The 57671-nt window shown below is 46.9% G+C and carries 50 protein-coding genes and 1 tRNA gene (1 of these 51 running past the window's edge); 16 read left to right on the top strand and 35 right to left on the bottom strand.

Translation table 11 applies throughout. The features are described from left to right. A protein-coding gene (locus KT99_RS02475) for a class I SAM-dependent methyltransferase (protein ID WP_005496667.1) crosses the window boundary here: on the bottom strand, positions 1–98 show its 5' portion. Its footprint begins 1741 nt before the window's first position; only the first 98 of its 1839 coding nucleotides appear in the window; the start codon lies at positions 96–98; its stop codon lies off the left edge, out of view. A gap of 675 nt (positions 99–773) precedes the next feature. After that, positions 774–1304 carry a MarR family winged helix-turn-helix transcriptional regulator gene (locus tag KT99_RS02470; protein ID WP_005496665.1) on the bottom strand — a complete coding sequence of 177 codons (531 nt, stop codon included), beginning with the start codon at positions 1302–1304 and terminating at the stop codon, positions 774–776. Positions 1305–1593: 289 nt separating this feature from the next. Between KT99_RS02470 and hmgA the strand changes: the two genes are divergently transcribed. Both hmgA and KT99_RS02460 read left to right on the top strand, forming a co-directional pair. Continuing rightward, entirely contained in the window at positions 1594–2886 is a 1293-nt protein-coding gene (gene hmgA / locus KT99_RS02465; protein WP_005496663.1) for a homogentisate 1,2-dioxygenase, read from the top strand. A gap of 425 nt (positions 2887–3311) precedes the next feature. Further along, on the top strand, positions 3312–4031 hold the full coding sequence (locus tag KT99_RS02460) for a hypothetical protein (protein ID WP_040571513.1): 720 nt from the start codon (positions 3312–3314) through the stop codon (positions 4029–4031). On the opposite strand, the gene KT99_RS22520 is transcribed toward KT99_RS02460, so the two are convergent. Continuing rightward, on the bottom strand, positions 4028–4168 hold the full coding sequence (locus tag KT99_RS22520) for a hypothetical protein (protein WP_005496660.1): 141 nt from the start codon (positions 4166–4168) through the stop codon (positions 4028–4030). The two genes, KT99_RS02460 and KT99_RS22520, sit on opposite strands and share 4 nt — an antisense overlap. 3 nt (positions 4169–4171) lie before the next feature. On the opposite strand from KT99_RS22520, the gene KT99_RS22515 reads away from it, so the two are divergent. Genes KT99_RS22515 through KT99_RS22505 form a run of 3 tightly spaced genes read left to right on the top strand, consistent with a single transcriptional unit; the run spans position 4172 to position 5475 of the window. Further along, positions 4172–4402 carry a hypothetical protein gene (locus KT99_RS22515; protein WP_005496658.1) on the top strand — a complete coding sequence of 77 codons (231 nt, stop codon included), beginning with the start codon at positions 4172–4174 and terminating at the stop codon, positions 4400–4402. Further along, a complete protein-coding gene (locus tag KT99_RS22510) occupies positions 4395–5345 on the top strand; it encodes a 2Fe-2S iron-sulfur cluster-binding protein (protein WP_005496657.1) in 951 nt (316 codons plus the stop codon). The genes KT99_RS22515 and KT99_RS22510 overlap by 8 nt, the downstream gene beginning before the upstream one ends. Before the next feature lies 1 nt (position 5346). Beyond that, positions 5347–5475 carry a hypothetical protein gene (locus tag KT99_RS22505; RefSeq protein WP_005496655.1) on the top strand — a complete coding sequence of 43 codons (129 nt, stop codon included), beginning with the start codon at positions 5347–5349 and terminating at the stop codon, positions 5473–5475. A 9-nt stretch (positions 5476–5484) separates the two neighbouring features. Here the strand turns inward: KT99_RS22505 and KT99_RS19990 are convergent, their stop codons facing one another. From KT99_RS19990 to KT99_RS21490, 12 genes are all read right to left on the bottom strand, one after another. Then, positions 5485–5799: a response regulator gene (locus KT99_RS19990; protein WP_005496653.1), complete on the bottom strand. Its 315-nt coding sequence runs from the start codon at positions 5797–5799 to the stop codon at positions 5485–5487. A gap of 95 nt (positions 5800–5894) precedes the next feature. Further along, positions 5895–6281, bottom strand: a complete 387-nt coding sequence (locus KT99_RS19985; protein WP_005496651.1) for a histidine kinase dimerization/phospho-acceptor domain-containing protein — start codon at positions 6279–6281, stop codon at positions 5895–5897. A gap of 123 nt (positions 6282–6404) precedes the next feature. Then, the gene (locus tag KT99_RS19980) at positions 6405–6893 is read right to left on the bottom strand and encodes a hypothetical protein (RefSeq protein WP_005496649.1); all 489 of its coding nucleotides are present in this window, start codon (positions 6891–6893) and stop codon (positions 6405–6407) included. Continuing rightward, entirely contained in the window at positions 6883–7191 is a 309-nt protein-coding gene (locus KT99_RS02440) for a hypothetical protein (RefSeq protein ID WP_005496647.1), read from the bottom strand. Before KT99_RS02440 ends, KT99_RS19980 begins: the two co-directional genes overlap by 11 nt. A 12-nt stretch (positions 7192–7203) precedes the next feature. Next, positions 7204–7854, bottom strand: coding sequence for an EAL domain-containing protein (locus KT99_RS02435; RefSeq protein WP_269764031.1), 651 nt, complete (start codon positions 7852–7854; stop codon positions 7204–7206). Positions 7855–8690: 836 nt separating this feature from the next. Beyond that, positions 8691–8969: a hypothetical protein gene (locus KT99_RS21890; protein ID WP_157752174.1), complete on the bottom strand. Its 279-nt coding sequence runs from the start codon at positions 8967–8969 to the stop codon at positions 8691–8693. 229 nt (positions 8970–9198) lie between these two features. Beyond that, complete coding sequence (locus tag KT99_RS02425; RefSeq protein WP_005496641.1) at positions 9199–10647, bottom strand: efflux transporter outer membrane subunit; 1449 nt, start codon at positions 10645–10647, stop codon at positions 9199–9201. Then, a complete protein-coding gene (locus tag KT99_RS02420; protein ID WP_005496639.1) occupies positions 10640–13807 on the bottom strand; it encodes an efflux RND transporter permease subunit in 3168 nt (1055 codons plus the stop codon). The genes KT99_RS02425 and KT99_RS02420 overlap by 8 nt, the downstream gene beginning before the upstream one ends. Further along, a complete protein-coding gene (locus KT99_RS02415; protein WP_005496637.1) occupies positions 13807–15024 on the bottom strand; it encodes an efflux RND transporter periplasmic adaptor subunit in 1218 nt (405 codons plus the stop codon). Before KT99_RS02415 ends, KT99_RS02420 begins: the two co-directional genes overlap by 1 nt. Positions 15025–15390: 366 nt before the next feature. Continuing rightward, positions 15391–16149 carry a tRNA-uridine aminocarboxypropyltransferase gene (locus tag KT99_RS02410; RefSeq protein ID WP_005496636.1) on the bottom strand — a complete coding sequence of 253 codons (759 nt, stop codon included), beginning with the start codon at positions 16147–16149 and terminating at the stop codon, positions 15391–15393. Between the two features lie 287 nt (positions 16150–16436). Next, a complete protein-coding gene (gene pssA / locus KT99_RS02405) occupies positions 16437–17750 on the bottom strand; it encodes a CDP-diacylglycerol--serine O-phosphatidyltransferase (RefSeq protein ID WP_040571512.1) in 1314 nt (437 codons plus the stop codon). Between the two features lie 11 nt (positions 17751–17761). After that, complete coding sequence (locus KT99_RS21490; protein WP_005496632.1) at positions 17762–17917, bottom strand: DUF1904 family protein; 156 nt, start codon at positions 17915–17917, stop codon at positions 17762–17764. A gap of 328 nt (positions 17918–18245) precedes the next feature. Between KT99_RS21490 and dacB the strand changes: the two genes are divergently transcribed. Beyond that, complete coding sequence (gene dacB / locus KT99_RS02400) at positions 18246–19706, top strand: D-alanyl-D-alanine carboxypeptidase/D-alanyl-D-alanine endopeptidase (RefSeq protein WP_005496630.1); 1461 nt, start codon at positions 18246–18248, stop codon at positions 19704–19706. A 91-nt stretch (positions 19707–19797) separates the two neighbouring features. Here the strand turns inward: dacB and KT99_RS02395 are convergent, their stop codons facing one another. The 10 genes from KT99_RS02395 to aroA form a co-directional block, all read right to left on the bottom strand. Then, positions 19798–21555 carry an acyl-CoA dehydrogenase C-terminal domain-containing protein gene (locus tag KT99_RS02395; RefSeq protein WP_005496629.1) on the bottom strand — a complete coding sequence of 586 codons (1758 nt, stop codon included), beginning with the start codon at positions 21553–21555 and terminating at the stop codon, positions 19798–19800. A gap of 207 nt (positions 21556–21762) precedes the next feature. After that, positions 21763–22305, bottom strand: coding sequence for a DUF2058 domain-containing protein (locus KT99_RS02390; RefSeq protein ID WP_005496627.1), 543 nt, complete (start codon positions 22303–22305; stop codon positions 21763–21765). A 56-nt stretch (positions 22306–22361) separates the two neighbouring features. Next, entirely contained in the window at positions 22362–23177 is an 816-nt protein-coding gene (locus tag KT99_RS02385; RefSeq protein ID WP_005496625.1) for an SDR family oxidoreductase, read from the bottom strand. Positions 23178–23230: 53 nt separating this feature from the next. Next, positions 23231–23926, bottom strand: a complete 696-nt coding sequence (pyrF, locus tag KT99_RS02380; protein ID WP_005496623.1) for an orotidine-5'-phosphate decarboxylase — start codon at positions 23924–23926, stop codon at positions 23231–23233. 103 nt (positions 23927–24029) lie between these two features. Then, positions 24030–25190 carry a lipopolysaccharide assembly protein LapB gene (lapB, locus tag KT99_RS02375; protein WP_005496622.1) on the bottom strand — a complete coding sequence of 387 codons (1161 nt, stop codon included), beginning with the start codon at positions 25188–25190 and terminating at the stop codon, positions 24030–24032. 1 nt (position 25191) lies between these two features. Beyond that, on the bottom strand, positions 25192–25482 hold the full coding sequence (locus tag KT99_RS02370) for a LapA family protein (protein ID WP_005496621.1): 291 nt from the start codon (positions 25480–25482) through the stop codon (positions 25192–25194). Positions 25483–25604: 122 nt separating this feature from the next. Next, positions 25605–25892 (bottom strand): integration host factor subunit beta, encoded by a 288-nt coding sequence (gene ihfB / locus KT99_RS02365; RefSeq protein WP_005496620.1) that lies wholly within the window; start codon positions 25890–25892, stop codon positions 25605–25607. A 71-nt stretch (positions 25893–25963) separates the two neighbouring features. Then, a complete protein-coding gene (gene rpsA / locus KT99_RS02360) occupies positions 25964–27631 on the bottom strand; it encodes a 30S ribosomal protein S1 (protein WP_005496618.1) in 1668 nt (555 codons plus the stop codon). 102 nt (positions 27632–27733) lie between these two features. Next, positions 27734–28426 (bottom strand): (d)CMP kinase, encoded by a 693-nt coding sequence (gene cmk / locus KT99_RS02355; protein ID WP_005496616.1) that lies wholly within the window; start codon positions 28424–28426, stop codon positions 27734–27736. Positions 28427–28678: 252 nt separating this feature from the next. After that, positions 28679–29959 (bottom strand): 3-phosphoshikimate 1-carboxyvinyltransferase, encoded by a 1281-nt coding sequence (gene aroA / locus KT99_RS02350; protein WP_005496614.1) that lies wholly within the window; start codon positions 29957–29959, stop codon positions 28679–28681. A gap of 432 nt (positions 29960–30391) precedes the next feature. Between aroA and KT99_RS02345 the strand changes: the two genes are divergently transcribed. Further along, positions 30392–31597, top strand: a complete 1206-nt coding sequence (locus KT99_RS02345; protein WP_005496613.1) for an amino acid aminotransferase — start codon at positions 30392–30394, stop codon at positions 31595–31597. Positions 31598–31645: 48 nt separating this feature from the next. Here the strand turns inward: KT99_RS02345 and serC are convergent, their stop codons facing one another. Then, a complete protein-coding gene (gene serC, locus KT99_RS02340; protein WP_040571511.1) occupies positions 31646–32740 on the bottom strand; it encodes a 3-phosphoserine/phosphohydroxythreonine transaminase in 1095 nt (364 codons plus the stop codon). Positions 32741–32894: 154 nt separating this feature from the next. Continuing rightward, on the bottom strand, positions 32895–35618 hold the full coding sequence (gene gyrA, locus KT99_RS02335; protein WP_005496611.1) for a DNA gyrase subunit A: 2724 nt from the start codon (positions 35616–35618) through the stop codon (positions 32895–32897). 308 nt (positions 35619–35926) lie between these two features. Here gyrA and ubiG point away from each other — a divergent pair, with 308 nt between their 5' ends. From ubiG to yfaE, 5 genes are all read left to right on the top strand, one after another. Then, complete coding sequence (gene ubiG, locus KT99_RS02330) at positions 35927–36640, top strand: bifunctional 2-polyprenyl-6-hydroxyphenol methylase/3-demethylubiquinol 3-O-methyltransferase UbiG (RefSeq protein ID WP_050774302.1); 714 nt, start codon at positions 35927–35929, stop codon at positions 36638–36640. Next, complete coding sequence (locus KT99_RS02325) at positions 36640–37320, top strand: HAD family hydrolase (protein WP_005496608.1); 681 nt, start codon at positions 36640–36642, stop codon at positions 37318–37320. Before ubiG ends, KT99_RS02325 begins: the two co-directional genes overlap by 1 nt. Before the next feature lie 424 nt (positions 37321–37744). After that, positions 37745–40033 carry a class 1a ribonucleoside-diphosphate reductase subunit alpha gene (nrdA, locus tag KT99_RS02320; RefSeq protein ID WP_005496606.1) on the top strand — a complete coding sequence of 763 codons (2289 nt, stop codon included), beginning with the start codon at positions 37745–37747 and terminating at the stop codon, positions 40031–40033. Between the two features lie 112 nt (positions 40034–40145). Continuing rightward, complete coding sequence (gene nrdB, locus KT99_RS02315; RefSeq protein WP_005496605.1) at positions 40146–41276, top strand: class Ia ribonucleoside-diphosphate reductase subunit beta; 1131 nt, start codon at positions 40146–40148, stop codon at positions 41274–41276. After that, positions 41245–41619 (top strand): class I ribonucleotide reductase maintenance protein YfaE, encoded by a 375-nt coding sequence (gene yfaE / locus KT99_RS02310; RefSeq protein WP_005496604.1) that lies wholly within the window; start codon positions 41245–41247, stop codon positions 41617–41619. Before nrdB ends, yfaE begins: the two co-directional genes overlap by 32 nt. Positions 41620–41771: 152 nt before the next feature. Here yfaE and KT99_RS02305 read toward each other — a convergent pair whose 3' ends face one another. After that, positions 41772–43799: an oxidoreductase gene (locus KT99_RS02305; protein ID WP_005496603.1), complete on the bottom strand. Its 2028-nt coding sequence runs from the start codon at positions 43797–43799 to the stop codon at positions 41772–41774. Between the two features lie 166 nt (positions 43800–43965). Between KT99_RS02305 and sppA the strand changes: the two genes are divergently transcribed. Continuing rightward, positions 43966–45813, top strand: a complete 1848-nt coding sequence (gene sppA, locus KT99_RS02300; RefSeq protein WP_005496602.1) for a signal peptide peptidase SppA — start codon at positions 43966–43968, stop codon at positions 45811–45813. A gap of 236 nt (positions 45814–46049) precedes the next feature. Then, entirely contained in the window at positions 46050–47063 is a 1014-nt protein-coding gene (gene ansA / locus KT99_RS02295) for an asparaginase (protein WP_005496601.1), read from the top strand. Positions 47064–47107: 44 nt separating this feature from the next. Here ansA and KT99_RS02290 read toward each other — a convergent pair whose 3' ends face one another. From KT99_RS02290 to KT99_RS02260, 7 genes are all read right to left on the bottom strand, one after another. Next, positions 47108–47389: a YeaC family protein gene (locus tag KT99_RS02290; protein ID WP_005496600.1), complete on the bottom strand. Its 282-nt coding sequence runs from the start codon at positions 47387–47389 to the stop codon at positions 47108–47110. Continuing rightward, on the bottom strand, positions 47386–47703 hold the full coding sequence (locus tag KT99_RS02285; protein ID WP_005496599.1) for a hypothetical protein: 318 nt from the start codon (positions 47701–47703) through the stop codon (positions 47386–47388). The genes KT99_RS02290 and KT99_RS02285 overlap by 4 nt, the downstream gene beginning before the upstream one ends. Before the next feature lie 27 nt (positions 47704–47730). After that, on the bottom strand, positions 47731–48858 hold the full coding sequence (locus KT99_RS02280) for a M14 family metallopeptidase (RefSeq protein WP_005496598.1): 1128 nt from the start codon (positions 48856–48858) through the stop codon (positions 47731–47733). A gap of 152 nt (positions 48859–49010) precedes the next feature. Beyond that, positions 49011–49694, bottom strand: a complete 684-nt coding sequence (locus KT99_RS02275; RefSeq protein ID WP_040571525.1) for a response regulator transcription factor — start codon at positions 49692–49694, stop codon at positions 49011–49013. A 253-nt stretch (positions 49695–49947) separates the two neighbouring features. Next, positions 49948–51717 (bottom strand): DUF885 domain-containing protein, encoded by a 1770-nt coding sequence (locus KT99_RS02270; RefSeq protein WP_005496596.1) that lies wholly within the window; start codon positions 51715–51717, stop codon positions 49948–49950. Positions 51718–52208: 491 nt separating this feature from the next. Then, positions 52209–54173, bottom strand: coding sequence for a RecQ family ATP-dependent DNA helicase (locus KT99_RS02265; RefSeq protein WP_005496595.1), 1965 nt, complete (start codon positions 54171–54173; stop codon positions 52209–52211). 178 nt (positions 54174–54351) lie between these two features. Continuing rightward, positions 54352–55203, bottom strand: coding sequence for an endonuclease/exonuclease/phosphatase family protein (locus tag KT99_RS02260; protein ID WP_005496594.1), 852 nt, complete (start codon positions 55201–55203; stop codon positions 54352–54354). A gap of 223 nt (positions 55204–55426) precedes the next feature. Between KT99_RS02260 and cls the strand changes: the two genes are divergently transcribed. Beyond that, the gene (cls, locus tag KT99_RS02255) at positions 55427–56884 is read left to right on the top strand and encodes a cardiolipin synthase (protein ID WP_005496593.1); all 1458 of its coding nucleotides are present in this window, start codon (positions 55427–55429) and stop codon (positions 56882–56884) included. Positions 56885–57111: 227 nt separating this feature from the next. Next, positions 57112–57202 (top strand) — tRNA-Ser (locus tag KT99_RS02250). Positions 57203–57671 lie beyond the last annotated feature (469 nt).

The raw sequence follows: 57671 nt of genomic DNA, 5'->3' as shown, positions 1-57671 counted from the left end.
ACCTCTTCGAAAGACTTAGACAGATACTGCTCTGCCAGTTGTTCGGCATTGGTGTTATAAAAGCTGTTGTTGAGGCTGGCATAGGTCTCAGTTGTCACGGTCGCGATTCCCTCTGCGCTGATTGGTTACCTAATTGGTGCTTTATAATTGATAGTTACTCATTTGATATAACTATCAATTATGCAAAAGACGTTACCATAGTGACGCAGATAAAAGAATAGTGAAATATCCTGTTTGCTTGGCCTAGAACATATTAGTTATCAATGGTTTTGACTTGCAGTGTCAAAGAGACATCAGAACGTATGCGCGCGATACCTTCGACTGTTAATCCATGCTGCTTTGCTGGCTTCCGGCCCAGATTTGTCGTTTGGAGCTGAGTAGCGCATCCAAACTAAGCTGTTTACCCGCAAGCGTTCGTTTCCAGTCTCTAAAATCAACAACAAAGCTGGATCCCGGAACGAGTCCGGGAAGACCAATAGTAGGTCGTTTCGATATGCTTACCTACCGTCTTTCCGGCATGCTTGTTGGCCGGAATCTACTGCTTAGACCTTAAAGACAAGAGCTGGATCCCGGAACAAGTCCGGGAAGACCACTAGAGGAGTGCCGGGTCGATAATTGCTCTCGGTTCTGGCATCCATGCTTCACTCTACCTCCTATATCCCTATAGTCGCCACAAATCGACATTTCCGCCCTGACCCATAGGGATATGGGGAATGTCTGAATGATATCGGGAGTATCACTGACCCGTGGCGGTCAGATGACAACATACAGATTTACACTAATCTATTATCCAGTTTATCTATTATTCGCATCAGGTCGCGGTATTCGGATGCGCTGAGTACGTCCAACAAGTCGGCTTCCCAGGCTAGGGCTTTGGGGACTATGGTTTGATATAGGTGCTTGCCCTGCTGCGTTAATGCCAACACCGAGGCGCGTTTGTCATTTTCATCGAGCCGTTTTATCAGGTAGCCCTTGTCTAACATGACTTTGACTGCGCGTGAGACGGTGGACTTGTCCATCGATGCCAGTACGGTGAGGTCTTTGGCGCTAATGCCTGCTGAGTCAGTACTTGTATTTCTCTCTTCTTTCTCATCCCTGTCATCACTTGGGTCGCTTTTGCCATTGCCATTATTGCGATCATCATGCTCGGCAAGGTGGACCAGTATCCTCCACTCTGGTGTGGTTAGATTAAATTCACTCTGGTAGACCTCGGCAAACTTTTCACTCACGTTTTGAGCCAGGTTCACTAATCGATAGGGAAGGAAGTGCTTTAACATGAGACTGGATTCGCGTGATTCAGGCATTAGCTTTCTCTTTCATTGTTTGCTCTTTGTTTAGTACTTTATTTAGTTCTTTTTTAGGGCGTACGGGTACTGATTCATTCTCATGCGAGACTAGTTTACTGCAGAATCAATTCGTACCGTTTCATTTACAAATTATAGCCAAAGTTGTCTGAAAACCTCGTGACTATTTATAGCATAAAGATTGAAACTAGTCTCGCTTGAGAGTAGTTTTGTCGTGATAGAGCAAAATATCAATACAAGAATCAGATCATCTTAGTGTGAATTTGGGTGCCAAAGAGGATAAGCAAGCATGACTATTGAACTAGAATACATGACAGGTTTTGGTAACGAGTTTGAGACCGAAGTCCTCCCAGGCGCTCTGCCTATCGGTCAGTTTAGCCCACAGAAGGTAAAATATGACCTGTATGCTGAGCAGTTTAATGTCACCGCTTTTACCGCGCCTCGCTGTGATAATCGCCGCAACTGGTTCTACCGTATTCGCCCTTCTGTGGTTCAAGGTGAATATGAAGCGATAGACAATGCCTTGGTTCGCAGTGCGCCCATCACAGAAGTCGTCACCCCGCCGTCTATGTTACGTTGGGATCCTGTCGAGTTACCGACGGAAAAAACCGATTTTATCGATGGTTTAGTCACTATGGCTGCAAATGGTAGCGTTAACGGCCAGGCTGGGATCGGTATTCATATCTATGCGGCCAACAGCTCGATGGAAGGCCGTTATTTTTGTAATGCCGACGGTGAGCTCTTGTTTGTGCCTGAGCTGGGTGAAATTATCTTGCATACCGAATGTGGCAAGCTGGCCATTAAAGCCGGAGAGATTGCGGTTATTCCTCGTGGTATTAAGTTCTCTGTCGAGTTACTCACCGACACGGCTCGCGGCTATATTTGTGAAAACTACGGCCAGCCTTATGTATTGGCCGAGCGCGGCCCAGTTGGCGCTAACGGTTACGCCAACGATCGCGACTTTGAGTATCCAATTGCCTGTTTCGAAGATAAACAAGGTGATTTCGAATTAGTCACTAAGTTTGGCGGTAACCTGTTCCGCTGTGACATAGGCCACTCCCCTTTCGATGTGGTTGCCTGGACGGGTAATAGTGCGCCTTACAAGTACGACCTTTCACGCTTCAATGTGATCAACACAGTGAGCTTCGATCATCCCGATCCTTCTATTTTTACCGTGCTGACTTCCCCTTCTGGTACGCCAGGTGTCGCCAATATCGATTTTGTGGTGTTCCCGCCACGTTGGATGGTTGCCGAGAATACTTTCAGACCGCCTTATTATCATCGCAACATGATGAGTGAGTTTATGGGCTTGATTGAGGGTGTGTACGATGCCAAGGAGCATGGCTTCGTACCCGGCGGATCTAGCCTACATAACTGTATGTCGCCCCATGGCCCCGAAGCCGAAGTATTCGAGAAAGCATCGAACGCCGAATTGGCTCCCCAGCGTTATGAAAACACCATGGCGTTTATGTTCGAGTCACGTTACATCATACAGCCGACTAAGTTTGCCTTAGAGGGTAAGACCCGCCAGCCGAATTATTCGCAGTGCTGGAAAGGGATAAAGAAGAAGTTTAAAGGTTAACAGCTGAGATCATGTTCTTCCCTGATTGTCTTTCCGGCATGCTTGTGGCCGGAATCCACTGCTTGGAACTTAAAGATAAAGCTGGATCCCGCAACGAGTCTGGGAAGACAGAATAGTACGTCTTTCCGGCACTCTTTTAGGCCGGAATCCATTGTTTAGCACTTAAAGACAGAGTAGTAGGTATTTAGTTTACATTGTTGGCTGCATCTTTTAGCTGCGCGTTACTCGCTTCATCGCGTGAGCTTGATTATTTAATGACTTGTTCCTCTTTGGCGCATAACTCACGATTGAATATGGATTCACTCGCGGATGATTAGCTATTCGTTAATAACGGTCTGGCTGTTAACTAATAGCCAGTTTGGACATTATAATAACAAAGGCACTGGCTATGACCGGTGCGGTAAAGTCGACAAGGGAAAACAACAATGAACTTATTGAAAATAAGTCGTAAATACCATAGATGGTTAATGCTATTTGTGGGTGTGCAGTTTGTGATTTGGTCCATTTCAGGGGCCTATATGGTGATCTTCGATATTGATTATATTCACGGCGACAGCTTAGTGGAGAATCATCAGACTAAGATCAACCAAGATAACATAGCGTATCCCTTAGCCAAGCTGATCCAGGCTTACCCGGACGCGGAGCGTCTGGAAATGGGCGTATTTCTCGACAAAGAGGTGTACCGCTTCAAGCAAGGTGAACAAGATTTTTTAATCGATGCTCATAGCGGCCAGCTATTATCTCCGCTTAACCAAACTATGGCAGTCAAAGCCGCTCAACACTATTACACTGGTGACGGTGATGTCGCCGAAGTCGAGTTAATCACACAAGACCCCCCTTTCAAACTCAGCCGCCGGGTGTTACCCGCATGGCGAGTAAATTTCGATGACTTTGGCAGCCCTTCTATTTATGTGTCGGCCGAGACCGGTAAATTGGTGACTAAACGTCATGAGTTCTGGCGCACCTTCGATCTTATGTTCAGCCTGCATGTAATGGATTATGAAGATGAAGATCCCAGCAACTGGTTATTATTCTGGTTTTTACTGTTTTCTCTCACGGCGGCTATTTTGGGTCTTATTTTAACTTACTTCAGTGTGTTTAAATCAGCGCCGTTAAACAAGGGCCACCATTTGATGACAGGCTAAAAGAGAAAAATATTCTCTGGCGTATCGATTTTGACGACGAGATAAACACTCGCGTCTATCTCGATGCAGGCTCTGGCAGGCTCGCGGCGCACACCAACGATGACAAACGTATCGTCGATATCGCCTTTATGCTGCATTTCATGGATTACACCGAGGAAGGCAGTTTTAATCATGTTCAAATTATCGTTTTCGCCGTATTCACCCTGTTTTTCGCCTTTACCGGTCTGATCTGGACCATAGAGTTAGGCTTCAATGGTCAATATACCTTGGCATCTCTGTTTGGCGGTCATTTCGCTAAAACCAAGAAAATAAAAATTTACGATAAACACTCGAAAAGCTTGGGCAAGCTGGCCATGTCTAGCCATGTCTAGCCATGAAAATCTACTCGATAGCCTGATCAATCATGATATCGCCCTGCCCTCGACGTGTGGCGGTGGCGGGACATGTGGCCGATGTAAGATAAAAGTGGAGTCTAAGGTTAACATGACTTCGGCGGATAAGAGTCAGTTGACCGAGCAAGAGTTGCAGGCGGGTTATCGTTTAGCTTGTCAGCATAACAGTGACGAGCTTAAACAGTTGACCTTAGTCGATGTGACTATGGCGGCGAGCCATGAATTGCGCTTGATAAGCAGCGTGTTTCTCAGCCCTTATATCAAGGAGCTGCGCTTTAAATCTGTCAGCGGTGAACGGCTTGAATTTAAGGCCGGCGCCTTTATGCGCTTCTTCATCCCGGCGGCTCAAGCTAGCTCTATTCCCGTCGATTTACCCGCAGACTTACTGCACCATTGGCAAGAAGTGTTACACATGGACTACGAGCACTTAGCCTGCAGTCGTAACTACTCCTTGGCTAATGGTGATGCTCAGACCGATGAGTTGGTGTTTACGGTAAAGATGCAGACGTCGCCAAATCAAAAAGTTAAACCCGGTATCGGCTCGAGTTACATCTGTAATCTAGCGCCTGGGAAAACCATAGAAGCTGTGGGTCCATTTGAGGAGTTCTTCGCGATAGAATCTGCTAAAACTGATCCAACTTCGCCTATGGTGCTAATAGGAGCAGGCTCTGGTATGGCGCCGCTGAAAGCCTTGATAGAGGAGCAGCTGATAAAATTCAACAGCTCACGGCCGATACATTTCTATTTCGGTGCCCGTACTCAGGCAGATCTTATTTACCGAGACGCGTTCAGACAACTTGCGGCCACTTTCCCTAACTTCAAATATATTCCCGTGTTGTCACGGGTCACATCGACCGAGGGGAATAGCGGGGATGGGGCGAAAATATGTACAGGATCATCTGGCAGAGGATCTGAGCACTGAATTGGCATCATCATTAGGAAAGGCCGAGTTTTATCTGTGTGGTCCATCGCCCATGATGAGCTCGACCATAGAGCTGCTGAAATCCAGACAAGTAGATGATAGTCAGATAGCCTTCGATGATTTTACTTAAGTTAACCGTTTAATAAGAAGCTCGTAAGACAAGCCCGGCATACCTTAGCCGGGCTATTTCACTCTTGTCGTTAGCCGATAAGATAAAGTAGTGAACATTTTCTGTTTGAAGCCGCCGCATCTCGCCGATGAGGCTGATCCCATCAGTTTTAGCCAGCCTGTAATCCATGACGACTATTTGAGGTGTCGATGTCTTAAACGCATCGAACACGACTTCTTTGCCGCTGCTGTATTTAAAGGCATTATTGATAAAATTGGTGGTCAGTTGGAAAAACTTAGTGCTGTCTAGGCTGATATATTGCGGCATATCGGCTTGTATTCTCATGACTAGACGCTTGTCATGGGTTTGACTAAAGGCATTGTAATAATCATTTATCGCATTGAGTTCATCGAAAAAATTAATATCCCGGTAGTCTAAACTCAGGTGCCAGCTTCGGATTTTGAAAAATTCAGGGTATTTTCTGCGACGCTATTGAGCAGGTTTGCCGACCAGATGATTTTATCTAAGGTGTCTCGCCCGGATACATCACAGTAATTACTGTCTTTGAGCATCTGGCTGTAACCTAAGACCGCATTGATGGGCGTGCGGATCTCATGGTTGATGCTCGACAACATGGCAAATTTAGACCTGGTCTCAATGGCCAATTGGGTGAAGCGCATATGATTGCTGATTTTAAGTGACAGGAGTACAGACAGACTCATCACCATGACCGTGATAAATAACACCAGCAGGCAGAGTTCATATGTTCGGCCTGCCGGGGCGATAGACCAGGCCGAAATACTGTATTTCTTATTATATTCTGGCAAGCTGGCAGAGTCGGAGCCTTGATATTTAAAGAATGAGGTCAGCCAATTAGCATCTTCATTATGGCAATATTCATTGGTGAAAGATGTTTCACCTATGGTCAGTTGAGCACAAATCCCCTTATGTTACTCTAATCTTTGTTGTACCCTTTGATGGGAGATGGCATACACCAGCAGCGGCATATTTGGCTCATCTATGTTCACGATGAGACTGGAGAAGCCATCCATCAAATATTCCAGCTTACCATGGGTACCGACTCGTACCTTGCCGGCTAAGATCTCAGACTGAAAATTAGGATCCGATATGTATTTAACTCGGTGATCATTATCCAGGGTAAATGCAACGGCTGATTTTATCTTTAACAGCTCCTCGGAAAAAATATTAAACTCTTCCTTGGTGACTATGTCTGAAGCATTAAACAGTGATCGCAAGGCATTGAGTATGATCTTATGTTGCAGCAACATATCATGCGTCGAATTAAACAAGAGATCCGCTTTATGCTGATAGTCATCTTCAAACTCTTTATAGGAGTGATGCAAGAGTAAGGTATTGACCAGTAAGGTCACCAGCAAACCGATAAAGAGACAGAGACAGGATGAGGCTCTAGATTTCACACTTAACGACCTTAATTTCATTTTGCAGCATTAAAAGAGTAAACATGAGTTCCTGTTTACTCTTTGCATCGAAAAAAAACGCTTCATTTGGGATCAATAAATAGCTGCAGATCCCCTTCAACTTATGGGCTAATGATGAGAACTGCGAAAGCTCTGAGGCATCTAATCCCTGAGCTTGAGCAAATAAACAGTCTAACTCTTCACTGAGTATATCAAGCAGGTACAGCCTTTTTTCCTCATGCTGGTGGTTAAAAAATGTAAGTATTTTTTGATGAATAATATGATTATTGCTATCCATACACTCTCCTTATTATTGGTTGTAACTGTCTACCCAAGCCGTCACGTAACGGCCTTCTATCGGCGGACTAAAGTAGTAGCCTTGGGCTAAGGCAATCGTCGACTCGACGATTGCCAGGTGTTTGGCATTGATGTCCAGATCTGAGATAAAATCTTTATCGATCTTAATTTCATCGAATGGAATATTATCGAGACGGTCGAAGGTTGAGTAACTTTTACCGAAATCATCTAAGGAGATGGTGATATCGTTGATGATTAATTTAGCAATGGATCTCAGTACCTGATCTTGATCTATGGTTTGTTGGGATTCAGTTAACTCCAAGATGAGGCGAATCTTGGGCTGCTCATTTTTCTTTTTTATAACGTAATTAATGAAAGTTTCAGAAAGCAGGTCTGCTGCACTGATATTAACCGAGAGAGAGAATTGTTGCAGATTTGGGCATAACTCCCATTGAGTCATGGCCTGATCTAACACTAGCTGTGAGAATTGACAATTCAATCCTGCCTCGTTTATCAAAGGAATGAAGCGGTCGGGATAGATAAAACCATCGCCTTGGATACATAACCTTGAGAGCGCCTCGAAACCCACTATCGACTGACTGCTGATATCGACTTTGGGTTGATAACAAAGGATCAGGTTGTCTTGATTGAGTAAGGCACCAATTTCCTTACTGGTAACGCCATCTATGGTCTCGACTGATTCAGTTTCCTGTTTAGGAGTATTGTTAAATTATCTAACATACGAGTTTAAAACATTCTTGATACTCGGGACATTGGCAAGTTGGATCCGAATTTACAACTGAAATGCCTACAAGCCAATTCAATGTATATACGTCATTGAAACGATATATACCAAGTAGCCAAACAGAGCTGTTTTTACAGGGTTTTTATACATTTCATCTCACATATAAAACCCTCTCGTTATATCTGAATATTCAATTTATTTTGCACTATCGAGTGTTGATTGAGTGCTTTGTTGATGACGTGTCGACTAGTTAACCAGAGTGACTCACTAGTGAAATATTCCATCGTTTGTTGAACAATTATAAACTTTTTTGCACATGCTCCCTGCTTACTCAGTTGATACTTATTGACCACCTTAATGTCGCACCAATGCAGAACGCCATTGGATGTGCCTTGTAGCAGTGTTTAAATTTTCTTCGCGAGTGTTAATGTCATTTCAACTTCCATCTGTTTATTCCAACGTTTTAAGCTCATTAGTGTTTCATGCTTTTATTGGCGTAATTTATAGCATAACAACCGGTGTAAAATCGTACTCTGCTTTGAGGTGCACAAAGATATTCTATATGAGGCTTCAGATGAAGACATGAAATAATGACCAAAAATAAAGGAGTATTATGGATTGCAGAAAGCCCTGCTTTAAAAGGGAATACTCGAAGGTGTAGAATCTAACTAAATTTGTTGCATGAAGAGCATTGTGGACAGAGGATTAAGGACACGATCAGTATTACTGCACATTAGCAGCAGAGTCGCCAGAAACTAAGCTAATAGGCCCCTTGGGTATGCCCATTTTGCACAAAACTCCCAACCATTTTCTCGACAGGCAAATCCCGCCTGATATCGATTGAAGCTGAGTCGAGCGCCTTGAGTATGAGTCGATGCTGTGGCGAGTTTGGCAGCTTTTGTTGCTGAGTCGAATGTGGGTGACGTGACACTCGATAATGCCCCGATGACAATCAAGGCAATGAACGCAGCCGCGGGGGAAACCCTGGTTGCAGCTATTTTAAGTTTAAATATTGGTCTAGGTATAAAGGCCATCTACCACTCCATAAATATCTTTATTTGCGCCAATAATTGACCCAAGTTAGTCAGGGTAAGCAAAGCTACTATTACAATATAAGGAAATCCCCACCATTTGGCAAAATTGATGGGGAATAATCTCTTTTTAGCCCAACTTGAGTGTCTGGCTAATCCCTATCCTGAACAGTATTTGCAGTACCTTGGCTGTTGTCAGCCACTGAACCCGCTATCTTGCACCGGAATCCGTTCATCTTGGCTCAGCTCTTGCATACTTAACGCCCCCACCGAGCGCTCGGTATAAGGTGATCATAGACAATAACCTGTCACGCTTTACCAAGCTTAGGCTGAGCTGGGCGCCAAACAGGCTCCGCTGCGCATCCATAAGATCCAGAGAGCTCGAGACGCCGTTACGATATCTGAGCATCGCCAGACGATTATATTCAGTCGATGCCGCCACCAACTCTTGTTGCGCCTCGATGGCGAGCTCTGAACGTCTGAAGCTGTTCATGGCATCGTTAACTTCAAAGTAGGCTCTGAGTACCGTGCTGCGATAGGCCAGCAATGCCTGCTTTGACTCCTCTTGTGCGATATCGTATTGAGCCGCTATGCTGCCGGCATTGAAGATGGGCGCGGTGATCCCGCCCAGCAGAGACCAAGTGACCCCTTGACTGTCGAAGATGCTACTCAAGTCAGCGCTTTCCCTGCCATAGCTACCTGTGATGGTAAACGAGGGAAAGAAGGCGGTTTTCGCGACACCTACATTGGCATTCGCCGCGATCAAGCCCTGCTCCGCAGCCTTGACATCGGGACGCTGAGATAACATCTGCGACGGCACACCGACAGCAAACAGATCGGGAAACAGTTTCCCTTCGGCCTTAATGTCAGTTTCCGTTTTGACCGCTAAAGGATAGCTAAATTCGCCGAGTAAGATGCGCACTTGGTTGGCTTTTTCCTGCCGCTCAAAGTCCAAATCTGGCAGAGTGACTCGCGCACTTTGATATTCGACCTCAGCTTGGCGCACCTCTAGCCCGGAAATAACGCCATTTTCCTTACGTAAACGCGCCAGGTTGCGCTCTTTTTTACGTAACTCCACCGTGTTCAATGATATTTGATATCTTTGCTCAATATCCAGCCACTCATAGTAACGACTGGCCACATCGCTGATGAGGCTGATCACGGCGAGGTTGAGTGACTCTTGTGCCGAGAGAAAGTGCGCATACTCGGCTTCGCTGCGGCGCCGGTTCGCGCCCCAGATATCCAGCTCCCAGGAAACCGTTCCGACCAGATCGAATTCGTTCTCATGGCTGGGATTGGTGCTGGTGATGCCGCTGTCGATAGAGCGCTCACCATTGGCATTCATTCCCAGTACCGGATAAAACGCCGCATCCGTCACTGTAATTCTTGAGCGTGCGGCGATGAGCCGAGAACGTACGGTTTCCAGATCTAAGTTCTTAGATAGTGCATGCTCGATCAATACTTGTAAGTCCGGGTCAAGATAGAACTCACGCCAAGGGGTCATGCCGATATTCAGTCCGGAGTCTTGTGCCAGGTCGTGATGATATTGCCCTGGGATCTTAAGGTCCGGCTGCTGATAATCAGGCCCCATGGCGCAGCCTGACAGCAATATGCCTGTGGTTAGCGCACAAGCGAGACTTTGTCGTTTAAAAGAGTTAGCTGCAAGGTAGTGTTTAAACATGGCTCGAACCCTCCGCTGGCTTATTCGACTCGGTAACCGAGCTGTCCTCTGAGTCTATTGCTGGTTTTACCTTAGATTTAAGCCATCCCGCCGTGGTGACGAAGAACAGTGGCACCATGACGATGCCGATTGTGGTCGCAAATATCATGCCGCAAAGAATTGGAATAGAGATACTTTGTCTACTTACCGCGCCTGGGCCGACCGATAGTACCAGAGGTAGCACACCGAGTATGAAGGCCATTGAGGTCATTAAGATGGGTCTGAAACGCATAGTGGCCGCTTCCAAGGCCGCATCGAGCCGACTCTTACCCTGTTTGTGTAGCTGATTGGCAAACTCTACGATCAAGATGGAGTTCTTAGCCGCCATGCCGATGAGCGCGATAAAGGCCACCTGGAAGAACAGGTTACTCTCCATGCCACTCACTAAGGTGCCCAGTGCTGCACCTAACATGGCGATGGGCGCAATAAGCAACACGGCGATGGGAATCGTCCAGCTTTCATAAAGGGCGGCGAGAAACAAAAACACGAACACCATGGCCAAGGTGACCGCGATACTGGTCTGATTGGCCGATTGTACTTCTTGATAGGTGATACCGGTCCATTCATAGCTGAACTCTTTAGGCAGCAGAGGTTCAGCCACACGTTCAATGGCCTTAATCACATCCCCCGAGGCATAACCCGGCGCAGGCGTGGCATTAATTGAGGCGCTGGAAAATAGATTATAGTGAGTCACGGCCGCAGGTCCCACAGAGTAATCATATTTAGCCAGTACACCTATGGGCACCATGGCCCCGGTTGCCGAGCGCACATAGTAATCTTTAATCTGCTCGGGGAACTGACGATAGCTCTCTTGTGCCTGTACCTTTACCCGGTAGACACGGCCGAACAAGTTAAAGTCGTTCACCGTGGATGAGTCAGTAAAGGTCTTGATGGTGCTGTAGATATCGGCGACATTGACTCCGATGGCCATGGCCTTAGCTTCATCGACGGTCAAATGCAGCTGAGGAATGGCGCTCTGCAGTGATAAACTGGCGGTAGCGATTTCTGGCTGCAGTTTAAGCTTCTCGACCAGCTCATCGGCTGTTTCCATCAGGCCTCTGAAGTTAGTGCCGGAGGTATCCTGCAACTCCATTTCAACGCCTGCTCCATTGCCGAGTCCCGGCACGGCGGAGGGTAAATAGCTGTTAAATTCTGCCTCCAATATCCCCTGCAGCGAGGCTTGGATCTGTTTCATCACCTTGTGCACAGTGGCATCTGTCTCTACCCGCTCAGACCAAGGCTTTAAGATTATCTCAAATTGACCATTGGCCTGATTTGAACCGGAGCGGCGGTTCTCACCCGCTAAGGTAAATGAGTAGGCCACGGCGGGATTGGCTAATACCTTAGCTTCGGCTTTTTTAAGCACGGCTTGTGTGCGGTTTACCGTGGCGCCATCGGGCAAGGTCATGTCGATAAAGAACCGGCCCTGATCTTCATTGGGCATAAAGCTCGACGGCAAGTTAGACATGATAAGAAACACACCGCCCACCATAAGGGCCAAGACAAAGTAACTTCTCTTGGCATGCTTAGTGGTTAGGGCTACTAAGGCGACATACTTGCTGGTACTGGTATCGAGTCTGTCGTTTATCCATTTAAAGAAACCCGATGTGGCTTTGTCGCCGGGTTTAAGCAATAAGGCACATAAGGCGGGCGACAGGGTCAAGGCAACCACAGTAGAGATAAGCACAGCCACCGTGATGGTTGCCGCAAATTCCCGGTACATGATGCCGGTGATCCCAGACAAGAATGACACAGGTACAAACACCGCCGCGAGTACCAGACTCGTAGCAACCAAGGCACCGGATAGCTCTTTCATGGCGGTGCGGGTAGCCTCGACCGGACTGAGGCCATTTTCATTCATCAAGCGCTCGACACTTTCCACCACCACGATGGCATCATCCACCACGATGCCGATAGCCAGCACCAGGGCTAACAGACTCACAGTATTGATGGTAAAGCCAAACACTAGCATGGCCGCCATAGTGCCTATCAGGGAAACTGGCACGGCAATGGCGGGGATGAGTGTGGCACGAACGTTTTGCAGAAACAGATACACGACTAAGATAACCAGAATAAGCGCTTCGACTAAGGTTTTAACCACCTCATCGATGGAGTTCTGGATAAACACCGATGCATCGAAGAAGACTTCCCAATTCATGCCTTGAGGGAACTTTTCAGCCAGCTTAGCCATCTCCTTCTTGACGTTTTTGGTCACCTCTAGTGCATTAGAGCCTGGCAACAGATAGACCTGTAAGATGGTGGCGTTGGCGCCATTGAGCTGCGATTGCAATGTATAAGCCGATGAGCCCAGCTCAATTTGAGCTATGTCTCTGAGGCGTATGATGGAGCCGTCTGTATTGGCGCGAACGATGATCTCATTAAATTGGGGCACACTGCTCATGCGACCCGCGGCGGTAATTGGCAAGGTCATGCTGAGTGAGTCGCTGTTGGGCTGTGAGCCTATGGTGCCCACTGGATACTCCTTGTTCTGCGCCTTGATGGCAGCAATCACATCCCCTGTGGTCAGGCCGTAGCCCGCCATGGTATCTGGCTTTAACCAGACTCGCATCGAATAGCTCCGTGCGCCAGTGTTACGTACCCGCCCGACTCCGGGAATGCGTTTGAGCGCAGATTCGATGTTGATGGTGCCATAGTTACTCAGATAAATTTCATCATAGCGCTCATCGCTGGAGGTCAGCGCCAGCTTAAGTAACTCGACCGAGGCTTCTTTCGATACCGTTACGCCTTCGGTCTGTACATCTATGGGTAAGCTGCCGTTGGCTTGTTGGGTCGAATTTTGCACATCCACCGCGGCGAGATCCGGGTTGGTGCCCACATCGAAGGTGATGGTGACATTAGTACTGCCCGAATTGGTACTCTTGGAGCTCATGTAGATCATATTAGGCAAGCCATTAAGCTCTTGCTCTAAGGGCGTTGCCACCGACTCCGCCGCCGTCGTCGACGTCGCGCCCGGATATGATGCAGAAACCTTAACCTGAGGCGGGGTGATATAGGGATATTGATCGATAGGCAGATTAACCATGCCGATCAGGCCCAATAGCACGATAACTATCGAGATAACACAGGCAAAGACAGGACGATTAACGAAATACTGAGCCATTATTTCTGCTCCTGCTCTAATGCCTGCTGCTTGAGCGCCTGCTCCTTCTGCTGAGTGTCTTCGAGCTTGAGGTATTGCTCTGCGGTTAAGGGCTCGGCCAATTGTCCGTGACGCACGCGGTGCATGCCTTCAACAATAACCAGCTCTCCCGCCCTGAGGCCACTCTTCACCACGACGCCCATTTTCCCCTGATGTTCAATCACGATAAAACGGCGTTCCACTTTATGATCGGGTAGCACCACCATCACATAGACTCCGCCTTGCTCAACTTGAGTGGCTTTCTGAGGTATAACGATGGCGTTACTCATCTCACTGAGCTTAATACGTACATTGGTATATTGACCCGGGAGCAGCTCTTTATCTGGATTGGGCAACTCGGCTCGCACCTGGAATGTCCCTGTCTCTGGATTGACCGATGGGTCGGTAAAACGTACGTCGCCAAGATAGCGGTACTCACTGTTATCGGGCAAGGTGATGGTCACAAAGCCTTCGACCGCTTTACCTTCTGCTTCGGCCTCTTGCTGTTCGCTATAGCTGGTCATGCGTCTCCTGGCGTTGAGATAATCCAGCGCCGACATGTTAAATATCACATAGATAGGGTCCACCCGTTTCACTCGGGTCAGCAATGACTGGCCACTGCTGCCCACTAGGGCGCCTATGTCAACTTCTGAACGACTGACCAGTCCTGATATAGGTGAGCGTATTTCGGTATAGCTTAGCTCTAATTCAGCTTCTTCTAATTCGGCCTTGCTCGCTGCCAGACTCGATCTTGATTGGGATAGCACAGACAAGGCATTGTCGAAATCCAGCTGACTGGCGGCATCTTGCTCGTAGAGAGGTTTGAGTCTGTCGACATCACGCCTGGCCTTATCTAGCATAGATTGCTGTGATTCGACATTGGCCTTGAGTCGGTTGACCACTGCAAGATAAGGGCGATTATCGATCCGATAAAGCACTGTGCCTTTTTTCACCGCGCTGCCTTCGATGAAGCTCTTATCTTCAACGAAACCATCCACCCGCGCCCTCACCTCTACATCGAGTGAAGCCTGAGTGATCCCCACATAATTTCCATAGAGTGGCACAGTAGCCGTAGTGACTTGCTCGACAACCACTAATTTCGGGGTGATTTTGGGCTCCTCCTTCTCACAACCTATCAAGGTTGCTGTGCCTATGAGTAAGGCTAAGCTGAACGCTGAACGTGTGAGAACCTGTGCCATATTTATGCCCCAAAATTATATTTGATGATCGGATGTTTATTTCTGTTCGATTTACAATCAAGTCATGTGCGCCAATAAATACACATTACTTAAGTTAATCAAATATAAGTGTAAGTTCTAACCAACTGTAACAGCAAGACAATGTTAACTTTAATACAAGCTTGATCAATAAACACTCGGCAAACACATGCAAATAGCGCATAAATGGCTTAGCTGTTGAAACGATGTCATCGACATGCAGGTAAGTATTGAATTTATTTGAGTGGAACACAGACTTAACAGTTGCGGGTTTTTGACAAGATAGATGAAGTTTAAAGATTGAAATCTGCTAAGGCCTAGTCAAACTAGGCCTTATGAGTAACAGGCTTACCCTGAGGTATTAGCACTCACTTTTTGGGTAAACTCTTGTGCAAGTTGATTCAAGGGGCTGAGATCTTTATTACTTTGACGGCTGCGACTAAACATCGAAGCGGCGATAAACAGCTCAAACCAGATACTCAGCGCCTCGGCATTGCCCTTTTCACCCGACGCTGCCAATGCCAATACGGCCACTTCGGCTGTGCCAAGCTGAAAATCTCGGCTGCCTTTTCTCAAACCATACTTGGCGACGGTCTCAGGGATAAAAGAGAGCAGTGGCAAATCATGTAAGTAAGGACTCTTGCGGAACATCTTAATCGCTTCGCGCCAGCTACCGTCTAGCATAATAAACAGTAGTTTCTTGGTGCTATCTAGACCTGTGGGCTTAAGTTCACTGACCACGGTTTGCTGTGGATAGGCATATTCACCGGGAAAAATGACGAAAGCCTGATAGCGAGGATCTTGTATCAATGCCAGCATTTTTCGGTTTGCCTGGGTTCTGGACCAGATATAAGCATGGGTATCGGGAATAAGATCCGCGATAAGACGACCACTGTTACTGGGTTTTAGCACCTCATCATCATACATGATGAGTAAAAATGCATTATCAGATACCAGTTGGCGGCGACTCTGACAGGTGCAATATGTCTGTGCCAGTAAACACAGTTCACACCGGATCAGGTTCTTGCCCCTGGCTCCATAAGGTCGGGTGGAGATCGCCTTACGGTATTGGTAAAGCTTATGGATAGCGTGTTGCTTAAGATTCATAACTCATCATTGGTGATTAATTTTTTTGATAGCCGTTATCGGCACATGCGCTATTTTACTATCGGGCCGATCACCACACAATCGTTTTCAGCGACCTGCCAGCTTATCCCCTCTCACCGGGTGAGGTCGGCTCTACGCCATGCTATCAACTTGTTTCGTAGTTAACCTTAACAATACAAGATGTAAACTAATACTTACAACCTTTTTGCCCTAGAAAAATTAATAGGTGAATATTGAAATGTTAAAGACCAGGACCTGATCACGGTGATCAGGTCCTGAGTTGAAGCCTAAAGAATACGTTTTAACAGGAAGTCTGCTTTTAGGCGTCTGATACGTGTCATTATCTTACGCACCGGAGCCGGATACTTGTTTATTGTCTCTATCTGGCTGTAATGATACAAACGCTCTGTGTGCTGCAGGATATGCGCCTGTTCCTGTGCAAACTTCTCCTTCCAGGCACCACACTCATCATGGAGCAATAAACCATTTTCCAGATCCAGCGCCCATGCGCGGGGATTTAAGTTACTGCCGGTGATCAGGTGACGTTTGTTATCTGCGCTGATCCCCTTGAGATGATAACTGTTAATGCCATCTTTCCAGAGATGAATATTGAGTTGGCCATTCTCCACAGCCCATTGCTGACGCTTGGCGAACTTTCGCAAGGACTGCTCATACATGTATGGCAAGGCCCCTATGGTTGAAAAGTCTTGCTCTGGCGGAATATAGAAATCATTGGCGGTTTTATCCCCCACGACAATATCGATACGCTTACCGTCTTTAAGATGCTTAGCTAAGGCACGTGCCAGTGCGTAAGGTGGGTTAAAATAGGGAGTACAGATAAATAAGGTATCTGTTGATTGTGCCACCATATCGACGACGATCTTATTGAGCTTGTTTTTCTTTCTTCCTAAACCAACCACAGGCGTGACACGATTGCCTATGGTGGTGGATTCATATTGATAGCTCGCCTTCGCTAAACGTGACTTAAGGGTACGGACATCATTTTTCTGTGGCAGAGACTCAGTGGCTTTATCTTGAGTGAGTGAGCTGACCGCGGGATCTTGTACCAGATAAGTTTGAATCATCTGTCTCATGGATCGCGCCAGTTCGGCCGATTCAATCACATGATATCGATCGAAGCGGTACTTTTCGCCTTGATGCAGGTAGATATTATTGATGCTGGCACCACTGTATATCACGGCATCATCGACAATAAATCCTTTAAGGTGCAGTACGCCCATAAACTCACGAGACTTGACCGGCACACCTAATATTTCGATTGGGTGTTTGGCTGCCTGCATCACAGTGCGATACATCTGATCGTTACCACTGTCACTCTTATGGCCTATCAGACCTCGTCTGGCACGATGAAAATCGACTAAGACCTTGATGTCGAGTTCCGGGTTCTTGTCTTTAGCTGACATTAATGCCGCTAAGATCTCTCGACCCGCCTCATCATCTTCAAGATAAAGAGCGGCGATATAGATCGAATTAACCGCAGCGGCGATACGCGTTAAGAGTTCAGCCTTTAATGCTTTGGGCGTAAGCAACCATTGTAATGCGTCGGGTTGGATTGGTATTCCACCAAGCTTATCAAGCAAGGTCATCTCCTTTAAAAATGCTTTCCGTCACGATAGTAGCGACTCGGATCGAATGCGTTAAACACTACAGCCAGATGCTGCAACTGCGGATAAGCCAATGTGATGGCTTTACGGCTCAGACTGGCTACTGCGTCTTCAGGTAGTCCGCGCATACGAATATGAGGCATATCGATCCCTTATATAAATCATAAGGGGATAGAAATTACCGATTTACACCCCATTGAGCAAGGGTTTTCTCCATTTTTACAGCATAAGAGCATAAGAAGTGTATTCATTTCGAGCAAATACAGATTTGAGTGCACAAAGCGCTCAAATTAACCAGTCACCGACTGATCTGGATGTCGAGATGATGTGAATGATATTCACTGCAATTTATCGGCTTTGTGACATTAAGACTCTACCGGTTAATGGAAAAAGATAAACCCGAAGATGAATAACCGCTATGATATAAGTCTGTGCTGTTTATTGACTTAGTCACTTACCTATGTGAATTCTATGAGATCTCTCGTTAATGCCTGTCTTCTGCTCAGCTGTTTATCTCTGCCAGCTATAGGCAATGACTATTTTGATAATGTGTTATCCATCATTAAACCGCCTCATTCCCATACGGCGATTTTTGCTACTAACCTGGTGACCGGCGACATCATCTTCGAGCAGAACCCGGATACCTTACTCTTACCCGCCAGTACCATGAAATTACTCACTGCGGTAGCGGCCACATCATCACTGGGCAGTGGTTTTAGGTTCAGCACTCGTGTCTACTCTAGATTTCCCATAAAGGACGGCGTGATAGCCGGTGATGTCTACATCAGCTTCAGCGGCGATCCGACATTGAAGGGCAAGGACCTGAGATCTCTGCTTAAACAGCTTACCGAACAAGGCTTGTATCGAATTGAAGGTAGCCTCTACTTAATCGGTCAGGCCAATGAACAGTTACAGGCTCCAGGTTGGGTTTGGGATGATCTGGGGATCTGTTATGCGGCGCCGGTGTCGAATTTCGTACTCAACCGCAACTGTGTTCACGGTAAACTCTCCCCCAAACTGGCCAGTAGCCAGAGTGAATTATCGGTTGCAGGCTATGTCCCTATCAACATCACCAACACCGCGGTGTTTGATAAAACGGGGGTCGAAAAATTTTGTCAATTAGATCTACAACGCTTAGCCGGTAATCATTTCTCTCTTAGCGGCTGCTATCCAGGCTCACAAGCCATTAAGCTTGCCATTGCCATCACAGATCCCGGCTTATTTATGCAAGAGTCAATTAGACAAATACTCAAGAGCAGTAAGATTCAACTCAAGGGGCAGATATTGATAAAGCACCAACTGCCGACGCAGACTCACTTGATTGCGGCCCATGAATCAGCCCCTCTATCTGACCTACTAGGCACCATGCTGATCAAGTCCGATAACCTGATTGCCGACAGCTTACTCAAACAGCTTGGAACAAAAATTTATCAGCGGCCGGGAAACTTCAGTAACGGCAGTCGGGCCCTTAAAAAGATACTGAGTGGTGAAGGCATAATGCTAACCCATGCAAAGATTGTCGATGGCTCAGGGCTCTCCAGATATAACCTACTCAGTGCACGTCAGCTCAGTCAGGTATTAAACTTGATCTATACCGACCCAAGATTTTCCCAGCTGATGGATTCACTGCCGATTGCTGGCGTGAGCGGTACGCTCAAATATAAAGCAAGCTTTAACAAACCTCCCCTGTTTAAGCATGTCATCGCCAAAACCGGCTCTATGCAGGGAGTGGATAATCTTGCCGGCTTTATCAGCAGTGAAAACCAAGATGATACCCTGTTTGTGATCTTAGAAAACGGTCAGAGTTCATTGCAAAAAAAGCAACAACAGGCGCCATTCAGTGCACTATTTTTGCATTATTTAATGGATAATACGTTAGCACAAGAGTCCCAATCAGGCTCGGCTCTCACCCCGTCGAGCCCAGCAAATTGATGGCTTAAGCCAAATAAACACAGGCTCAAAACAAAAAGGCGAATACTCAGAGTTAAAACCTAAGTATTCGCCTTTCACTTTATGGATGAGATCAGAACAGAGATTCAGGCATATTCATAATGGTCTCATCACCCGCTCGCACCTGAGCCAGATGGTACTCGGCCTTAGGCAGCATCTTGTTGATATAGAAGTCGCTCAGGTAACGTTTTTGAGCAGCGAACTCTTTATCCGCATGTGACACGGCGGCATCCGACATCAATAGCCAGAAATAACCATATAAGACATGACCGAAGGCATCGAGAAAATCGACGGCGCAGGCATTGATGACTGCTGGCTTTTCAAGTTTCTTATCGTTAATTTCGGATGCGACTAGAATAAGCTGTTGCAGCAAATCCGTCACCTTAGCCTTGTGTGCTGCATCGGCATGACTCAGGGTCGCTAGTTTGGCTGTACACTCATTAACAAACTCAGTCAACGCAGCCACTTTATCTCCTGTCACCTTGCGGCCAAGAAAATCTATGGCCTGAATACCATTGGTCCCCTCATAGATCTGTGCGATTCGAGTGTCACGCACCAGTTGCTCAATACCCGTTTCACGGATATAGCCATGACCGCCAAATACTTGTTGCGCCGTGATGGCAGCGTCCAGGCCTCTATCGCTCAAGAATGCCTTAGCAACCGGCGTTAACAGACCGACATATCGGCTCGCCTTAGCTTGGGCCTCACCTTCTCCGTATTTGGCAATATCTAACTGCTGCCCCGTGAGGACCGACAGGGCGCGGCCCGCTTCGGTTAACACGCGGATATTGAGCAACATGCGGCGAACATCGCCGTGCACTATGATCGGGTCGCTAGTCGCGCCGGTCGGCGATCCCCCTGCAGCCACCCCTTGAACACGCTCTTTGGCATAATCGGCTGCCATCTGGTAAGCCGCTTGTGATGTGCCCAAACCTTGGATACCAATCGCCAGACGTTCGTAGTTCATCATGGTGAACATACACACCAAACCTCGATTAGCCCTACCGATGAGATAGCCTTGTGCATCATCATAATTCATCACACAGGTCGACGATGCCTTCAGCCCCATCTTGTGCTCAATTGAGCCCACGGTGACGTGATTAGATTCACCCAAGGCACCGGAATCGTCGACCTTGATTTTGGGTACAAGGAAGAGTGAAATGCCGTTAGAGTCGGGCAGCTTAGCCAGTACCAAATGGATCACATTCTCGGTGAGATCATGATCGCCAGCGGTGATAAATATTTTGCTGCCTGTGATGCTATAACTGCCATCATCTAAAGGCACGGCCTTAGTGCGGATGCCACGAAGATCTGAGCCAGCCTGAGGCTCTGTCATGTCCATGGCTCCTGACCACTCACCGCTGTACATCATAGGCAGGTATTTTTGTTTCAGTTCATCGCTACCGTGGGCATTGATACATAAGGCCGCGCCAGCGGTGAGTGAGCCGTATAAGGTAAATGCATTACAGGCGCTGTAAGCCATTTCATCGACGAGTACGCCCAACATTTTAGGCATACCCATGCCACCGAACTCAGGCTCGCCGCAGAGGCCTACCCAACCGCCTTCGGCATACTGGGTATATGCCTCTTTATAGCCATCTGGCGTGATCACCTTATCATCTTGATGCACCACGCCTTGCTCATCACCACTGCGGTTTATAGGATGGAGTAACTCGCGACTTATCTTGTCTGCTTCATCCATTATCGCCACCGCCGTGTCCATATCGACATTTTCAGCAATGGCAGGTAAAGATGCCCATGTTTGAGGCGCATCAAACACCTTATCTAACAGGAATTTCATTTCGGCTAACGGAGCTTGGTAAGGATTCATTATCGACTCTCAAACGTTGAATTTAAACACTTGTTTTAATTTATACCAGATACCATAGGAAAAGAAAGAGATATTTGGATAAGTTGAGGGAAATGAGAGTTCAGGCAAAGAGGTAAGTGTAGAATCTAGGAACGAGGGTTCTGGGAACGGGAAATCTCAGGATGAAGATGATAAGGACTAGGCACTCGGACCTAGCCCCTTGGTTTCCTACCACATCAAATCATCTGGGATGACGTAATCGGCGTAAGGATCGTCTTCTTCGACGACTTGGCTGTGGTCATCTTGTACCCACAAATAACCACACCATTTTGGCACCAAGATATTGACTCGCTCGGCGAGTTTATGCGGCACTAAATAACTGGTATCTTCATGACGTACGATACCCAGTTGCCCGTTAAGCAGCTGAGTCTGTAGTTTATCATTCACATAGATCGAGAAGATTTTATTATTGGAGGTGAAATTAAACTTAATCTCGCCGCTTTGCGGTGGCTTTATGGCTAGACGAGTGAATTCCGTCACTAGGCCACGGACCAAGCCTTTCTCGGTTGCAGCAGCAAATTTTTGCTCATTTCGCGCCTTATCTTTTGCCGCTTGTGCTAGCTTCTGCGCCGCTATTTGCTGTTTTAAATCCGCAGAGCCATCATCGACCTTGGCCTTACGGTCACGTCGTTTCTGCGTCCTGGCTTGCTGTACTTTTTGTTTGCTGACTAGACCAGCTTTGAGCAGTTGCTCTTGAAAAGGATTTGCCATCTGTTTCTCACTGTAATTAATATTTCTGTTGAGATCATCATCTCGGATGATTCAACTCATTCTTTAGCACGTGTGGTCGCTAGCAGAGCCAACTCAGCCATCGCCATGGATGCACCGCCAAGTGACCAACCGCCATCTATGGGCAGTACGACACCTGTGATATAAGATGCCATGGGAGAGGCCAAAAATAAGGCCCCATTGGCAATATCTTGTCCTATGCCATTTCTCTGTAAAGGCACGCTCTTAGCCACGCGTTCTTGTAACTCAGCACTGGGGGCTAATCGATTAAACCCCTCAGTGCCGCTGATGGGGCCCGGAACGATTGAGTTTATTCGAATCCCCTCACAACCCCACTCCAGCGCCAGATTTTTAGTCAACATGTCTACACCGGCCTTGGCCGCGCCCACATGCGCCTGCATGGGCATGGCGACAAACGCCTGGGGCGCCGAGATCTGAATGATACAGCCCCCTGGTCTCGTCATCAAAGGATAGGCTTGCTTGAGCACCTGAAAACTGCCTAGCAGATCGATATCCATCACCGACTTAAAGCCATTTTCACTCAGTAAGGCGGCAGGAGCCAGGAAGTTACCGGCGGCGCCACTGACTAAGACATCGATTTGAGCAAAATGGACGTTAAACAGCTTGAAGCCCGCTGTTAATCCTTCGACATCTCGTACATCGAAACTGGCACCCATATGGGTACCCTTGGGATTGGCTTCACGCAGTAATTTAACTGCGGCATTGACTTTTTCGGCGCTGCGACTGGCGACGGCCACATTAGCGCCAGCCTGGGCAAACGCGAGCGCAATGGCCAGGTTGATGCCACTGGTGCCCCCCACAACCACAACATTCTTGCCTTTATAGTCAAACATGTCTGCCTCCTGAGGGGGTTAGCCAGCTTATTTAAGCTAGGTAGCCTTAGCCCTTATTTCAACGATGCGTGTATCGCTTGAAGCGTTGCCAGTGGATCCTCAGCTTTAGTGATAGGTCTTCCTATCACTAAATAGTCAGAACCGGCTGCAATCGCTTGTGGTGGCGTCATGATCCTATGTTGGTCACCCTTATCGGCGCCAACGGGACGAATACCCGGCGTACACAGTTTAAATTCTTTACCTAACTTAGATTTTAGCACTTGTGCTTCATGTGCCGAACAAACAACACCGTCTAATCCCGCTTCTTGAGTAAGTTTGGCGAGACGCTGCACATGCTCGAACGCGGGGACATCGATGCCGATAAGCTTAAGTTCTTCATCACTCATGGAGGTGAGCACTGTGACGGCTATCAGTATGGGTGCCTTATCGCCAAATGGCTCAAGCGCTTTCTTAGCCGCTTGCATCATGGCGAGACCGCCGCTGGCATGGACGTTGGTCATCCACACGCCAAGCTCGGCGGCTGCCGTGACAGCCTTGGCGACGGTATTAGGGATATCGTGGAATTTAAGATCCAGGAACACGTCGAAATCACGTTTATGCAGCGCCTTGATAAATTCGGGTCCAAAAAGAGTAAACATCTCCTTGCCTACTTTGACACGGCACATACTAGGATCTAATTGATCAACCAGTTGCAAAGCAGCATGCTTATCATCAAAATCCAGGGCGACTAAAATCGACTTATTACTCATTTTTTCTCCATTTGCTTTGCGGTAAATTCTTGGCCATGAGCCACATAGTGAAATAATAGGTTTCATGGCTGAGGGGATTTAGGTCAATAACCTGTCAGCGGCGTTATTCGCCATCAAGCCCTCTGATCCGTTTTATTTTCCCCCAGCTCTTACAGGATGGACAATGCCAATAGAGGCGGTGTGAAGGGAAACCACAGCCGCTGCACCGATAGCCAGGACGGAACTTTATCTGCTGATCCACCAGTTTTTCCAACATGGTCAGGCTCTCTTTCGCTTGGCCATCTTCGGCTTGCTGTACATGCATTTTCATCAGGTGCTGGAAGCTTTTCATCGTCGGGTGACGATATAATCCGTCCAGAACCAGCTGCTCAGCCTCTTGAGTCTCACCTTGTTCAATCATATTTTTCGCTAAGGTGATGGCGACGCTCGCACCCGCTCCATTTTGTAATGCTTGGCGAAGCAGGTCACTGTAGCCGGCAAGATCATGACTGTCATGAAATACCTGACGGGCAATTGACAGCGCATCGGGGAAAAGCTCGATATCGGCGTCGAGTAACTTAGCCAGTAGTGCCTTGCACTTGGCATGCTCATGAGAATCAAGATACTTTTCGGCCAAGGTGAGTAAGGCCCGACCACAGTCTGAGTCTTGTTTTAACGCGGCCTGAAGCAGTTTTAACTGCGGGGCAACATCAGTTTGCTCATTGGCCAGCTCACAATAAAAATGGGCGGTATTGTGCTTTAGGCTTTGCTGTCTTTTTCGTTTTAAGCTCTTGATGATATTGATGGCTTTTTGCCAATCTTTGGTGACCTGGTAGATATCGATCAGATGGGTTTCGGCATCTTCACTGTGATCGTCTTGTTTAACCAGGTTAATGAATATCTCTTCCGCCCGATCATAAAACCCAGCGGCGAGATAATCCTTGCCCAGTTCCATCATGGCGATGTCGCGCTGTTCAGTGGTGAGACTGGGTCTGGCAATTAAATTTTGATGAATGCGGATCGAGCGGTCGACTTCTCCACGCTTTCTAAATAGGGAGCCAAGAGAGAGGTGTGTGTCTATGGTGTCATCATCGACATCTAACATGGTAATAAACAGATCGACGGCTTTATCTGATTCATTGGACAGGAGAAAATTAAGACCCGTGAAATAATCACGACTCAACTGCTTTCTTTGGCTAGTCTGATTATGCCTTACACTGCGCCGTCCCATATACCAGCCGTAACCGGCGGCGATTGGAAGCAACAGAAACAGGATCTCTTGCATATTAGGCGTCGACGTCCCGAGCGGGAGTCATCCCTTCTAATCTAGATTCGAGTTGGGTGCATCTCTTTTTGACATTTCTCAACGCCAATTTCAGTTTAGTCATGTGATAAATAGCAAACAACCAGCTGATCATAAAACCCGCCAGAAAGACGAAAGCCAGCACTAGGGGTAAGCGGAATTCACCCTGAGCAACAAAATAGCTGATAGTCACCATCTGCTCGTTACGCGCACCGAAGATTAATGCAAAAAAGAACACTAGTGCAACTAACACTGTGACGATAAATGACCGCATTATACACTCCATATATCCATTTCAATCTGCTGATTATCTAAGATATTCACTAAACTAGCTAGGATTTAGTTCATTTCAGGCATAAAAAAGCCTCCATACGGAGGCTTTTAAAATAATGTCATTTATGCATTGATCGCATCGACACGTTCGCGCAGTTCTTTGCCTGGCTTAAAATGCGGAACATACTTGCCATCCAACTCGACTGACGTTCCAGTCTTAGGATTACGGCCTGTACGTGGCGCCCGGAAATGAAGCGAAAAGCTACCAAAACCACGGATTTCGATACGATTTCCGCCTTCCAATGTTTGAGCCATCTGCTCTAACATCTCTTTGATTGCACTTTCAACTTCTTTAGCCGACAGCTGCGACTGCCTAGTGGCAAGTTTTTCGATCAGTTCGGATTTTGTCATCCTATACCCTCTATTATCAAGCCAAATACAGTCACCTAACTGGGGTGCAAGCACCCCAGAACTTCAGGCGATTACTTACGAGCCGCTTTGAACGCTTCAGCCATAGCACTGCTCGCTACAGATTCTTCTTGCTTGTTCAAGCTAGCCATTGCTTCTTTCTCTTCAGCTTCATCTTTCGCTTTGATAGAGAGGCTGATAGTACGGTTCTTACGGTCAACACCCATAAACTTAGCTTCAATAGCATCGCCTACAGAGTAAACTGTTGATGCATCTTCGATACGCTCACGAGAGATATCAGATACACGTAGGTAACCTTCAACAGTTTCAGCTAGCTGAACGGTAACGCCTTTAGCGTCAACAGCGATAACTGTACCGTTAACAACCGCACCCTTCTTCTTATCAGAAAGATAAGCATTGAATGGATCGTCTTCAGTCTGCTTAACGCCTAGGCTGATACGCTCGCGCTCAGGGTCAACAGAAAGAACTACTGCGTGGATTTCGTCGCCTTTCTTATAATCAGCAACGGCTTCTTCGCCTGTACCATTCCAAGAGATATCAGAAAGGTGAACTAGACCATCTATGCCGCCATCAAGACCGATGAAGATACCGAAGTCAGTGATTGACTTGATCTTACCAGTAACCTTGTCACCCTTGTTAAAGCGCTCTGCGAAGTCATCCCATGGGTTTGACTTACACTGCTTAAGACCAAGAGAAATACGACGACGCTCTTCATCGATGTCAAGAACCAGAACTTCAACTTCATCACCTAGGCTAACAACCTTAGATGGGTGAATGTTCTTGTTAGTCCAATCCATTTCAGAAACGTGAACCAGACCTTCAACGCCTTCTTCGATTTCAACGAAACAACCGTAATCAGTTAGGTTAGTAACGCGACCAGTCAAACGTGTGTTTTCTGGGTAGCGCTTGCTGATTTCTAACCATGGATCTTCGCCAAGTTGCTTAAGACCTAGTGAAACACGTGTGCGCTCACGGTCATACTTAAGTACTTTAACGTCGATTTCGTCACCAACGTTGACGATTTCAGATGGGTGCTTAACACGCTTCCAAGCCATATCTGTGATATGTAGAAGACCGTCAACACCACCAAGGTCTACGAATGCACCGTAGTCAGTAAGGTTCTTAACGATACCCTTAATGGATTGACCTTCTTGTAAGTTCTCAAGAAGAGCATCACGCTCTGCACTGCTTTCAGATTCGATAACAGCACGACGAGAAACAACAACGTTGTTGCGCTTCTGGTCTAACTTGATCACTTTGAATTCTAGATCTTTGTTTTCTAGGTGAGCCGTATCGCGAACAGGGCGAACGTCAACTAGAGAACCAGGTAGGAATGCACGGATACCGTTTAATTCAACGGTGAAACCGCCTTTAACCTTACCATTGATGACACCGATTACAGTTTCAGCATCTTCGTACGCTTTTTCTAGAACAATCCAAGCTTCGTGACGCTTAGCTTTCTCGCGAGACAATTGAGTCTCACCGAAGCCATCTTCAACAGCATCAAGTGCAACGTGCACAGTATCACCAACAGAAACTTCAAGTTCGCCTTGAGCGTTCTTGAACTCTTCCGCTGGGATTGGGCTTTCTGATTTTAGACCTGCGTCAACGAGTACAGTACCGTTTTCGATGCGTACAACAACACCCGTTACGATAGAACCAGGACGAAACTCCAAAGTTGCAAGGGATTCTTCAAATAGATCAGCAAAAGATTCAGTCATGTTTAAGTTACTTTTTTTAATAAACCACTGCCCATCCTAGACGTGGAGTCAGTATAATAATCCGCATCATCCATGTTGCGAATAGTTCAACGTCAGTTAACATTAACCAACGTTTGGTAATTTCGATTTTATATGTGCCAATGCAAGATTGAGCACATCTTCTATCCCGATACCCGAAGTATCTATGACCAATGCATCATCGGCCGGGACTAAGGGGGCAACGCTGCGATTCATATCGCGATCATCACGCTCTTTAATCTCAGACAAAAGACGGTCAATATTAACATCGAAGCCCTTGTCCTGCAACTGATTATAGCGCCTCATGGCCCTTTCTTCCGCCGATGCCGTTAAATAAATTTTAGCGGGTGTATCAGGGAAAACCACTGTGCCCATATCGCGACCATCGGCAATGAGACCCGGTGCAGTATTAAAGGCACGTTGACGACGCAATAACGCCTCGCGAACCCGTGGGAATGCGGCGATGATAGACGCCGCATTTGAACACTCTGGGCTGCGTATGTCTGTTGAGACATCTTCGCCTTCGAGCACGACCTTGATACCTTGAGTTGCACTGCCGGTAATAAACTGCACATCCAAGTGCGCGGCGAGTAAAGTAAGAGACTCTTCGTTATCGAGTTGAACATTATGATGAATAGCGGCTAAGGCTAAAACTCGGTAAATAGCACCACTATCCAGTAGTTTCCAGCCTAAATGCCCGGCTAACAACTGGCTAATTGTACCTTTACCCGCACCGCTAGGGCCGTCAATAGTGACAACAGGAGCACGTTCTGACATAAATTTCTCCACAGTAAAATCTATTTCCCTAAGATTTTTTAAATGAGTGCTTCCAGTGACCCACAGGCTAATATGCGCACTGAAAATTAAGCGCGCGTATTATAAACCAAGTAAAAAAATAAAGCGGTAAAATTTTTTAATCTACCGGTTCAGTTTGAGTACAGGAGCTGGATTAAGGCGGTATCTTAGGTATCTTAGACATGAATAAAAACAAAATGGGCCATCAGGCCCATTCTCTTACACTTATCTAGCTCACTGAGCTAACGCGGCAAACTGCTGAAAATAATTGGGGAATGTCTTAGAGGTACAATCTGGATCATTAATGGTGATGCCACAATCGGCAAACGCTAACATGGAGAAACACATGGCCATTCTGTGATCGTTATAGGTATCAATTTCAGCCGTATGTGGCTTGCTCGGCGGTGTGATAGAAATATAATCATGACCTTCCTCCACGATGGCACCCACTTTTCTCAGCTCGGTGGCCATGGCAGCTAAGCGATCGGTTTCCTTGATGCGCCAGTTATAAATATTACGAATGGTGGTGGTCCCGGTCGCAAACAAGGCGACAGTGGCTATGGTCATCGCCGCATCTGGAATGTGGTTCATGTCGAGATCCACCCCCTTGAGTTTTGCCCCCCGTGAGATGATGTAATCATCACCCCATTCGATATCGGCGCCCATCTTCTCCAGCACATCGGCAAACTTAACATCGCCTTGAATGCTCAGGCGTCCCACTCCAGTCACTTTAACTTCACCGCCTTTTATGGCGCCAGCGGCCAGGAAGTAAGAAGCCGAAGAGGCATCACCTTCGACTAAGACTTTACCCGGTGACACATACGTTTGACCCGCTTTTATCTCGAAACGCCGATAATCATGATTGATCACCTCGACGCCAAATTGCGCCATCAAGGCGATAGTGATGTCAATATAAGGTTTAGAGACCAGCTCACCCTTGATCTTGATGTTAACCTCACCCTTGGCAAGCGGCGCAACCATCAGCAGTGCGGTGAGAAACTGGCTGGATAGGTCCCCTGCTATCTCGACATCGCCGGCGTTTAGCCCGGTCGCCTTAATCGTTAACGGAGGAAAGCCTTCATTCTTAAGATAAGTCACCGATGCGCCGAGTTGACGCAATGCATCGACGAGATCACCGATGGGACGCTCTTCCATGCGTGGCTCACCGGTTAAGGTAAATTCACCCTGACCTAAGGTCAAGGCTGCACAAAGGGGTCGCATTGCCGTGCCGGCATTGCCGAGAAACAGTGTCTGCGCCAGCTTGGCATTGAGTGGTGCTCCGATCCCTTCGAGTTCACAGACCGTATTGTTATCGGAGAGACGATAGTTCACCCCCAATTGCTTGAGCGATGCCAACATATAGCGAATATCATCAGCATCTAACAAGTTGGTCAGTGTCGTGGTGCCCTTGGCTAGCGTGGCCAATAATAGTGCACGGTTAGAGATACTTTTAGAGCCAGGGATATTGATGGTGCCCTGGACCTTGCTAATGGGCTCGAGACGTAGCTGCTTCATTAAAATACTTCTTTATCATCGCGGGACAAACAAACCGCTGGTTAACATTAGATGTTCATGGCAAACAGACTGTAAGGTTTACGACTGGCACCATCACGACAAAATGGTGTTCTGCTTAACCGGTGTTTGAACTTCGTGGTACTAAATTTACTGATTAAGCGGCAGTATTCAACACTTATTTATGTTTTTAGCCTGTTTCGAGGTAATTTTCTTTCAAACTGACATTTTCTGCATCCATACAGGGCTAAAAGTAGGCTTTCACTCTTGTCCATGATGGAACAAATAAGCTAAGTGGCAATGAATCATGCCAGATAATTACTTTGCTGATTTACTCCTATGCACTATTACTCGGTCTGTGTTTTACGTTACTCTAAAGTTAATGAGTAACAGGCAGATTACGCCAACAAATCTAATAAAAGGGTAAATAAGCTTATGTTCGACACTCTCACCGCGATGCCTGCCGATCCGATCCTCGGCTTGATGACTAAATACCAGCAAGACACCCGCGCTAACAAGATAGATCTTGGCGTCGGCGTGTACAAAGATGAGCGGGGTCATACCCCTATCTTAAACTGTGTTAAAAAAGCCGAACAACACCGTATCGATACCGAGGAAACGAAAGTTTACATCGGTCCCACTGGCTCGGCTCAATTTAATCGCCTGCTGGGTGAACTCGCTTTCGGCAAGGATAATCCAGCCTTGTTAGCCGATCGTATCCGCACCGTGTCCACGCCGGGGGGAACGGGCGCATTAAGAGTCGCCGCAGAATTTATTAAGCGTGCCAATTCAGTAACAAGATCACCAACAGCGGTGATCTGGGTCAGCGATCCAACTTGGGCCAATCATACTGGCCTGTTCGAAGCCGCTGGCATCGAAGTCAAAACCTATCCTTATTATGATCACGACAACAAGAGTCTTAAATTCGATGAGATGAAGACGGCCCTGTCTCAGGTCAGTCCTGACGATGTGGTCTTACTCCACGCATGCTGTCATAACCCCAGCGGCATGGATCTCAGTGAAGCCCAGTGGGATCAGATCATCGAAATAACCCAGCAACAAGGCTTTACACCGCTTATCGATATGGCCTATCAGGGCTTTGGTGTCGGCGTGGATGAAGATGCCTATGGCGTACGTAAGATGGCTGCATCGGTAGATAACATGATTCTGTGTAGCTCATGTTCTAAAAACTTCGGCCTGTACCGCGAGCGTATCGGTGCCTGTTCAATCCTGGGAAAAGATACTGCCAGCGTGAATGTGGCCTTCTCTGTGCTGCTTTATGTGGTCCGTTGCATCTACTCTATGCCGCCAGCCCATGGCGCAGCCATAGTCGAAACTATCCTGGGCTCGGATGAATTAAAGCAACAATGGTTAGATGAGCTTAAAATAATGCGAGACCGCATCAATGGCAATCGCAACATGTTGGTAGACAAGTTGATCGAGAAGGGAGTTAAGCGTGACTTTGGCTTTATCGCCCAGCAGAAAGGCATGTTCTCATTCCTGGGAATTAATCCACAGCAAGTAGCACGTCTGCAGCAAGAGCACGGCATCTACATGGTGGATTCTAGCCGCATCAGCATCGCAGGGATCGGACTGGCGAACGTCGATTACTTAGCGGAGTCGATAGCAAAAGTAATATAGAAGTGAAAAGTTCCTAGGACCTAGGTTCTAGGAACTTGTTTCGAGTCGTTAGGCCTTATGCTTGTTGGCAAAATCCTGCATAAACTCAACTAACGCCTCTACCCCTTCGATTGGCATGGCATTATAGATACTCGCGCGCATGCCGCCCACACTCCGGTGACCTTTCAGCGCCACCAGTTTTTCTTCGCTGGCTTGATTAAGAAACTCGCCGTTGAGCGCTTCATTGGTCAGGTAAAAAGTCACATTCATCACCGAACGATTTTTAACGCTAACCTTGGATGTGTAGAAATCACTGCTGTCGATAAAGTCATAAAGCAACGCCGCTTTGTGCAGGTTTATCTTGGCCATGGCCGCTACGCCACCACGGACTTTTAACCATTTGAACACTTCGGCAGCCAGGTACCAGGCGAAAGTCGGCGGCGTGTTGTACATGGAGCCATGCTTAACCGCTAAACGGTAATCCATGATGGAAGACTGAGGCAGACTTGGCAGTTCCAGCATGTCATCACGGACGATGACAATACTCAGACCCGAAGGTCCAATGTTCTTCTGAGCACCGGCATAGATCAAGGCATACTTGTTGACATTTATCTCTCTGGACATGATATTCGATGACATGTCGGCAATGATTGGCCATGGCGAATCAAGCTCATCAAATATTTCGATACCATCGACAGTCTCGTTAGTACAATAGTGCAAGTAACGATAGTCTCGATCTATCTTGTTGAGATCTGGTAAGACCACTTGATTTTTTCCATTAATATTTTCAACAATATCTAGGCTGTCTATCTGAGCATCACTGGTGAGTTTTTTGGCTTCTGCAACGGCCGATTGAGACCAGCTACCTGAGACCAGGTAGAGGGCTTTACCCTGCTGCCCAAGAAAATTATTCACCACAGCAGAAAACTGGCCTCGGCCGCCGCCGTGCATAAACAACACATGGTAATTAGCCGGGATCGACATCAGTTCGCGCAAATCGATTTCCGCTTGCTCGGTCAATGCAATAAACTCTTTACTGCGATGGCTTATCTCCATCACCGAAGTCCCTAGGCCATGCCAATCCAATAACTCAGATTGCGCCTGTTGCATTACGGCTTGGGGTAACATCGCAGGACCTGCACAGAAATTATAAGTCACGCTCACGTCTCTATCCTCTCATCGTTAGTCATAAATCAGTCTGCCATAAGGCGCATAGCTGGTATTATCACATTTTTATATTGGCAATTATCTTTTTTACTTTACCCTGGCCTAAAACAAAACGAGCGTCCAATTGGACGCTCGTTTTAGAGGTTAACGCTTATTCGGCAGGCTCTGCCTCAGCTTCGGGCTCATCATCACCCTTAGGCTCTTCGCCTTCGGCGACTTGACCAGCCTCGACGTTATCACCCTCTTGGATGATAGGATTGCCCTCTTCATCGAGCTCGACTTCATCCTCATGGATTTCATCGATACGCTGAAGACCAACGACCTTCTCCCCTTCGGCGGTACGAATTATCGTCACACCCTGAGTGTTACGACCGATAGTAGAGACACCCGTTGCAGGAGTACGAACCAAAGTACCTCTATCACTGATAAGCATGATCTCATCATTTTCGCCAACTTGGACGGCGCCGACTACGGCACCATTTCGCTCGCTGACCTTGATAGAGACCACACCTTTAGTCGCACGGCTCTTAGCCGGATACTCATCGAGTGCGGTACGCTTGCCGTAGCCATTTTCGGTGATGGTTAAGATAGCACCATCGGCTTTCGGTACAATCAGTGAAACCACTTTCTGACCATCTTCTAAGCGGATACCACGAACACCGGTAGCGGTACGACCCATAGGACGCAATGCCACGAGCTCTTCGTTGGTTTCCGCATCGAGTTTGACCAGACCCGTTTCAGAATCTCTCACCATCTCGTTGAAACGAACCACTTTACCCGCATCGGAGAACAGCATGATGTCACTCTTGCCATCGGTAATATCGACGCCGATGAGCTGATCACCATCTTTAAGATTTACCGCAATAATACCGTTTGCACGAGGATTACTGTATGCCTTCAATGCTGTCTTCTTCACTGTGCCGTGAGATGTTGCCATGATGACGTATTTATCATCGGCATAATCACGCACTGGAAGAATGGCAGTGATGTGCTCACCTTCAGAAAGAGGCAGTAAGTTAACGATTGGACGACCACGAGCCTGACGGCTAGCGAGCGGTAACTGATACACTTTAAGCCAGTAGAGCTTACCAAAATCAGAGAAACACAGAATCGTATCGTGAGTGTTGGCGACAAGTAGCTTCTCGACGAAGTCTTCATCTTTCACTTTTGCCGCCAACTTACCTTTACCACCACGGCGCTGAGCCTGATAATCGGTCAATGGCTGGTATTTAGCATAGCCCAAGTGCGATAAGGTCACGACGACATCTTCTTCGTTGATAAGGTCTTCGAGACTCATATCCACTTCGTTAGCATTGATGACGGTACGGCGCTCATCACCGAAGTTTTCCAGTATTTCGTTTAGCTCTTCCTTGATCACTTCCAATAAGCGTTCAGGGCTATGCAATATGTAGAGTAAAGCCGCGATAATCTCAATCAGCTCTTCATACTCGGCTAATATTTTCTCATGCTCGAGACCGGTTAGCTTATGTAAGCGTAAGTCTAAGATAGCCTGCGCTTGTTGCTCGGTAAGGTAATAGCGATCATCACGAATACCGTACTCAGGCTCTAACCATTCAGGACGCGCCGCATCATCGCCGGCCTTCTCAAGCATGGCTTTAACATGACCTAACTCCCAACCTTGAGCGACCAGCTTAACTTTGGCCTCAGCAGGCGTCGAAGAGGCTTTGATCATCGCAATAATAGGATCTATGTTGGCCAGAGCGATAGCCAGTGATTCAAGGATGTGGGCACGTTCGCGCGCTTTACGCAGTTCAAATACGGTACGGCGAGTCACCACCTCACGGCGGTGTAAAATAAAGCACTCAAGCATCTCTTTTAGGTTAAACAATTTTGGCTGACCATTGGTCAAGGCCACCATGTTTATGCCGAATGAGCATTGCATCTGAGTCTGGGCATAAAGATTGTTAAGCACAACCTCACCCACCTCGCCACGTTTGATCTCGATAACGATGCGCATACCATCTTTATCGGACTCATCACGCAGACCTGTGATGCCTTCAATCTTCTTATCTTTAACCAGTTCGGCGATCTTCTCGATAAGACGTGCCTTGTTAACCTGATAAGGAAGTTCATGGACGATAATGCGCTCTCGGCCATTATCTTCTACTTGCACATCAGCCTTGGAACGCATGATTGCGCGTCCACGACCCGTCTTGTAGGCCTCGATGATCCCTTTGCGACCATTGATAATGGCGGCGGTGGGGAAATCAGGACCTGGAATGTATTCCATTAACTGTTCGATGGACAGTGCAGGCTCTTCGATTAGCGCCAAACAGCCTTTGATCACCTCAGTGATGTTGTGTGGCGGGATATTAGTCGCCATACCAACGGCAATGCCTGAGGAGCCGTTAATCAAGAGTGTCGGTATGCGGGTAGGCATCACTTCCGGAATAAACTCAGTACCATCATAGTTAGGCACAAAATCGACGGTCTCTTTCTCAAGATCCGCCAATAGCTGATGGGCTAACTTATCCATACGAATTTCGGTATAACGCATCGCCGCCGCCGCATCACCATCGACGGAACCAAAGTTACCTTGGCCATCGATTAAGGTGTAGCGCATGGAGAAAGGCTGTGCCATACGAACAATCGTATCATAGACCGCAGTATCACCGTGAGGGTGGTACTTACCGATAACGTCACCGACAACACGTGCCGATTTCTTATAGGGTTTATTCCAATCGTTTTTAAGTTCGCTCATCGCGAAGAGTACGCGGCGGTGAACGGGCTTAAGACCGTCACGGACATCCGGTAGTGCACGGCCCACGATCACGCTCATGGCGTAATCTAGATATGAATTCTTTAATTCGTCTTCAATATTAATTGGTGTTATAGATGAAGCCAGATCAGTCATAAACTGCTCGATCCCTTGAAAGTGTGCTTACCAGTCACCTGCCAAAATAGCGAGGTAAACGGCTCAGCCTGAAAACGTGATTTGGCATTCTAACACAGTTATTTTTTGTCACCAGACCCTATTCAATTTTAGACATAAATAAGTATTAACCTCTAAACAAAATTACTCCAAATCAAACAATGTTCGCTAATCAATCAATTGGTTAAATATTCGTTGGTTTCTTATTTACACCGTCTTTGAATCTGACATTCTATGGGTATAATGACGTCATTAATAATCCCGATTGAGGTGATGTAGTGGAGCAAGAAATTAAACCGGAAATAAATGTCGATCCGGCCGAGATCGCAAAATTCGAAAAAATGGCAGCCACCTGGTGGGACCCGGAAGGCGAATTTAAACCATTACATAAGCTAAACCCGCTTAGACTCAACTATATCGATCAAACCTGTGGTGGTCTGTTTGGTAAGCGGGTCCTGGATGTCGGCTGTGGCGGGGGGATCTTATCTGAGAGCATGGCCCGCATCGGCGCCAAGGTTAACGGCTTAGACATGGGCACCGAGCCTCTTGATGTCGCCAGACTGCACGCCATAGAAATCGGCGTGCAGCTTGACTATATACAGGACACAGCCGAATCTCATCGAGAAAAGAATCTGGCTAGCTATGATGTGATCACCTGTATGGAGATGCTCGAACACGTCCCTGACCCTCGTTCGGTGGTTCAAGCCTGTGCCGATATGATCAAACCCGGCGGTTATGTGTTCTTCTCCACCATCAATCGAAATCTACGTGCTTATATAGAAACCATCTTAGGCGCCGAATACCTGTTAAAAATGTTGCCAGTGGGGACCCATGACCATAAGAAGTTTATCAAGCCCTCGGAGTTAATTTCACTCGCCGAGCATGCCGAACTCTTCTGTGAAGATGCAACTGGGATCACCTATAATCCGCTAACAGACACCTTCACTTATAGCAAAAGTGTCGATGTGAACTACATGATCGCCACACGTAAGAGTGAAGATTGATGACAACACATCTCGATGAGGCTAGCAGCGTCAGCATAAAAGCCGTGTTATTCGATCTTGACGGTACGCTTGCCGATACCGCACCAGATCTGGTGGCGGCGTTGAATATGAGCTTAGTCGAGTTAGGTTACCCGCAAGTTAGCCTCGAAGAGATGCGCCATATTGCCTCCAATGGCAGTATGGCGCTAGCTAAAGCGGCCTTGCCAGAGGCCTCTGAGGAGGTTCACCTTAAAGCACAGCAGTTGCTGTTGAGTTTTTATACCGATGTAAACGGTCAATTTTGCCGTCTATTTGCCGGCATCGCCGAGCTGCTCGAGCATTTGGACCATAGAGGCATCCCCTTTGGCATAGTGACCAACAAGCCCGCCAGATACACCAGGCCTCTGATCGCGACCCTAGGTTTGACCCAATCCATGAAAACCGTGATCAGTGGTGACAGCACACTTTACGCTAAACCTCATACCGCGCCCATGCTGCTCGCCTCACAGCAGATAAAATGTAAGCGTCAGGAGATCCTCTACCTTGGCGATGCGAAACGGGATCTGGTCGCCGCGCGAGCATCCGCAATGCAAGGTGGTGTCGCGCTATGGGGCTATATCGATGCAACAGACACGCCGGAGAATTGGCCAAGCGATTATCATTTCGACTCCCCCCAGGATGTCCTTGAATTTCTCAGTTAGCCCTAAGGCATTACTTGCTCATATAAGACTCACAATAACTAAAAGATCGCCAATCGATCAGGTGATCTTTTCACCATGTGTCGTCCGTTCAATATTCCACCTCAATAGGATAAAGCCAATGAATTCCGACCTCAAAGGTTAGCCAATACTAACCCTAAACCTTACCCTCAAGTTATCCACAAGATGACCACAGCTTATTGAAATAATTGTGACTTGCAAAATCACCAAAACAACACTATCTTGTACCTAAGAAATTTAAAAACACTATATATTGTGTGTGAGTGACAAATAGAGACACAAGTAATGACTTATTCCTCATCATGGAAATCACCAATTTAGGCTGTTGAAATTGGTTGTTATACAGGAAATCGTAGCATGAGGTTAATCCCTCATACTCAAAAATTATTATCAAGGCCTATCTTTAATGAATAGCAATATGAAAGTCACCAAACGTAGTGGCAAGCGCGAGAACATCGACCTAGAAAAAATCCACCGCGTGATCACTTGGGCAGCCAAAGATCTTAAAAATGTTTCGGTATCGGAAGTGGAGCTCAGATCACATCTGCAATTTTTCGATGGTATACCTACCGAAGCTATTCATGAAACGATTATTAAGGCCGCTGCCGATCTCATCTCACTAGAAGCACCAGATTACCAGTTCCTTTCTGCACGCTTAGCCATCTTTCATTTAAGAAAGAAGGCATTTGGCCAGTTTGAGCCCCCGGCACTGTATGATCATGTTGTGAAGCTGGTCAAGGCAGGTAAATATGACAAACATATTCTTGAGGATTACAGCCGCGAAGAACTCGACATCTTAGATACTTATGTGGATCACTGGCGTGATATGAGTTTTTCCTATGCGGCAGTCAAACAACTGGAAGGTAAGTACTTGGTGCAAAACCGAGTCACTCACGAGATATATGAGAGTGCGCAATTCCTTTATATCTTAGTCGCCGCCTGTTTGTTCGCTAAATATCCGCAAGAGACACGCCTAAGCTACATTAAGCGTTTCTATGATGCAGTTTCCACCTTTAAAATTTCACTGCCAACACCGATCATGGCTGGAGTTCGTACTCCCACGCGCCAATTTAGCTCATGTGTGTTGATCGAATGTGGCGATAGCTTAGATTCAATCAATGCGACGGCCTCTTCTATCGTTAAATATGTCAGCCAGCGCGCCGGCATAGGTGTGAATGCGGGCCGAATTAGAGCCTTAGGTAGCCCAATACGCGGCGGTGAGGCATTCCATACCGGCTGTCTGCCTTTCTTTAAGTATTTCCAGACCGCGGTTAAGTCTTGTTCCCAGGGCGGAGTTCGTGGTGGTGCAGCCACCTTGTTCTACCCTCTCTGGCACCTCGAAGTCGAATCTCTACTGGTATTGAAGAATAACCGTGGTGTCGAAGATAACCGTGTCCGTCATCTGGATTACGGTGTCCAGCTGAACAAACTCATGTATCAACGCCTGATCAAAGGCGGAATGATCAGTTTATTTAGCCCATCGGATGTACCTGGGCTTTATGATGCGTTTTTTGCAGATCAAGACGAGTTCGAACGTCTGTATCTTCAATATGAGGCCGATGCCTCTGTGCGCAAGACACAGATTAAGGCGACAGAGCTATTCTCATTGATGATGCAAGAACGTGCCTCTACCGGCCGTATCTATATTCAAAATGTGGATCATTGTAATACCCACAGTCCTTTTGACAGTAAGGTTGCACCGATCAGACAGTCAAACCTGTGTCTTGAGATTGCACTGCCGACTAAGCCACTCAATAACATAGATGATCCAGAAGGCGAAATAGCCCTCTGTACCTTGTCTGCTTTAAACTTAGGTGCGATCAAAGATCTATCCGAACTCGAGCCCTTAGCAGATCTGGCTGTGAGAGCCTTAGATAGCTTACTCGATTACCAAGATTACCCGATCAAGGCCGCACGTAAATCTTCGATGAACCGTCGAACCTTAGGCATAGGCGTGATTAACTTTGCCTATTACTTGGCTAAGGAAGGTGTACGCTACTCAGATGGTTCGGCGAATAACATCACCCATAGAACATTCGAAGCCATCCAGTACTACCTACTTAAGGCTTCGATGAATTTGGCCAAAGAGCATGGTGCCTGCCCCTCATTCCATGAAACAACGTATTCGAAGGGTATACTGCCCATCGATACCTACAAGCGTTCTCTGGATAAGATATGTGATGAGCCATTGCATATGGATTGGGAAACACTGCGTCAAGACATAGTTAAACATGGACTGCGTAACTCAACCTTATCGGCTCTGATGCCATCAGAAACATCATCGCAGATCTCCAACGCGACCAATGGTATCGAGCCACCGCGTGGACTCATCAGTGTTAAGTCGAGTAAAGATGGTCAACTGAAACAAGTGGTGCCGGATTTCGAGAAGTACCAGCATAGCTATGAACTGCTTTGGCAGATGCCCAATAATGATGGCTACTTGCAACTCGTGGGCTTAATGCAGAAGTTTGTCGATCAAGCCATCTCGGCAAACACTAACTATGACCCAGGCCGATTCGAAGGTAACAAGGTCCCCATGCAGGTGTTATTGAAAGACCTGTTGAATGCCTACAAACTCGGTCTCAAGACCCTCTACTATCACAACACTCGTGATGGCGCTTCGGATCAGATGGATAGCATCATCAGCGTAGAGAAAGAAGACGAAGACTGTGAAGGCGGCGCGTGTAAGATATAATACCGATTGGTATAACACGCAGCAGTGATTGAGACCTGGATTCATCATATAATGATTGAGTCCATATTTAAATTTATGAGGGGCATGATGCCCCTTTATTCTGGAAGAAAACATGGCCTACTCTACATTTTGTCAAACACCTAATAATGCTTGTCTTGAACCTATGTTCATGGGGCAGTCGGTTAACGTCGCCCGTTACGACGTACAAAAATATGAAGTGTTTGAAAAGTTGATTGAAAAACAGCTGTCTTTTTTCTGGCGTCCAGAAGAAGTCGATGTCAGTAAAGATAAAATTGATTACGCCGCACTTCCTGATCATGAAAAACATATTTTCATCTCCAATCTGAAATATCAAACCTTGCTCGACTCGATTCAGGGCCGCTCACCTAATGTGGCATTCTTGCCTCTGGTGTCGCTACCTGAACTGGAAACATGGATTGAAACCTGGTCTTTCTCCGAGACCATACATTCTCGCTCTTACACCCATATCATACGTAATATTGTCAACGACCCTTCTATCATTTTTGATGACATAGTTAAAAATGAAGAGATCCTCAAGCGTGCGACAGATATTGCCCAGTACTATGATGACTTAATTCTGCTCACCCAAGCCTTTCACCTTCACGGTGAAGGCACACACATCGTAAACGGTAAAGAGCTGCTGGTCACACAGCGTACGATCAAGAAGTCACTCTATCTGTGTATGGTGTCAGTCAACGTGTTAGAAGCGATTCGTTTCTACGTGAGCTTCGCTTGCTCTTTCGCATTCGCCGAGCGTAATGTCATGGAAGGCAACGCTAAGATTATCCGTCTTATCGCCAGAGATGAGGCACTGCACCTTAACAGCACGCAACATATCCTCAAGATAATGCGCGCCGGCGTTGATGACCCGGAAATGGGTGAGATAGCCGAAGAGTGTGAGCAGCTAGCCTATGACATTTTCGTCAAAGCCGCCGAGCAAGAGAAAGAATGGGCCCAATACCTGTTTAAAGATGGCTCCATGATCGGTCTTAACGAAGCAATCTTGTGTCAATATGTCGAGTACATTACCAATGAGCGCATGAAGTCGGTTAATCTGACACCTCACTATGACGAGATCACCAACCCACTGCCTTGGATGAAGAACTGGTTAGAGAGTGATGCGGTTCAAGTCGCGCCACAAGAAGTAGAAGTGTCCTCTTACCTTGTGGGTCAAATCGATGCCTCTATCGATGAAAGTGAATTTGCAGACTTTGACCTTTAATAAGACGGTAAAAAAAGCCCCCATCGTCAGTCTCTATGGTCAGCCAGTGCTGCTGTTTAATCAGCAGCACCCTAGCCTCTTGATCGCACTGGAGCATAAGCAAGTTCAGGTCTTCTCAGAGTGCCGTAATGGTTATTGCGGCGCCTGTAAGACCCAAATTATCAGCGGCAGCGTGACCTACCATACTCAGCCCTTATTCGCACTCAAAGCCGATGAATGTCTGCCCTGTTGTTGTACTCCCGCTAGCGACTTAGACCTTAATCTGTCACCAGAAGGCGCAGATGTCGTGACTCGCTCAGGCATAACAACCGCGGTGATCGCCCTAGACCAAACCAAAGCCTAATCTCGTTAGGCGACAATATAGAGCTCCAATCCCAATATCAGCCACTGTGATCATCTAAATACAAACCATGTTAGACACAAAAAAGCCTGATAGAATCAATACATCTCTATCAGGCTTTAATCACCAGTTTGAAACCAGTTTTACAGCGATTATTACAAGGCTATTGCCAGCTCGGCACCTTGTCTGATGGCGCGCTTCGCATCGAGCTCGGCCGCGACGTCGACACCACCGATGAGATGAACCGGTAGGCCAGTGGCTTGCATCTCTTCGAGCAAGCTGCGATTCGACACCTGACCGGCACATAGAACCACATTGTCCACGGCTAATATCTCATCTTTATCATCAATGGATATGTGCAACCCCTGATTGTCGAACTTATGGTAGCTGACACCGGTTTTCATTTTAACCTTATGCTGTTTCAGCACAGAGCGATGGATCCACCCCGTGGTCTTACCCAGATCTTTGCCCATCTTAGTGCTCTTACGTTGCAGCAGATAGATCTCATGGGTCTCGGTCTCGAGAGCATCAGCATCATCGGCATGGCGCAGACCCCCTCGGTGTTTATACTCTTTGTCTATGCCCCATTGCTTTAACCATTTATCGGGTTGCAAGGTTACAGACTCCTGCTCACAGATAAAATGAGCCAGATCGAAGCCAATTCCGCCGGCACCGATCAAGGCGACACGTTTACCTAACTTCACTTCACCTTTGAGCACTTGCTGATAATCCACCACGCGGGGATCATCGAAGCCATCAATCTTGAGCTCTCTTGGCACCACACCCGATGACATCACAATTTCATCGAATTGTTCATCCCTAACCACAGAAGCGTCCAAACGGGTATGGAGTCTTAACTCGACCTTGTGGAGCTTCATCTGGGCCTTGAAGTAACGTATGGTCTCGTCGAACTCCTCCTTGCCCGGAATTTTTCGGGCAAGATTAAACTGACCACCAACTTCAGCTTTAGCTTCGAACAAGACCACATCGTGGCCTCGAGTGGCGGCGTAGAGAGAAAATGCCATGCCGGCAGGTCCAGCGCCCATGACGGCGATACGTTTCTTCTTCTGCGCCGGCGTGAAATTAAGCTCAGTCTCATAACAGGCTCTGGGGTTAACCAAACAGGTCGAACGTTTGCGTGCAAACACATGGTCTAAACACGCCTGATTACAACCGATACAGGTATTGATAAGCTCTGGCGTATTAGCCGCGGCTTTATTGACAAAGTCCGGATCGGCTAAGAAGGGTCTCGCCATGGAGACCATGTCGGCCTGACCCGATGCGATGATCTGTTCGGCAATTTCCGGTGTGTTAATTCTGTTAGTGGCGATGAGCGGCACCGAGACTTCAGATTTAAGTTTCTCGGTGACCCAGGCGAATGCGCCTCTTGGCACACTGGTGGCGATGGTGGGAATTCTGGCTTCATGCCAACCAATCCCGGTATTGATGATGCTGACCCCCTCTTTCTCGAGTCGCTTAGCCAGCTCGACCACCTCCTCCCATGAGGAGCCATTGTCGATCAGATCCAGCATGGATAGCCTGAAAATGATGATAAATTCTTTGCCGACTTTCTCGCGTATGCTACGAACAATCTGCAGTGGAAATTTAATCCGCTTGTCGAAACTGCCGCCCCAATCATCATCACGCACGTTAGTACTGGCCGAGATAAACTCGTTAATGAGATAACCTTCGGAGCCCATGACCTCTACGCCATCATAACCCGCCTTTTTGGCTAGAGCAGATGAGGTCGCATAATCTTTGATGGTGCCACGAATTTGCCTGGCTGACATGGGCGAAGGCGTGAAAGGGCTAATGGGCGACTTTATCTTGCTCGGCGCCACCGAAAAAGGATGGTAGCTATAGCGACCGGCATGGAGCAGCTGAATGCAAATTTTGCCATCGGCGTCATGCACCGCCTTGGTGATCTTCTTATGCTTAGACACTTGCCAGGGGAAACTGAGTTGACAGCCGTTAGGCGCCAGGCGGCCACGTAGGTTTGGCGAGATCCCGCCGGTGACGATAAGACCCACTCCACCACGAGCACGTTCTTGATAAAATACTGCCAGTTTCTCAAAACCGCCCTTTTCCTCTTCTAAACCTGTGTGCATGGAGCCCATTAGCACACGATTTTTTAACTGGGTGAAGCCCAGATCTAAGGGTTCTAATAAATGCGGAAACGACATTCAAACATCCTTTTAAAACAAGTGATTTAAATCAGCATACCTCTTGTTTCTCCTCAGCTCAACTCTAGCGCCAGCTAGGTTTTATCAGATCCCTTTACAATTCAATTAACCCAATTGGCATTTTTTCAGTTAGCATAGTGATATTGAAGTAATTAAGGAATGGATGATGTCCGCTAAACCCTCATTAATTAAAAGAATATTTCAGCTAATCTGGAAAAGTATCAACGGATTTAGAAAGCTGGTGCTTAACCTGTTATTTTTCGGCTTCCTCGCCATCATTATCGTCGCTGTCGCTGTCGGTATCGATGATGATGTTCAGCTTGAATCAGGCTCAGCCTTGGTTCTGGACTTAGCCGGTTCAATAGTTGAACAAAAGCGTCAAGTCGATCCCATCGAAGCGGCCATGAAAAGCAGCAAAAATAGCCATGGTAACGGTGAAATATTACTCGCCGATATCCTCAATGTCATCGATAATGCCGCCGCCGATGAGCGTATCTCTGCTATCGTATTAGACATAGGTCACCTCAGATGGACTGGGATCAGTAAACTTCAATCTATTGGTGATGCCCTGACCCGCTTTAAAGCAACGGGCAAACCTATACTGGCAACAGCCAATTGGTACGGACAGAATCAATACTTCTTAGCCAGCTTCGCCGACACCATCTATCTTAACCCACAGGGAAGTGTGGAATTAAACGGCTTGAGTCGCTACCGTCAGTACTATAAATCTGCATTAGATAAGCTTAAAATTAATGCGCATGTTTTCCGTGTCGGTACCTTCAAGTCAGCAGTCGAGCCTTATATTCGCGACGATATGTCTCCGGCCGCTAAAGAAGCCAACATTGAATTACTCAATGATATCTGGGCCAGTTATGCAGCCACAGTGTCAAGCAACCGCGACATCAAGCCAGAGCAGCTGGTGCTCGATGCAGAAGATTACCTGCGTGAGCTAGATAAGGCCGATGGTAAATCGGCAGATATGGCCATCAACATGCATTGGGTAGACGAATTAGCCTCTGCAGAAGCCTTCAGACTCGAAATGATAGACACTGTAGGTAAAGCCGCAGAAGGCAACAGCTATAAGCAGGTAAGCTTGTATGACTATCAATCGCTCATGTCGACTCAAGCTGATCTCTTCATCGAGGATACCGTCGGCATCATAGTGGCGAAAGGCACCATACTCAACGGTAATCAACCCGCCGGTCAGATTGGTGGTGAGAGCACCTCCCAGCTGCTTCGCAAGGCCAGATTTGATGATAAGATCAAGGCCGTTGTGCTGCGCGTAGACAGCCCAGGCGGCAGTGCCTTTGCCTCTGAGCAAATCCGTCAAGAAGTGCTGGCACTCAAGACTGCCGGTAAACCTGTCGTCGTGAGCATGGGCAGCTATGCCGCTTCCGGTGGATACTGGATCTCGGCGAGCGCCGACTACATCTACGCCACACCCACCACACTCACGGGCTCCATCGGCATCTTCGGTATGATCACCACCTTCGAAGATTCACTCTCTAGCTTAGGCATACACACAGATGGTGTCGCCACCTCACAGTGGGCGGGCATTTCTGTGGCCAAAGGCTTAACCCCTGAGATTAAGAGCGTGATTCAACGTCATATCGAACGTGGATACCATGACTTCATCTCTCTGGTCGCTAAAGAGCGCGACATGAGTCTGGAGGATGTCGATGCCATCGCCCAGGGACGAGTGTGGTCCGGCCGTAAGGCACTCGAGTTAGGACTTATCGATGAGCTTGGCGATCTGGACGATGCCGTTGCCAAGGCGGCTGAAATGGCTGACTTAGCAGAGTTCGATAGTCAAATAATAGAACAGGAATTGAGCCCAAAAGAGCTATTCATCCAGGAGATGTTCGCATCGGCCGCCGCTTACTTGCCCCAAAGCAGTATGGGTAATTCAATCATAGAACAAGTGCTGACCCAGTGGTCCGGTGTGATTGAAGAGTTCAATAGCTTCGATGATCCTAACGGCATGTACCTGTTCTGCGATAACTGTACGCTATGATCTCAGAGTGACAGAGTCTAATACCATTCTATACATATAAGTATCTGGTCAGTTCAGATACTTACTCGGAATGGTATAACCACAGGCTGTTCAACAAACACAAACCCGATCAGGCTCTGCCTGCTCGGGTTTTTTGTTTGCCCCGATACAGATACCAATTTAAATAGCGGAAACCATTGGGTGAAGCTCAGCAAGCAAGTATACTTCAGCCAAATAGCGTCGATCTGAATAAAACAATGACCAAACGTTCCATATATGTTGCCTATACAGGCGGCACCATAGGCATGCAAAAGACCTCTCATGGCTTCGCCCCTGTCGCAGATTTTCTCACCGATTGTGTCAAGGCCATGCCTGAGTTCTATCATGAGGATATGCCGGAATTCGTGATCCAGGAATATTGTCCACTGATAGATTCGTCTGATATGGCGCCGACAGATTGGCAGATGATCGCCGATGATATTAAGCTAAACTACGACAAGTATGATGGCTTCGTGATTTTACACGGCACAGATACCATGGCCTTCACCGCTTCGGCCTTGTCTTTCATGTTACAAGATCTCTCGAAACCTGTGATTGTCACGGGTTCTCAGATCCCTCTCGCCCAGCTCAGATCCGATGGTCAAACCAACCTGTTAAATTCACTCTACATTGCCGCCAATTATCCGGTCGCTGAAGTGTGTCTATTCTTTAATAACAAGCTATTTCGGGGAAACAGGACGACCAAGACTCACGCCGATGGGTTCGGCGCCTTCGCCTCACCTAACTTTCCCTTATTACTCGAAGCAGGCATCAAGATCCACATGAAGGCCGGAAAAATAGCTGAGCCGTCGGATAAGCCTTTAAATGTCGCCACCATCAGTCCCCAACCAATAGGCGTGGTGACACTCTATCCGGGCATCACCACCGACATCATAGAAAACATCTTACAGCAACCGGTCAAAGCACTGATCTTACTCACCTATGGGGTCGGTAACGCTCCTCAAAATCCAGCGCTGCTTAAGGTGCTGTCACAAGCGAGTCAACGTGGGATAGTCTTGGTTAATCTCACCCAATGTCTACAGGGCAAGGTCAATATGTCGGGCTATGCCACGGGCAATGCCCTGCAAGAGGCGGGTGTGATCAGTGGTGCAGATATGACGACGGAAGCCGCCTTGACTAAGCTACACTATCTCCTGTCTAAGCCTATGTCTCCTACGCAAGTGAGAGAGGCTATGCAGCAGGATCTGGTTGGTGAGCTGAGCGAAGATTAAAAAAGATCCTAGGAGCTAGATACTGGTTCCTAGGATCTTTTCGATTAAAGGTCTTTCTCTTTAAACTCGGCGATGGACTCCCCCTTGAACTGCTTCTTCAACTGAGACTTAGATAGTTCATTGAGCTGCCCGGCAGAACTCACCGTTAAATGATCCGTTTGGTTCAATCGTCTCGCTTGATACAGCATCACCAACTGTAGCGTCGAGTCACGCTGGGCTGGTGACAAGGCGGTGCCGTCTTGCCACTTTCCCAACTCTACGCCGCTGACGAGTCTCTCATAGACGACATGGGGCATCTCATCGATCATCTTATTTATATCTGTCATACACTTTTCCGTTTATGCAATACCATTCTCATGCGAGTGATCATGTAGCCCACAAAGCCCAACACAAAGCACCCACCGGCGATGTAAGATCGAATCCCTTGGGCAGGCTCCCCTCCCCAAAACCAGATCACCACTCCCGCGATAAACAAGGTCATGGACAACATGCTGTGGTTCATCAGCTGATTCGAACGTTTAATATGACTGATGGTGGTCAATGAGTCAGTATTACCGCTTAGATCTGCATTGCAGAAGCGGCATCTAGTCACCTTACTCGAGATCCGTTGCTGACAACTTGGACATTCAATTAGTGCCATCGCTACCTCAAAATTATGATTAGTGAACTAGCGAAGTTCGTCAACTACGGCTAACATCGCCGTGAGTGAGGCTTCACCTAGGTAGATTGAGCGCTCAGGAGACCATCCCGACATAGGGTCGGCTAAATTATCATTATCTTTAAATGGCATCTCCAATGTATTAGACAAACATTGGAATGTTTCGGCGACCCAGTTAGAGGCCACGGTTAGATTGGCCTTGCCAGGCTCGTCTTTGTCGTAACCAAACTCAGTTTGGAAATCGGCGCTGGTTAACTTGAGTGCTTGGACAAATTTCTGCTGCAATGCGGCCATCTTATCATTATAACAAGGCACACCTTCACAACCGGCAAGGAAGACGAAAGGCAGGCCTTCATCACCATGAACATCATAAAACAGATCCACGCCTGTCTCTTTCATCTTATTGGTGACATGGAATACTTCCGGGCTCTTCTCGAGAGACGGGCTGAGCCATTCACGATTAAGATTAACGCCAGCAGCATTGGTTCTCAAGTGGCCCCTCACCGAACCGTCCGGATTCATATTAGGCACGATATAGAAATTTGCCTTGTCTAATAATGCCTTTGCATTGGCACAATCACCGTCGAGCAGATTATTGATAAAGCCTTCTACCAACCATTCGGCCATCGTCTCACCCGGATGCTGACGAGCGGTGATCCAGATATTGACCTTCGACTCATCGCCATCACCCACCTTGATCAAGGTCAGATCTCTGTCATCGAGTGTCAGACCCAGATGCTCAAGACTCACGAGCGGATGCATTTGCACCGCGGCCAGCAGATCTTGATGACGCTCGTAGCTGTATGGGGCGAAATAGGCAATTTGAATCACATCACAGTCGAGATCGACCGCTATGGTCAATTTACCATCTTTATACTCTGTGGGTAATCTAAACCATTGTTGTCTGTCGTATGTGGCTACGGCTTGATAGTTTTCCCATCCTTTGGGATAGGAGGCAGAGCCAGCGTTGACAATATTAAGCAGATATCGATTACCCACTTCACCTTCGAGGCGGAAGTTGAACCATTGGTAAAATTCTCCACCAACGTCCGGGCGAATGGCTAACTGCACATCATTAATATTATCTTGATTGATGACTTCAATGTTTCCACCATCAAAATTAGCACTGATCCGCATAGGTCTTCCTTTGATTAATCTGAGAGAATGAGTCATCTGAACCTAGTGACTCAATAAATGGCCTATAGGATAAACGAAAATGTGCATTGGGGCAGCTAAAAAACAAAAAAGCCACATCGAGTGTGGCTTTTTTATGCTTAATTTAAACCGGTTCACCAATTAGCAAAGCTATACCCTTGTCCTCTGACCGTGTTAATCAGAGTTTTTGGTAGCTGAGTCTCGGCTAATTTACGCCGAGTATTACTGATATGCATATCCAGATTTCGATCGAACCTGCCGAGATCTTTGTGCAGTACACTGCGCTGTAATTCCTGTTTGGTGATCACTTTCCCTTTGCGTTCGAACAGGTACTTAAATAATTTAAATTCTGTTTGAGTAAGGGTAACCTTTCTCGATGCTATCGAAACACAATATTGAGTATCGTCAAATGTAACTTCAGTGTCAGAGGTTGGGCTGACAGTAAATTTCTCTGCTCGAGTTAATTCTACGCGACGTTGTAATGCTATCATGCGGACTAAAAGCTCCTTTACGCTAAAAGGCTTTGTAAGAAAATCATCGGCCCCGAGTTCATAGCCTTTTATTCTTTCATCTTCATTATCGATGGCAGAAATCACTATCACGGGGATCTGATTTTTCCTTGCAGCCAATAAACCAAATCCATCTAATTTTGGCATCATAATATCTAGCAGAATAATATCGGGGAGGTCTTCCTCTAACATTGCCAATGCTTCAATACCATTCTCAGCACAGACAATATGGTGTCCTTCAGCCTCTAACGCTTCCTCAAGTAATTCCCTAAACACTAGATCATCATCGACTAATAATATTTTGCTCATCTCACCCATCATTGCGAATGCGAACCGTTATCATTAACACTACTATAGCTATTAGTTTAACTCCAGTTGTTTTTTATTTAAATGTGAGCTGTGTTAGTTATTTAAACTAAAAACATTGGTTAACACCTTGTTAAATTCCTAAGCAAAAAAAAGACCAGACTAATAGCCTGGTCTTTTTTTAAACAGTATTGTTAAACACAAGTTTTAAACACTATGTCGAACCCTAGTGGTTCAACCCAGGTGTTATACCATTCTATTTCATCATCAGTTCACGGATATATTTAACTGGGGCACTGCCGTAACTTAGAAATTGTTCGTGGAATGTTTTAAGATCAAATTTATCACCTTGAGACGTTTTAAGCTCCTCCCTTAAATCATAAATCTCACGGTAGCCTGAATAGTAACTGGTCAGCTGTACTTGACTCAGCGTTGCCCTCCTCCACTTACCTTCGGCTTCGGCCGTCTGCTGGAAGGCTTCTTGGGTCATCAAGGTCAGCGCCTCTTGCTCAGTCATCCCTTGCACCTGTATGCCGTAATCAAGGATCGTATTGACTATCACCCGCAAGTTCCACTTGTAATACATCAACCAGAGCTCGGGCTCGAAGTTACCATAGCCCTCTTCCAGCATCATACGCTCAGAATACACCGCCCAGCCTTCGATCATGGCGCCGTTGCCAAACAAGCTCTTTATCATGCTCGGCGACTCATTTGAATAAACCAGCTGAGTGTAGTGACCTGGTATGGCCTCGTGAATATTGAGCACCTGCAAGATCCAGTGATTGTATTCACGCAGATAGCTTTCTGCCGATTCATCACTCATGCCATCGAGAGGAGTCACGTTATAATAGGTGTTACTCGATTTCTCATAGGGACCAGGCGCACTGATTGACGCCCCGGCAAAACCACGCATATAAGCTGGCGTCTCACGCACAACCAGAGGTTTATTGGCATCTAAGGTGATCAGGTTCTTCTGTTGCACAAATGCAATGAGCTGAGGAATTTGTGCGCGAACTTCATCGACAAACGCATCGCGTTTTACATGCTTAGATGATAATTTATCGATCAACTGTTTGGTGGCGCTGTTTTGATCTGCAGGCATAGCAGTGTCGAAATACCTAGACCAAAGCTTAGCCGTGATCTTGGCCATCTCATCTTGTACCCGAACCTTGTCGGCACTGGCCTTCTCATATAAGGCTTTGCCACTCATCCCAGCCTGAATATCGAAGGCAAACTTCTCTTCATAGAGGGCTTCACCAATTCTAAAACTGCGCGCACCATCGCGTGTTAATTGTGTTTCTAGCCCATCGAGCCACTGAATATGCGCATTGATAGCGTGAGTCGATGCGTTAAAGCGGGTCTCGAACAAGGATTTTTCATCTGCTGTTAACCCAGACGCTTTTGCCTGAGTCAGTAGCTCAGCAGAAAAAACGGAGAAGGCGCCCTTATTCTGTATTATGGCTAATTGAGTATGCTCAAGCGTTGGCGACTCTATATTATCCTGGGCCGCTTGATAATAGGCTGGCACATTTTCCATTCGTGCAAGCACCGAGCGTAGACGAGTATCTAACGGAGCAAAATCTTCATTCACCAATTGTGCGAAGCCACCGGCAACATTGTATGCAGCGGGGTCCCACTGCCAGGACTTAAATTCCTCGATCTCCCAGATGTTTCTTTTAAGCAAGTTTTCAATCAAATGATAATCGATCAGCTCATTAGCCGACAGCTTGTCTCGATCGAAAGAGGCAAGCTTACTCAACTCTTGCTGATTAAAGGCTAAAGACAGCTTACGATTCTTAGCATTGGGCACCTTGAGCACCCCATCATATTGGTGAAAACCACTGTAAAGCGCCCAAGTCGGTGACTCCTGCCATAAATCGTCGATAAACTGGCTGGAAAATGTGGCGAAATTCTGTTGCTGACTGGCCTGTTCCTCAGGAGTTGCTGAGGTTTCTTCCTGTGTTTGGCATCCGCCTAATCCGGCGAAAGATAAGGCTATGGCTAGCGATAATGTGGCTTTTTTCATTGTTATTCCCAATATATATTTTCGTTATTATTTTTTGTGGGAGAGCTCCCAACTTGACACTAGAAATACACCAAACAGTAGCACACGTATGATGAGAAATATCAGTATCTGGCGTTGATTTGTACGATTGACAAATTCAACGCCTGACGCTGTGCCTATATTATACCATTCCGAGTAAGTATCTGATCATTCAGCGGGAGTTCAAAGCTCTGTAGGCAAGGCGAATGTTTGAAGCTAATAGTTATTCTCGGCAACAAGCTCCTGCGTTGCTCTACCTCCTGCATTCATGCAGTCGTATATCGAGAACATTCAACGTAGCATAAAGGGCTTTGCCCTTTGCTTTAAACATCAGCCGCACTGCGTGAGGCTCTCAGGGTTTCCACTTCGGTGTTGCATTGACTTAAAAGGGAATAACCATTTCCTCATCAATGCGCCTTGAATTGAAAAAACTGAGAGTCTCTGAACTGACCAGATACTTATATGGAATGGTATTAGGTCAGATTAGACTCTACCCAGAGTTTAACCTCGCCGAAAGGATATTTTTCCAGAGATGCATGACCTTTACAGGCCCTCATCTTGAGACGGGTAAATATGGGCGTGGTCAAACCACACAGAAAGCGTGATAATAGTACCGGGCTGCACGCCTTATCCAGTTTATTGATGCCAGCTTGGGTAAGCGCATTGAAATCCAGTTCGCCTAAGGGACGCAGGTAAGGCTGCGGCGGTAATACGGCCAGCTGACCCAGACAAACACTGCAAGTGCCACAAGCGGCCGTCATGTTCCTATCGGCAAAATAGTGAGCCAGTTGTTGGCTGAGGCATGAATCAGAGGTAAAGAAGGCGACCAGATGGTTAATTCTCTCTATCTCACTGCGCTCTTTTTGGCTGAATTGCTCAAACAGAGAAGACTGCAGAGATTGAGCAGAGAAATTAGGGTCTAGAATGTCATAGACTTGAGTCATCTGCTTACTCTGCAGCTCGATCATGCCTTTTTCATCCAGATAATTAATGGCTTTGAGTACACGCTGGCGATCACTGGCATAATCTTGGTGTAGCCTATCGAAGTTGATACTAAACCAGATCTTAGCTTTATCTGAACTGTTAAAAATGGCTTGCACAAAATCACGCCTCTCGCCGTTAAAACCGGCCAAGATATCCTCTTCGCCTTTGAGTAATTTATATTTATACTCGGCAAAATAGCTGTAGGTGGGCTTGATCACATTAAACAGCTCCAGATACACCAACAAGGTCTTTAAGGACAAGGGGCGAATATTTGATTGCCCGGACAGGCTATTGAGCACCACTTCCCACTCCCGGCCCTTGTTACCACTCTGGCTATGCGCCGCCTTAAGGATTTCATCGAGTACGATAGCGATGGCCGAAGATTCAGGCGTATCGCCGTAGACGAAGTTTTCCAGAGTGATTAAGTTATCACCATTGGCTAACACCAGACAGTCAGAATCGCCGCCATCACGGCCCGCACGGCCAATTTCCTGAGCATAGTTTTCGACAGACTTGGGCAGATCATAATGCACTACGTAGCGAATATCGCTCTTATCTATCCCCATGCCAAAAGCAATCGTCGCCACAATAAGCTGCTGCCTGCCTGACATAAAATCATCTTGAATTTTTGAGCGGACATCTGAGTTCATGCCGGCATGATAGGCTATTGCCGGGATATTTCTGCTGCTAAGGTGCTCGGCCACCTGCTCGGCAGTCTTTTGCAAGGTGACATAAATGATGCCTGACAGCCCTTGTCTGGGCTGTAACCAGTGACACAAGGTATCGAGTTTATCTAAAGTTTTAACGCCCTGTACGGCCAGGTGAAGATTGGCACGATAGAAACCGGTCAAGCTGACATTTTCTTTGGCTATGCCAAACTTATCCCCCATATCCTCAATCACTTTTGGGGTCGCTGTGGCAGTTAACAGTAAGGTTTGTGGGATATTTAGCTCTTGTCGATAGCGGGGTAATTTAAGGTAATCGGGCCGAAAATTATGCCCCCATTCTGAGATACAGTGCGCCTCATCCACCACCAACAAAGACAGGGGGATCTCTGAGATAAACTGTCTGAACCTTTCGTTATTTAGGCGCTCGACTGAGATCATCAATATTTTAATCTGACCACTTCTTATCCCCCTCATGATTTCATTGGCTTGTTCCCGGCTCTGAGTGGAATCTATGCTTGCCGCACTGATCCCCTTCTGCTTAAGAAATGCCAGCTGATCTTGCATCAAGGCCAATAATGGCGACACCACTAATGTCAGGTGTGGCAGCGCGATGGCGGGGAGTTGGTAACAGATAGACTTGCCGGAACCGGTGGGGAAAATAGCAGCGGCGCTCTGCCCGCCCAGAATATTTTCGATAACGTCCAGTTGACCGGGCCTAAACGCTTCAAAGCCAAAATAGGATTGTAACAATTGATGAGACTGGGAAGTGATAGCATTTGAAGACATGTGATGCGCCTAAATAGAGAGAGAAAACGGCTCTTAAAGCCCTAGTGTACAAGCTTAGCCTTGATAAATGGCTTCAATCACGGTTTTTTCTAGAACACTGGCAAGATAACTCTCAATTTATTCAGAAAATCATCTGCACTGTCGCTGTTACTGAGTTTTCAGCGCATCTATTTTGACATCACCTGAGCCTAAAATTGGCCGTAATGGGGTTATGATCTGAACTTTCAGTGGCCAAAGACTCGGCCCCAAGGAAGATTAATCCACGATAGTAGAGGTGATCTAGAGGTAAGCCAAATACACGTTGGCGTTCATCGACTCGATAACGGATCTCAGACAAGTTAAATCGCTTAGCAAATTCGCTGACAAGATTGAGTCTCTGTGCACGCCAGGTATTAAAGTCACCCGCTAAGATGATAGGACCCTGATGCTTTTCGAGTTCGAGGGCTAGCGCCTCAAATTGTCTGGAGTAATGGGTGAGAGTCCACTCAAAATTAATCCCATGTAGATTCACAACCAAGAGTTCCTCGCCGCTGGACAATGGATAATATGCAAGGATCCCAGATTTTTCAACACGGATTAACGGCTCTGTTGCCGTAAATGCGCAAGCAGACTTCACCTCGGTGTGAGACAGGTTCATCACGCCATATGCGGTATCGAAGAGGGTAAATGCCTTTGCCATTGATACCTTCAATTGAGCATGTCGAATAAACTGCCTGAGTTCGGTGCTCAGGCCTGCCTCTTGCAGTAACACCAGTTGACTCGCGCGATTTAAATTCGCCAGTTGCTGCTCCCAGCCTTGCCTATTCTGCTTGTATATATTCCAGGTAGAAACACTCAACAAACCTTGGTTATCCAAGTATGAACTCATAGAGTCAACGCCTTGGACACATCGGCTATCGAAGGATGGCATGTCGAGATCAGTCAACATTTTGGGCTCACTCGTGGGCAATAATGCTAAAAATAGAATGATCGAGATAAAAATAACAAAAATAAAGATGAAAAAAGAACGAGTCAGATTAGCGATTTTCATGCTAGTGAAATAAATAAGGATAAGTCTGCAATTTATACCACAAGTCTTGCTCGCTAAACATCGTCAGGCACATATATTACCGCTACAGAGCCAGCGACATGATGGCCATTTCAGATCCGCCATGTACTAAAAAGACTGATCTTTATGGCAATTTAATGCAGTATATTATCAAGCATCCCCTTGAAAATAATTGAAGGGAAGTAATTTAAAGGCAAAAGACTCCATGGATCAAGTGTACGAAGTTCTCACTCTATTGAGCGTGCTTGCTTATTGGATAATAATCGCGGCTATCACGGCTCGAATAGTGATTAGACGTCGCTCCATCGGCGTATCATTTGCCTGGATGATGATCATTTATGTCATTCCTGTGGTGGGCATCGTCGCCTACCTGCTTTTTGGTGAGCAAAATATCGGTCGTACCCGGGCTGTCAGAGCTCAAAACATGTATCGGCCCTACGCCGAATGGTTTTCCCATCTATTTGACATTAGGCAGTATCAACCCGGTACGCTGAGCCACCATGCGCAATCTATTGGCCTCTTATGTGAAAACCGCCTCGGGATCCCCCCCCTTGCCGATAATGACTTACAACTGTTATCATCTCCTCAGCTGATCTTGAACTCGATGATTAAGGATATTGATAACGCCAAACACGCTATCCATATGGAGTTCTATATCTGGCACCCCGGCGGCATGGCAGACTCAGTAGCCCGGGCCTTGGTGCAAGCGGCTCAAAGAGGCATAACAGTAAGACTGTTACTCGACGCGGCAGGGAGTCATCAATTTTTTCGAAGTGAATGGCCGGCTAAAATGCAATCTGCTGGTATCACCCTAGCCAGAGCACTTAAGGTCAGTCCGCTCAGGGTGTTATTTCGTAGAATGGATCTGAGAATGCACCGAAAAATCGTGATCATAGACAATAGCATCGGCTACACGGGCTCGATGAATTTAGTGGACCCCCGTTGTTTTAAAGCAAACTCAGGTGTCGGCGAGTGGATAGACGTGATGATCCGCATCACAGGTACCTGCGTACCTCTATTGGACGTCATCCAATCTTGGGACTGGGAAGTGGAAACGGATCAGCGTTTTTTACCAGAGAAACCCATTTGTAAGCCCCATCATTCCCCGGAGCAGTTGGACACGGTTCAGGTCATCCCCTCGGGGCCTGGAATGCCGGAAGAAATTATTCACGAAGTCCTGCTACAAAGCCTTTACCAAGCCAAGCACAAGATAGTCATCACAACCCCCTATTTTGTGCCCAGTGAAAACTTACAAGTTGCCTTGATAGCCGCTGCCCACAGGGGCGTATGTGTCAATATCATCATCCCCAACAAGAATGACTCAGTCATGGTGGAATGGGCCAGCCGCTCCTTCTTCAGCGAGCTTTTACAAGCCGGAGTTAACATCCACAGGTTTAAGGGCGGTCTACTGCATACTAAATCTGTGGTGATCGATGAAACGTTCAGCTTAATCGGTACCGTTAATCTCGATATGCGCAGCCTATGGTTAAACTTCGAATTAACCTTGGCCGTCGACGATCTTAGCTTTACCCAAGAGTTAACTCAGTTACAGCAGCAATATATGGATAACTCCAGCTTAGTAGATTACTCACTCTGGCAGCAAAGACCGGTGTATAAACGCGCGACAGAACAGTTTTTCTATCTGTTCAGTCCATTGCTTTAACTGACAGATTAATAGATTAATTACTCGTCTGTTTTTTCAAATTTAAACCAATTTAGCTGATATTGCTTAGCAAACGTGCAAACGCTTGAAAGTACACTTTTATCCCTTGACCATTAAACCTGTATTGCGTAGAGTATCGCTCCGTTAAAGGAGAAAGCAATTAAGCCAGCTTAGTGAAGCTTTTAACGATATTGGTGGCGTTAAACACGATAAACATAACGAAAATTGGTGAGTTGGCTGAGTGGCTGAAGGCGCACGCCTGGAAAGTGTGTATGGGTTTATAGCCCATCTAGGGTTCGAACCCCTAACTCACCGCCATATTCTGTAAAAAGCCTACTAGCAATAGTAGGCTTTTTTCGTTTTAAAAGATGATTAGTGTGAGTCATGGGTTTATAGCGTATCAATGTAGGGTTCGAACCCCCAACTCACCGCCATATTCAAGAATAAAGGCTACTCGAAAGAGTAGCCTTTATTCGTTTTAGAAGATGATAGGAATAGGCTTTTATCTGTTGTAAAAATACTGCTGCCGGCTGCAAGCAATACTCCTAAATCCAGCTTAGCTCGTTATCACCCTAACTGAATTTAACTCACTTGAACTAAAATTAGCTTAACTTAAACTTACTGACTTACTGACTTACTGACTTACTGACTTCCTGGGCCATGTTATTAGCATCGTTAAGTAACGATTCATTAAGCTGACTGAGTTCATCGGCAACAGCTTGGGTATTTCGATAGGTTTCGCTTATCTTGGCGCATTACGGTTAACCTCTTCTGCTACCGTGACTGC

This window comes from Shewanella benthica KT99 (assembly GCF_000172075.1).
In the GTDB taxonomy this organism is placed as follows: Bacteria; Pseudomonadota; Gammaproteobacteria; order Enterobacterales; family Shewanellaceae; genus Shewanella; species Shewanella benthica_A.
Note: the sequence above shows the minus strand (reverse complement) of the source record. Positions and strands in the feature narration are given on the sequence as shown.

Excerpts from the sequence above, each read along its gene's own strand:
- KT99_RS02470 (WP_005496665.1), bottom strand. The coding sequence starts at position 1,304 with ATGCCTGAATCACGCGAATCCAGTCTCATGTTAAAGCACTTCCTTCCC.
- hmgA (WP_005496663.1), top strand. The coding sequence starts at position 1,594 with ATGACTATTGAACTAGAATACATGACAGGTTTTGGTAACGAGTTTGAG.
- KT99_RS02460 (WP_040571513.1), top strand. The coding sequence starts at position 3,312 with ATGAACTTATTGAAAATAAGTCGTAAATACCATAGATGGTTAATGCTA.
- KT99_RS22520 (WP_005496660.1), bottom strand. The coding sequence starts at position 4,168 with ATGCAGCATAAAGGCGATATCGACGATACGTTTGTCATCGTTGGTGTG.
- KT99_RS22515 (WP_005496658.1), top strand. The coding sequence starts at position 4,172 with ATGGATTACACCGAGGAAGGCAGTTTTAATCATGTTCAAATTATCGTT.
- KT99_RS22510 (WP_005496657.1), top strand. The coding sequence starts at position 4,395 with ATGTCTAGCCATGAAAATCTACTCGATAGCCTGATCAATCATGATATC.
- KT99_RS19990 (WP_005496653.1), bottom strand. The coding sequence starts at position 5,799 with ATGAGAATACAAGCCGATATGCCGCAATATATCAGCCTAGACAGCACT.
- KT99_RS02440 (WP_005496647.1), bottom strand. The coding sequence starts at position 7,191 with ATGGATAGCAATAATCATATTATTCATCAAAAAATACTTACATTTTTT.
- KT99_RS21890 (WP_157752174.1), bottom strand. The coding sequence starts at position 8,969 with ATGGCCTTTATACCTAGACCAATATTTAAACTTAAAATAGCTGCAACC.
- KT99_RS02425 (WP_005496641.1), bottom strand. The coding sequence starts at position 10,647 with ATGTTTAAACACTACCTTGCAGCTAACTCTTTTAAACGACAAAGTCTC.
- KT99_RS02420 (WP_005496639.1), bottom strand. The coding sequence starts at position 13,807 with ATGGCTCAGTATTTCGTTAATCGTCCTGTCTTTGCCTGTGTTATCTCG.
- KT99_RS02415 (WP_005496637.1), bottom strand. The coding sequence starts at position 15,024 with ATGGCACAGGTTCTCACACGTTCAGCGTTCAGCTTAGCCTTACTCATA.
- KT99_RS02410 (WP_005496636.1), bottom strand. The coding sequence starts at position 16,149 with ATGAATCTTAAGCAACACGCTATCCATAAGCTTTACCAATACCGTAAG.
- KT99_RS21490 (WP_005496632.1), bottom strand. The coding sequence starts at position 17,917 with ATGCCTCATATTCGTATGCGCGGACTACCTGAAGACGCAGTAGCCAGT.
- dacB (WP_005496630.1), top strand. The coding sequence starts at position 18,246 with ATGAGATCTCTCGTTAATGCCTGTCTTCTGCTCAGCTGTTTATCTCTG.
- KT99_RS02395 (WP_005496629.1), bottom strand. The coding sequence starts at position 21,555 with ATGAATCCTTACCAAGCTCCGTTAGCCGAAATGAAATTCCTGTTAGAT.
- KT99_RS02390 (WP_005496627.1), bottom strand. The coding sequence starts at position 22,305 with ATGGCAAATCCTTTTCAAGAGCAACTGCTCAAAGCTGGTCTAGTCAGC.
- KT99_RS02385 (WP_005496625.1), bottom strand. The coding sequence starts at position 23,177 with ATGTTTGACTATAAAGGCAAGAATGTTGTGGTTGTGGGGGGCACCAGT.
- pyrF (WP_005496623.1), bottom strand. The coding sequence starts at position 23,926 with ATGAGTAATAAGTCGATTTTAGTCGCCCTGGATTTTGATGATAAGCAT.
- lapB (WP_005496622.1), bottom strand. The coding sequence starts at position 25,190 with ATGCAAGAGATCCTGTTTCTGTTGCTTCCAATCGCCGCCGGTTACGGC.
- KT99_RS02370 (WP_005496621.1), bottom strand. The coding sequence starts at position 25,482 with ATGCGGTCATTTATCGTCACAGTGTTAGTTGCACTAGTGTTCTTTTTT.
- ihfB (WP_005496620.1), bottom strand. The coding sequence starts at position 25,892 with ATGACAAAATCCGAACTGATCGAAAAACTTGCCACTAGGCAGTCGCAG.
- rpsA (WP_005496618.1), bottom strand. The coding sequence starts at position 27,631 with ATGACTGAATCTTTTGCTGATCTATTTGAAGAATCCCTTGCAACTTTG.
- cmk (WP_005496616.1), bottom strand. The coding sequence starts at position 28,426 with ATGTCAGAACGTGCTCCTGTTGTCACTATTGACGGCCCTAGCGGTGCG.
- aroA (WP_005496614.1), bottom strand. The coding sequence starts at position 29,959 with ATGAAGCAGCTACGTCTCGAGCCCATTAGCAAGGTCCAGGGCACCATC.
- KT99_RS02345 (WP_005496613.1), top strand. The coding sequence starts at position 30,392 with ATGTTCGACACTCTCACCGCGATGCCTGCCGATCCGATCCTCGGCTTG.
- gyrA (WP_005496611.1), bottom strand. The coding sequence starts at position 35,618 with ATGACTGATCTGGCTTCATCTATAACACCAATTAATATTGAAGACGAA.
- KT99_RS02325 (WP_005496608.1), top strand. The coding sequence starts at position 36,640 with ATGACAACACATCTCGATGAGGCTAGCAGCGTCAGCATAAAAGCCGTG.
- nrdA (WP_005496606.1), top strand. The coding sequence starts at position 37,745 with ATGAATAGCAATATGAAAGTCACCAAACGTAGTGGCAAGCGCGAGAAC.
- nrdB (WP_005496605.1), top strand. The coding sequence starts at position 40,146 with ATGGCCTACTCTACATTTTGTCAAACACCTAATAATGCTTGTCTTGAA.
- yfaE (WP_005496604.1), top strand. The coding sequence starts at position 41,245 with ATGAAAGTGAATTTGCAGACTTTGACCTTTAATAAGACGGTAAAAAAA.
- KT99_RS02305 (WP_005496603.1), bottom strand. The coding sequence starts at position 43,799 with ATGTCGTTTCCGCATTTATTAGAACCCTTAGATCTGGGCTTCACCCAG.
- sppA (WP_005496602.1), top strand. The coding sequence starts at position 43,966 with ATGTCCGCTAAACCCTCATTAATTAAAAGAATATTTCAGCTAATCTGG.
- ansA (WP_005496601.1), top strand. The coding sequence starts at position 46,050 with ATGACCAAACGTTCCATATATGTTGCCTATACAGGCGGCACCATAGGC.
- KT99_RS02290 (WP_005496600.1), bottom strand. The coding sequence starts at position 47,389 with ATGACAGATATAAATAAGATGATCGATGAGATGCCCCATGTCGTCTAT.
- KT99_RS02285 (WP_005496599.1), bottom strand. The coding sequence starts at position 47,703 with ATGGCACTAATTGAATGTCCAAGTTGTCAGCAACGGATCTCGAGTAAG.
- KT99_RS02280 (WP_005496598.1), bottom strand. The coding sequence starts at position 48,858 with ATGCGGATCAGTGCTAATTTTGATGGTGGAAACATTGAAGTCATCAAT.
- KT99_RS02275 (WP_040571525.1), bottom strand. The coding sequence starts at position 49,694 with ATGAGCAAAATATTATTAGTCGATGATGATCTAGTGTTTAGGGAATTA.
- KT99_RS02270 (WP_005496596.1), bottom strand. The coding sequence starts at position 51,717 with ATGAAAAAAGCCACATTATCGCTAGCCATAGCCTTATCTTTCGCCGGA.
- KT99_RS02265 (WP_005496595.1), bottom strand. The coding sequence starts at position 54,173 with ATGTCTTCAAATGCTATCACTTCCCAGTCTCATCAATTGTTACAATCC.
- KT99_RS02260 (WP_005496594.1), bottom strand. The coding sequence starts at position 55,203 with ATGAAAATCGCTAATCTGACTCGTTCTTTTTTCATCTTTATTTTTGTT.
- cls (WP_005496593.1), top strand. The coding sequence starts at position 55,427 with ATGGATCAAGTGTACGAAGTTCTCACTCTATTGAGCGTGCTTGCTTAT.